Origin of the sequence: Carboxylicivirga caseinilyticus (assembly GCF_050589785.1) — a bacterium.
GTDB classification, from domain to species: Bacteria; Bacteroidota; Bacteroidia; order Bacteroidales; family Marinilabiliaceae; genus Carboxylicivirga; species Carboxylicivirga caseinilyticus.
Map to the genome: position 1 here is coordinate 1 of NZ_JBNGOX010000011.1, position 57,671 is coordinate 57,671.

A 57,671-nucleotide genomic window follows, 5' to 3' on the forward strand; every position below is an offset into this window, starting at 1 on the left:
AAGTCCCCTTCAGGGGATTTAGGGGTGACATAAAATGATATTTTATTACAAATTGAAACTAACGTTGTTCTGATGTTTAGTTTTTGGACACCCTCCTTAATCTTTATGTAGTATTGAATTAAAGACTAAAAATAGTTTTTACCTTATCAACGTAATCAAGTTTTTCCCATGTAAAGAACTCAACTTCTTTCATTACTTTTTGGCCGTTCTCGATAAACTCAACCTTTTCTTTATAAGGACTACGTCCAACGTGACCATAGGCAGCTGTTGGTTCAAATATTGGATTCTTTAACCCAAAACGTTTCACAATTGCACTAGGGCGCATATCAAAAATACCTTCAACCTTTTCAGCAATTTCGCCATCGGTAAGGTCTATTTTTGATGTTCCATAGGTATTAATATATAATCCCACAGGTTTTGCAACTCCAATGGCATATGCAACCTGAACCAAAATCTCATCAGCTACACCAGCAGCAACCAGATTCTTTGCAATATGACGTGTAGCATAAGCAGCAGAACGATCAACTTTTGAACTGTCTTTACCGCTGAAGGCACCTCCGCCATGAGCACCCTTGCCGCCATAGGTATCAACAATGATTTTACGACCTGTTAAACCGGTGTCGCCATGTGGTCCACCGATAACAAATTTACCTGTAGGGTTAACATGTAATATATAATCATTAAAAAGGTGTTGCTGATTATCCGGTAAAATAGCTTTTACACGAGGAATCAATATATTCTGTACATCGTCTTTTATCTTAGCTAGCATTGCTTCATCTTCATCAAACTCATCATGCTGAGTAGAGACTACGATTGTGTGTACTTTTAATGGCTTATTGTTTGAATCATATTCAATGGTAACCTGGCTTTTTGAGTCCGGGCGAAGGTAAGTCATCACTTTTTCTTCTCGACGGATATCAGCAAGTTCTTTTAGTAAAATATGAGACAAATATAAAGGTAGAGGAAGGTAATCTTCTGTGTCTTTGCAGGCATAGCCAAACATCATACCCTGGTCACCGGCTCCCTGTTCTTCTTCATTTGCCCGTTCAACTCCTCTGTTAATGTCAGCTGACTGCTCATGAATAGCCGAGATCACTCCACATGAACCGGAATCAAACATATAGGCTGCATCAGTATAACCAATTCGTTCGATTACTCTGCGGGCCACATTTTGTGTTGGAACAAAGCCTGTTGTTTTTACCTCACCGCTTAATACTACTAAACCGGTAGTTACCAATGTTTCACAAGCTACCTTGGATTCAGGGTCCTGACGAAGTAATTCATCAAGAATGGCATCAGAAATCTGATCAGCTACTTTGTCAGGATGTCCTTCCGACACTGACTCGGATGTAAATAAATAACCCATATCAAAACTCTTTAAACAACTACACTTGAGTTGCATCACTATTATTACTATATTGATATGTGAAAAAAGGAAGTTAAAACGAAGTACGCGTTTTAGCACTTTTTTAGAGTGGTTGCAATCAGCCAAATCCTTCCACTTTTCACTAGTTGCAAAGTAATGAAATAATAAAATGATGCGCAAGCAAAAGAAGAGTATTTTGTCTTGATTGTATCTTTTCTAAGTGTATTCTAGTGAGTTACTTTGTTAATCAATGTTTTTGACATTTTTTTTGAATTTTTTTTCGAAAAAATATTTGGAGGGAATTGAATTTGATATATCTTTGCATCCGCATTTGAGACAGAGAAAGTGATCCAAAGGCAATAAGGTCCCTTCGTCTAGTGGTTAGGACGCAAGGTTTTCATCCTTGAAACAGGAGTTCGATTCTCCTAGGGACTGCAAAAGTAAAAGAATTAACAATATTATTTTGTATTAAGATGGCAAATCATCAATCAGCGAAAAAAAGAATTCGTCAGATAGAAAAGAGAAGACTTCACAATAGATATTACGCTAAAACAGCTCGTAATGCTGTGAAGGAGTTGAGAGGTACATCTGAGAAAGAAGCTGCTCAGGAGTTGCTTCCTAAAGTTGCCTCAATGCTGGATAAGTTGGCTAAAAGAAACATTATTCACAAAAATAAAGCTGCTAACTTGAAATCTAAGTTGGCAAGCCACGTGAACAAGCTTTAATCAAAGCTTCTTAAGGTCCCTTCGTCTAGTGGTTAGGACGCAAGGTTTTCATCCTTGAAACAGGAGTTCGATTCTCCTAGGGACTGCTAATGCCTTTCGGGAAACTGAAAGGCTTTTTTAATGCAATAAATATTTTGCCAATAACCAGTTAGTTCTAGTATAAAACTACTGAGTAAATGTATTGGTCCCTTCGTCTAGTGGTTAGGACGCAAGGTTTTCATCCTTGAAACAGGAGTTCGATTCTCCTAGGGACTGCGAAAGTCTTCCAAATGCTGGAGGACTTTTTTTATGTCAAATATTTACTTTGTCAATTTGCATCATTATCTTGAATACAAAAGAAAATGATGAATCCATACCAACATCTAAGCATTAAGGAATGGGCATTGGAAGATCGTCCTCGTGAAAAATTACTTGAAAAGGGAATATCTTCGTTATCTGATGCCGAACTGCTAGCTATTATCTTAGGTTCTGGTAGCTCTAAGGAAAGTGCTGTGGATCTTGCAAAAAAGATTCTGAAAGACTGTAATAATAATTTAAATGAGCTTGGGAAGAAGTCGGTAAAAGATTTAAAAAGTAAGTACCATGGAGTAGGTGATGCTAAGGCAATAACAGTTGTTGCTTGTTTGGAATTAGGAAGAAGAAGAAAGTTGCAGGAAGCTGCAAAGCGAATTAAAATAACTCAAAGTAAAGATGTGGTTGATATTTTTCAACCTATTCTTGGTGATCTTCCACATGAAGAGTTTTGGATTTTATTATTGAATCGGTCCAATAGAGTGATTACCCGTTATAAGATTAGTCAGGGCGGTGTTGCTGGAACTGTGATTGATATTAAAATTATTTTAAAGTCTGCTATTGATCATTTAGCTTCTTCAATTATTTTATGTCATAATCATCCGAGCGGGAATATACAACCAAGTGATATGGACAGACAAATTACAAAAAAAATGAAGGAAGCTGGAAAAATTATGGATATTCCGGTATTGGATCATCTTATTATTACCGAATCGGCTTACTATAGTTTTGCTGATGAGGGGGAATTATAAGAAATTAGTCAGTAGAAAGAATCTCTTTTAATTCAATAGTTTCGTTTTCCCAATTAACGAGTCTTCTCGCTTTTATTGCATTTTCTTTCCATGTTTTAATGAGTGATGGTGTTTCTCGTATTTCATTAATATTTTTTGCAATGTTTTGCGGACTAATATCTGAAATTACAGTCCCAAATTCATATTTATTTATAAAACGTTCAATTTCAGGAAAATTAACGCCCAGAATTGGAAGTTGTGCTTGCAATGCGTCAAAAAGTCTGTTGGGTAAAGCATAATAGTTGTTTAGGCCAATGTTTTCAAGCAATGCTATTCCTAAATCGGCTTGTGCAGTATATTTAGGTAATTCCTGAAAAGGTACTTTACCAACAAAGGTAATTTTATCTCCTAAATCATTACTACGTTCTTTTAATTCATTCAAAAGGTCCCCATCGCCAACTATTAAAAGTTTTATGTCTTCTAATATTCTCATAGCATCTATCAGTTCCTTTAAGGCTCTACCATGGTTTACAGCTCCTTGATAAATTAGGGTGAAAGGATTGCCTGATTTTGTTTGTAAATCATTTACATCAATAATACGCGAGGACAAGGGTGCATTGCGGATAACTAAAAAGTCTTTATTGTATTTATCTTTATAGATATTGGCGATTGATTGGCATACTGTTACACCATAATCAATCCCGGGAACAAATAATCTCTCAGCTGTCAACCAAATATTCTTTATCCATAATTTATGTTGAATTTCAGGAACTTCCGGAAAATACTCATGGCTATCAAAGAGCAAGGTATTTTTTTTTAATATTCTTCCCAGACTACATCCGGTTAAAGTATCCAGATCAACTGATACAATTAAATCATATTTACGAAAAAGCAAATAAAAAAATATCCTTAGGTTGAAGATGAGATAAAATTGTGGGCCTTTTTGCCAAATTGTATTTAGATAGATTGTTTTGGATTCAATTCTATGATTGGAAATTAAATTTTTCTTCTTTCTACACAAAAAAGTTGTGTTGTATCCACATTCACTTAATGTTAGTGCTAATTTGTGCAGACGATAGTCAGTGGCCAATTCGCTAACAGTACAAATGATAGCTTTTTTCTCTAATTTAGAACTCAATTTATAAGGTATAGATATTTTGAATCATACAAATATAAGTAAAGAGAATCTTATTCTATATTTGATTAAAATATTATAGTATAAAGTTCGTTAGCAAATTGGGGGTATTATTTTGAAGAAATTACCATACATATTACCATATTATCATGTTGTAAGTGATCAGCACTTGCCACATATAAAGCATTTGTTTTATGTGAAGTCTGTTCGGGAGTTTATTGATGATCTGGAATATATCGGTAAGAATTACTCTATTGTTGGCTTAACTGATTTTTATCAAGCAGCAAAAGAAAGATTTATTAATATTAAGAAACCTATTGCACATCTGACATTTGATGATGGATTAAGTGAATGCTATAATGTTATTGCTCCAATCTTAAAAAGTAAAGGCATTCAGGCTACATTCTTTATTAATTCAGGTTTTATTGATAACAAGGACCTGTTTTTTCGTTTCAAAGTATCTCTACTTATTGATGATTTATTATCCAAAGGTAAATTAACCAGAGAATTAGAAGTGCAATTAAAGGATTACCTATATTCAGATAATGAAGTGATTGATAGACTTGCTCAAGACAATGGGGTTGATTATAATGAATTTTTGAAAAGTAATAAGCCTTATTTAACCAGCGATCAAATTCAGTCATTAATAGAGGATGGATTTACTATTGGTGCACATAGTCATGATCATCCCGAATTCAGGTTTGTTTCAGAAGATTTTGCTCTCAATCAGGTGGTAAAAAGTGTTGATGAAGTGTCCTCACGTTTTAATCAAAATATAAAGGCATTCTCGTTTCCTTTTACAGATTTTGCATTAAAAAAAGAGTTTTTCAATAGACTTTATAAAAGTGAGATAATCGATATCAGCTTTGGTACTGCAGGCATAAAAAAGGATGAAATAGCAATGAATTTTCAGAGGGTGCCAATGGAATTCAAGTATAAAGCGAAAAGTATTATTGGTTATTATAATTTAAAATCCAAAATGAGACAGCTTCTTGGCAAGGATCTGATTTTAAGATAAGAATGAGAGAAATAAAATTAGAGGAAAATAAGATATTGCACTTAAAAAGAAGTGAAATTGAGGATCAAAAGTGGGATGATTGCGTTACGAACTCTTCTTTTGATAATCCTTTGGCTTATTGTTGGGTTTTGGATATTATGTATCCAAAATGGGAAGCCATTGTAGACAGTGAATATAAATGGGTATTGCCAATAACAGCAATAAAATTTTTAAAATGGAAATTTATATCTCTTCCTAATTATGTACAATATTTGGGTTTTATTGGAAGTTCATCGGGTGAGGAATTTAAAAGTATTTTATCATGCCTGAAGAGGGAGTTAGGTTTGGTGTTTGTTACTTTTGGTCAGACACCTGGTATAAATGATAATTTAATAGCAGAATCTTATTTGAGGACAACATATCATCTTAATCTGAATCAATCTTACGAAGACATTAAATCTAATTATTCAAGCAGCTGTAAGAAAAATATTAGAAGAGGGTGTAGGGAAAATGTTCAGATTAGCATAAGTGATTCGTCTGATGAACTTATACAGTTAAAGTCTGAAATGGTGAAATTTAAAGGACTGGATAGAATTTCAGATATTAGTAATTCGAGATTAAAAGAATTGATAAGTGTTGCTATAAAATTTAAAAAAGGAGTTTTATATAAAGCTGAGGTGAGTGATAAATTGTGTGCGAGTGCTTTTTTTATATTTGGTGCGAGAGGGGTTAATATTTTTTCTGCAACAAACAGTTTGGGACGATCATCAAAAGCTTCATTTTTATTAGTAGATAATTTTTTACACGAATATTGTAAGAAAGATTTATATCTTGATTTTTGTGGATCAGATATTAAAAGTATTGCAGATTTTAATTCAGGATTCGGGGCTGTTCCATTATCTTATACAGCTTATAAAATATCCAAGAACACAATGTCATATTATATATGGAGGATACTGGTCAATATATAAATTTTCTCAATAAGATAAGGGATTCATTTAGGCTTTATCCTGATAGAAATGCGCTATATATTGGAGGTCGTTTCTATTCTTTTAAAGAATTGGAAAGGCAGGTTGGCACTATCTGTGACTATTTGTTGACTAATTGTGTTGATAGCAAGGCAATTGGAGTTGTTGGGAATCATGATTTAAAGAGTTATGCCTCAATTCTGGCAATTATGTTCTTAGGTAAAACATTTATTCCAATTTTAAATGATGCCCCTGAAATAAGAAATGAATACATCCTGAATCTTTGTAATGTAAATGTTGTGTTAAACTCCCGGGATACAGACTTAACACAATATGATATTCTTACACCAGATTCAATGGTGGACAGGGTTGTTATTCCGGAATTAATCATCAATCAGGAGGATATATTGTCTGTGTTATTTACTTCCGGAACCACAGGAGTCCCTAAAGGAGTGCCTTACACATTTAAGAATATTAATTGTACTCTGGATGCCTATTTTAAGCTGGGTATGGGTATTGGAATTGAAGACAAATTCTTGCAGATGTTTGACTTTAATTTTGATATGTCCATGTTGTCGTATTTGCCGGCTTTTTGCATTGGAGCTTGCATTTATCCTTGTAAAAATAGTAGTATTAAGTATTTAAATGCTTTAGAATTGTTATTAAGGCATGAGATCTCAATTGCCACTATGGTCCCCACAACATTACATCTATTGAGGCCATATTTTGAAAGGCTTCAATTGCCTAATCTAAAATATAGTTTATTGGGTGGAGAACCTTTTTCACAGGAGCTTGCTAATCAATGGATGAAATGTATACCCAATGGAAAGGTATTTAATATATCCGGACCGACAGAAACAACCATGGCATGCATGGGATACTGGGTTCCTAGAGAATTGGAGAGGCAGCAGCAGCATAATGGGATTCTGGCATTTGGTTTACCTTGGCCAAATACACGAGGTATAATTGTGGACTCTCAGAATAAAGAATTGCCAAAGTTTAAAAAAGGGAATTTGTCATTTTCCGGTGATAATGTTATGCAGGGATATTTAAATCAGGAAGAGCTAAATAAAGAGGTGTTTTTTTATAAAGAAGGAAAGAGATTTTATAAAACAGGAGATATTGCTTTTATTGGTGAGGATGATACCTTTTATACTTGCGGGAGGTCTGATAATCAGGTTAAAATTAATGGATACAAGGTGGAGTTAAGCGAGGTTGAACATGCCTGCAGAACCTATCTTAAACTATCTAATGTCTATGTCGCTGTAATGAATTCAGGATCTATTGTAAATCGTATTGTAGTTTTTTATGAATCATCGGTTTTATTGAATTCAGATAAGCTAATCTCAGTATTGAGAGAAAAATTACCGCCATATATGGTGCCACAAAAGTTTGTATGCGTCAAAGAGTTTCCAAGGAATAATAATGGAAAAATTGATAAACAAGGTTTAAAAGAAAGTCTGCTTAATGAATCATAATGTGTTAAATAGAGACAATCTTCAATCATTTTATAATAGAGCTCTTTCATTAAAAGAACGGTTTGTAAACTATCAGGAAATCTGTTTTCCGGGTGATAACTTGCATGCATGGCCGCAATTTATATATGGTTTTTCAGAAGATACTTTTCGTGTGGAGGAAAGACTCATGCAGGTACTGGAAAAAGTAGAATTCCCGGCATATGTTATAATTGATTCTGAACATAAAGAGGTACTGGATTCTTTAAGATCCTTGGGTTTTATGCCTGTTGAAATATGGCCGATGATGTATCTTAACATTAGTGATTTTAACAAGGATCTACAGGAAAATATGCTTACAGATTACGACTCTCAGATTTTAGCATTAATAAATGAAACTCATTTTGCAAAACAACCACTTGAAGAAGAATATTTCAAGTATTTGCTTGGTTTAGAAGGATGTATGGTTTTTGGTATGTACGATGCAGATAAAGTGGTTGCAGCTTGTTTGACATTCAAGCAAGATTCTAATCTTGGTATTTACATGATGTCAACCAATAATAATTATAGAGGAAAAGGATGGGGGCGCAAGTTACTTCATAATATTATCTCGGATTGTAAAACAAAGCAAATTCAATCATTAACTTTACAAGCAAATCAGTTGTCAGTTGGATTCTACAAAAAAATAGGATTCTCCATAACTGGTAATTATTTAATCTTTGTAAAGAAATAACTACATATGGACAAAATAGAAGGTGAAATTATAGCTATTGTAGCCGGTATTTTGAAAGTAAATCAATCAGATCTTCAACTAGAATCGTCAGGGGATTCTATTCATCAATGGGATTCATTGGCTCACGCTTCGATTATTTCAGCAGTTGAGGAATATTTTGATATAAAATTTGACGTGATGGATATCATTCAGATGAGAACCATTGATGATATTATCAATACCGTCAAAAAAGTATCGTAAATGAAATTTATTAACGTAAAGAATGGTGAAATACTATCTTTTTTAGAACAGTATAAAAAGGAGGATAGGTCTGTTTTGCCAATTTCGACTTTACGAGCAAATTCATTTTATAATAATCCAAAAGCATCTAATGAAGATGTTGTTCTGGTTTTGGCATACAAGAATGATCAATTAGTTGGGTTTATTGGTTTTTTACCAGATTATTTGCAAGGTGATCCAACGAAAAAATTTGCATGGAACAGTGGTTGGTGGATTGATGAAAATAAAGGTAGAGATATAGCCATCCCATTACTTCTTTATGGAATGAAACAATGGAATAATATGGTTGGCTTTATCGATCTACCTTACCATTCGTTTAATATACTTAATACTTTACGGTTAATTGATGTATTGGGGGTGGATAGTGGCGTTAAATATGTGCTAAGACCCTATCTCCCAAATAGTAATGTACTGCAGTGCTTTTTTAGTTTATTACCGGGTATTATTCCGTCATGGTTGCTAAATAGTAAAGTAGATACAAGCTTTTCTTTAGTAAGAGAATTGACAAATGATATGGAGTATTTTATCGCAGAAAACCAGAAGAATACATTTGCGAAAGATAGAAATGATTTTGAGTGGATTAAAAATTTTCCATGGTTATCAACACAGGATAATTACATAAATGAGCAAAAGAAGTATCCATTCAGTTTAGTTACTTCGTCATTTTGTTTAAATTATTTTAAAATAGAAATAAACAAAGAGGTAGTATCAGTTGGTCTTATCAAGGAAAGAGATGGACATTATTATTTACCTTTCCTTTATTTGAATGAAAAGTATATAAAATCTGTTCTAATTGATATTGTTAGTCATATCATAAAAAGTGGAGGGTTGAGTTTATATATTTATAATTCGGTTTTTAATGAAGTTCTTGGTGAAACTGTTATAAAATATTTACCGCAAAAAGAAGTGTTTCAGAAAACGGCATTTACAAAGGATTTCATAAAGTTATGGGGTGCGCAGATTAATTGCCAGGATGGAGATGGGGATGCTGTTTTTGCTTAGGAGGTGTTAAATATCTTGTTATGCTTGGAAACAGAATAAAAAAAATATTTATATTATATAGAGGTAATATAGTTGCACAAGCATTAAACTTAGTTGTTTTTTTTGGAGCAACATACTATTTTCCTATTGATATAATTGGAACGTATTTTATTTTCGTTGCTATTGCTGAAATTTGTGGATCCTTCTTTTCATTACAGTCCCATTTAACTATAGCGCTAGCTAATACTTTCAAAGATAAATATCAGAACTGGAAAGCAGGTTTTAACATTATTTTATTATTTCATGTTTTATTTATTGTTGGTATAATTATAATTTATTTTCTGCAAAGAAGCTTTTTCAGTGGAGTATTCGCATTTAAATTATGGTATTTTTTATTGCCTATCTCTTCTCTTTTTTTTGGAATGAATCAGTTAGGTGAACATTATTTAATTGCTATTTATAGATATTCATTCGTTAGTAGATTAAAGTTTATAAGGGTTGTTTCTTTTAGTTCTGTTGTTTTAGTATTTATTTTAGAACCCAATAGTATAAATGCACTTATATTAGGGTATTTGGTGGGGCAAATTACACAAGTTGTCGGGTATTATTTTTTGGCATATAGAAGATTATCAATAAAATTTTCAATTCTCGAAGTGAAAATTTTACTGATACAATTCTTTAATAAATACAAACACATTCTTATTCTTAATACAATAGTTTCACCTATAAATATTATTAGTAATCAATTGCCAGTAATATTGTTACCAATCTTGTATAGTAAAAGTGTAACTGCTAATTATGGAATTGTATTTAAAACCCTTCTTTTTCCGGTAATGTTATTTTCTCAGGTCTATGGACAAGATATTTATGTGAAGGCGTCAAATATTTTTAATAAAAAGGAGCCATTATCCAATTTCTGGAAGTTAGAACTTCGAAAACTTTTTATCATTGCGATTATTCCATTTATCATAATATATCTAATAAGTCCATGGTTTTATGAAAAAGTAATGGGACAAGAATGGTTGTTAGCAGGTGATATTACCAGAATCATATTAATTTGGATGTTTATCAATTTTATAAAAACACCATTAGCATCATTAATATCCATTTTACAATTACAGAAGAAATGGCTAGTATTTGAGGTTTTTCAATTAATTGGCAGATTATTAATCTTTTTTATTTCATATGTATTTACATTTAGTGTTCAGTATACATTAACTTTGTATGCTTTAATAAGCTCATTTGCAGGAATAATTCTATTAATATATATATATTATTCAATTGGAAGGAAAGGATTTTAAATTCCATAAATATTAAATGTAGAATTTTTCTAAAATATTTTTAAGTGAGAAAATGATCAGAAAAAGAGTTTTAAAAGTAGAAGGATTAGATTATTTACTATGGGGTTTTTAAAGAAGTTACTCTTAAAAATTGATAATACTTTTTTTCGTTGGTGTGTTCGAAAAATATACCCACAATACAAAAGACCTATCAACGGCTATCTGGAGCATTATAAGGTACTTTGGACCTATGTTTTTATGCAAAAAGTATTGGGATTTAACAGAAAAGTGCCATGGCCGGTTGATTTTAGAAGTAGAATTATTGGCTGGGAGTTTATTGAAAAAGGTATAATCTGTGATCCAGGAGATAATTTAGGAACATACATTAATGCATGTGGAGGTTTAAAATTTGGCGATAATGTTGAATTAGGTCCGAATATAACAATTGTTACGACCAATCATTATAAGTATGATGTTAGAAAAACATCAAATAAAAAAGGAGTAATAATAGGTAATAATGTATGGATAGGTTCACATTGTGTGATCCTTCCAGGGGCGGTAATTGGTGATGAAGTAACAATTGGTGCAGGATGTGTAATAGATAAAGAGATACCCTCTAAATCAACTGTTGTGCGAGGAGATGATAGTATTAAGATTATACCTAAGACCAAAGATTATGAGTGGGATATATATAAGGAAGAATTGACCTAAATAAATACTTATGCAAACAAAAATATTTAATCAGGAACAAAGTATTTTTAATCGGTTTATCGCCGAGATTCGTGACACTTCAATTCAAAATGATCCGATGCGTTTTCGCCGGAACATTGAAAGAATGGGAGAAATAATGGCTTACGAAGTAAGTAAGGACTTGATATATACTGATAAATCAGTTACAACTCCTTTGGGCATAGCCATTGAAAAAGTACCATCGGAAGAGGTGGTGATAGCGTCCATTTTAAGAGCCGGATTGCCTTTACATCAGGGAGTATTGAATTATTTCGATCGGTCTGAGAATGCGTTTGTTTCGGCTTACAGAAAATACAACGAGAAAGGTGATTTTGATATTCATATTGAATATATTTCTTCACCTTCGCTGGATGGAAAAACAGTATTATTGTGTGATCCTATGCTGGCAACCGGTACTTCCATTGAACTGGCTTATAAGGCACTTCTTCACAGAGGTAAACCAAAGCATGTTCATATCGTTTCGTTAATTGCAAGTCAGGCAGGAGTGCAATATGTTGAGAATATGTTTAAGGATGAGCCTGCAACACTTTGGCTGGGAGCAGTAGATGAAGAATTGAATGCTAAATCATATATTGTCCCCGGACTGGGAGATGCCGGTGATTTGGCTTATGGAAGCAAAATCTAAACAATTTTTTTTACTATACTTTTATCATTACATTCTAATAAAAGTTGATCAATAGTTTTATTGAATACTGGGTGAATCAGGTTGTTCCAATGATCAGAAAGTGGTAAAAGTGTAAATCTCCTTTCGTGAAGTAATTTATGTGGAATGATTAATCTTTCTGATTGAAAAATCACATTATCGATAAATAAGATATCAATATCAATAGGCCGGGATTCATACTGAGTTCCGGTTTTTTCTTTTCTTCCTAAGGCTTTTTCAATTTTTTGGGTTGTATCTAAAAGTGTAATTGGATCTTTACTGGTATCAAATTCAACTACCTGGTTGATGAAATTTTGTGAGGATTCAAAACCCCATGGTTCACTTTCATATAGGTTTGATACTTTACAAGGATTACATAGTTCGCTTGTTAATAATTTAATTGCCTTAGCTAAGTATTCTTTTGTATTGCCAATGTTTCCACCTAACAGTAAAATAGCTTTGTTATATTTTATCATTTTGTTGTTTGATAATGAATTGCAGAAAAATATTTTATCTTAAACCGACCATATAGTATAGTTGATTATCCTTAAATTTAATTGTACTTTGATGGTTATTTTTAATACTTTTGCTTGCAATCTTTAATTATTAACCCATACCAACTCAAATTACAGATTATGGTAAAATTTTTCAAATACTTATTGGCCACATTTGCAGGAGGCTTGGTGGCTGCAATTTTTCTTGTACTTATTTTCATTGGTATACTTTCAGCTATTGCCTCTTCAGCTGATAAAGAAGCAAAAATAGAAGAAAATACCTTATTAATTCTGAATCTCGAAGGACCAATTTCAGATAGAGTTGTTGAGAATCCTTTTGAAGATGCATTGGCTGAAATATCTGGTAATCCGGCAGCAGAAGGTTTGAACAGAATTTTGGCGAATATCGAAAAAGCCAAAAGAGATGAAAATATTTCAGGGATTGTACTTGAAACAGGTCTTTTATCAGCGGGTTATGAAACCATAGAAGAGATAAGAGAGGCATTGGTTGATTTTAAATCGACAGGAAAGTTTGTATATAGTTTTGCTCCAATATATACTCAGAAAGGATATTATCTTGCGTCTGTTTGTGACAAGTTGTATCTCAATCCCGGTGGGATGGTTGAGTTAAATGGATTGTATGCTGAAAGAACTTTTTTCAAAGGGACACTTGATAAAATAGGTGTTGAAATGCAAATTGTTAAGCATGGTAAGTTTAAATCGGCTGTTGAACCATTTATGTTGGAAGAGATGAGTGAGCCAGCTCGCTTACAAACAGAAGTTTATTTGAACTCCATGTGGAATCATCTAAAAGATAAGATTGCTACCGCTCGTGGCGTAGATGTTGCCTTGGTGGATGATATTGCCAATCAAATGCCAATGCTGCGCGATCCTCAATTATTATTGGATAATAAGCTGATTGACGGTTTAAAATATAAAGATGAATTCCTTGATGAATTGAAACAATTAACCGAAACGGAAGCTAAAGATGACCTGAAAGCAGTTAATAGCAGCAAGTATGCTAAGGTTTATGTAGCAAAAGAAACAAAAGGATTTATACGGGATAAAATAGCTGTGATTTATGCTCAGGGAGGAATTGATGATGGATCCGGTTCAGGAATAATTTCTGAGGAATTATCAAAAACGATTCGTAAAGCTCGTCGAGATAGCTCTGTGAAAGCCATTGTACTTAGAGTAAATTCTCCGGGAGGTTCAGCTTTAGGGTCAGAAATTATCTGGCGCGAGGTTGAGTTGGCTGGTGAAGTGAAACCATTAATTGTTTCAATGGGTGATGTTGCAGCCTCAGGAGGATATTATATTTCTTGTGCTGCGGATAAAATAGTTGCTGGTCCAACAACGTTGACGGGTTCGATTGGAATCTTTGGTATGATTCCTAATGTTGAAGGATTAACCGAAAAGATTGGACTGAGTTTTGATGGCGTTAAAACCAATGAATTTTCAGATATGCCAAGCCTAACCAGACCTTTCCGTAAAGAGGAAAAGGAAATTATGCAGGCATATATCGAACATGGTTATGATATTTTTATTGGTCGTTGTGCCGATGGTCGTTCAACAACAAAAGAGGCAATTGATGAAATCGGGCAAGGAAGAGTATGGAGTGGTGCCAATGCCAAAGAGATTAATTTGATTGATGAATTCGGAGGATTGAATAAGGCCATTGAGCTTGCCAAAGAAGCAGCGGGTCTTGAGAATTACCGTATTCAGGAGCTTCCTGAAATTGAAGATCCTGTTCAGGCTTTTCTAAAAGGAATTAGTGGAGAGGCAAAAATGTTTATTGGTAAGTCTATTATGGGAGACGAATTTAAGCATCTTCAGACTTTAGAGAGCTTAAAGAATGGAGCTCAGATACAGGCTCGTTTACCTTATGATATTAGTATTCGATAAATATATGGAGCTGGTTGGTATTCCAACCTGTTCTGTTATTTCAATTTTCAAAATCGATAATGCAGATAAGAAAAGTACTTTACCCGTTCAGTTTGCTTTACGGGGCAGTTACAACTGTGCGGAATAAACTTTTCGATTGGAATATTTTACCTTCCAAAGGCTATAATCTTCCTATCATATCTGTTGGTAATATAACCGTTGGAGGAACAGGTAAAACTCCATTTACAGAGTATCTTATTCGCTTGTTGAAAAATGATTATAAGCTGGCGTTATTAAGTCGTGGATACAAACGTAAGACCCAAGGGCCATTTTTGTCAGATGATCAGAGTACTGCATCTGATATTGGAGATGAACCATTTCAGATAAAAAAGAAATTTGCAGGAATAGAAGTGGTAGTGGCAGAGAAACGTGTGGAAGGTATGCAGATCATCAGAACTAAAACCAGCGCCGATGTGGTTCTTATGGATGATGCATTTCAACATAGATATGTAACTCCGGGATTCTCAATATTGGTAATCGACTATAGCCGACCTTTGTGGAACGATTTGCCTTTTCCTGCTGGCGATCTGAGAGAGACAAGAGCAGGTCAGAAAAGAGCTGATATAATTCTGGTTAATAAATGTCCGCTTTCGATGAGTGAAGAAGAAAAAAGTTATTGGCTGAATAAGTTAAAGCCTTGCTCAAAGCAAAAGGTTTTCTTTTCGGCCATTACTTACGGACAAATGGTGGGTTATTCAGGGCAGGTTGTTAATGTTATTGACAGGCAAATTATTGCTCTTGCAGGGATTGCACGGCCTGAATTGTTCTTTTCTTATCTCAAGTCAAAGGTGAAGATTGAAAAGGAATTGATTTATCCTGATCATCATTCTTTTAACGAGAAAGATTTACAGGAGATTAAAGAAGAGATTTCGAAAATGGGTAATGATTGGCTCATTATTTCAACAGAAAAGGATTTTACCCGATTATATGGGTTGGATGAGGAGATTGATAAAAGATTGGTGTATGTGCCAATTGAATTGAAAATATTATTTGAAGAAGAAAAATTATTAGAATTAATTATACGCAACTATGTTAGAGACTATCAGAAAGACAGCTGATTTTTTGTCGCATCAGAGCGGTTTAAATCCTAAGATTGGTATTATTTTAGGAACTGGTTTGGGTGGCTTGGTTGAGGAGATTGAAATAGAAAAGTCTATTCCTTATGAAGAGATTCCTGAATTCCCTGTTTCAACTGTTGAAGGCCATAGTGGAAGATTGATATTTGGTACCATCAATGGAGTGCCGGTTTTAGCGATGCAAGGTCGTTTTCACTATTATGAAGGTTATACAATGCAGGAAGTTACTTTTCCTGTAAGAGTAATGAAAGCTTTAGGTATTGAAACCTTGATTGTATCTAATGCAAGTGGTGGTTTAAATCCTGATTTTAAAGTTGGGGATATAATGGTTATAACAGACCAGATCAATATGTTTGGTAACAATCCGTTGATCGGAAAGAATCATAATGAGTTGGGCCCTCGTTTCCCGGATATGAGTGAACCATATAGTAAACACTTAATTGCTAAAGCTCTTGAAATCGGAAGAGAAAATAACATTGATTTGAAGCAAGGTGTTTATGCGGGTACAACCGGACCGACTTTCGAAACTCCTGCAGAATATAAGATGTTTCGTGTGTTAGGTGGAGATGCTGTAGGTATGTCTACAGTACCTGAAATTATTGTTGCCCGTCATATGAATATGACTACTTTTGGAATATCCATTATTACAGATTCCGGAGTACCAGGTCAGATTGTGGAAGTGTCGCACGAAGAAGTTCAGGAAGTGGCAGCGGCAGCAGAGCCGTTAATGACAAAAGTGATTAAAGAATTAGTTTCGGAAATATAATATATAGAAAAAGGATCCTTTCAGATCCTTTTTTTATGCTTTGATATATCGGGCTGCATTTTTAATGGATTCTTCAATCGGGATATAATTTATTGGATACAACTTTTGTAATTTCTCGTTTGAGTAAATTGATTTATGCTGTGAGGTACGAGCTGTTTCCTTTGTGAAGCGTGGTTCAACCCGAAGTATGTAATACTTTAGTCTTTCGAGTCTCCAGGCTATGCCTGTTAATATTCTTCCTGCTCTGAATCTAGGTGGTTTGGCATTAAATTCCTTCGCACCCATAGTAAAGAAATCTTTATAAGCAATATTCTCTCCGTTTACAATAAAGCGTTCGTTTACAACATCACTGTTACAGACTTTAATCATTGCCTCCACAACGTCTCTCACATCCACAAAACCAGTTGATCCAATAGTATAGAAAGGTGTGCCTTTCATGATGGTTTCAAATAGCTGGCCAGTACTTCGGTTAAGTTCTACCGGACCGATAATTACTGACGGATTGATGATAACAGCATTTAAGCCTTCTTTGGTTCCTCGCCATACTTCCATTTCAGAGCTGAATTTACTTTGCGAATAAACCGAATGATTATCATCGTTTTGCCAAAAAGTTGATTCATCAATTGGTGATCCATTGGGTGAGTCGCCTAAAGTGGCAATTGAACTGACAAAGCAAAAACGGGCAGTTCCCATTTCAATACAAGCATTTACCAGGTTGGCTGTGCCATCAACGTTGTTGCTGAACATCTCCTTGGAATCACTTGGTTTAAAAGATACCATCGCAGCACAGTGATACACTTGCTCAACATCATTCAATGCATCCAGAAGCGAAAAATAATCATGTAAATCGCCTTCAAACCATTCAATATTTTGATAGTATGATTCTGCATTATCAGAATAAAATTGAAAAATTTTTCTTACAGATTCCTTCGAACTGGTATCTCTGCAAAGAACTCTTACTTTATTGCCTTCTTTGGTTAGTCTGTATAACAGATGTGAACCAACTAAACCTGTTCCTCCTGTAACAAAAATCATGTAATATTCTCTACCAGTTAAAGATTATGGTTTGTTTAAGATCAGGATGAACACTTAATGGAACCGGACTAATACCAGCTACGCTTTCGATTAACTTCTTTTCATCCTCAGAGTAACCTTTCTTTGGGAAATTGAATTGAATAACAACTTCGGAAACCCTGCGCGGATTTTCAGCCATTATCTTGGTAATATCTAATTCCGTTCCAACCAGGTCAATGCCATTATCCATGGCTTTAATACCCATTATAGTCATAATACAATTGCCCAAAGCTGTAGCCAGCATATCAGTTGGCGAAAATGCTTCACCTTTTCCTCGATTATCAGTTGGAGCATCAGTAATTATCTTAGAACCTGATTGAATATGAATATTCTCAGTTCTTAAATCACCTAAATAAGTTGTTTTAATAGTTGTCATAACAGCTTCGTTTGAATGGCTTCGAAAAATACGAAAATTAAATCAAGTGCTAAAAAAGCTTTTTGTCATTTATAAAATGCATTTTTTAATCTATTTTAGCCAATTAGGATATTTGAGATAGTAACATAAACAATTTAAATATGTTTTCAGGTATAGTAGAAGAAGCAGCAACAGTAGTTGGATTGGAACAAGATCAGGGTAACCTGCATCTTACATTAGAATGCTCATTTACTGATGAATTAAAGATTGACCAGAGTGTGGCTCACAATGGGGTTTGTTTAACTGTGGTTAAAAAAGAAGGTCAAAATTATACTGTAACAGCCATTAAGGAAACTTTGGAGAAGTCAAATCTGGGATTGCTGCAGATTGGAGATAAGGTAAATCTTGAGCGTAGTATGATGATGAATGGGCGTTTGGATGGTCATATTGTTCAGGGCCATGTTGATCAAACTGCTAAATGTATTGAAGTTAAGGAAGCAGATGGAAGTTGGTATTTCACGTTTCAATATGTTATTGATAAAGAGAAAGCATCTCAGGGTTATATGACGGTTGAAAAAGGATCGGTGACTGTAAATGGAGTTAGCTTAACGGTGGTTAATAGCAAAGAAGATCGTTTTTCAGTGGCTATTATCCCATATACCTATGAATTCACAAACTTTCATCAGATTAAGCAGGGAAGTACTGTAAATCTTGAATTTGATATACTGGGTAAGTATATTAGTCGCATTATGTCGTTGCAGAGTTAATAGACTGAAAAATTATTAATTAGCCTTGAAAGAAGTTAATCAAGGCTTTTTTATTCTTCAAGTTAATATAACCGTATTAAATCAAATATTGCAGCAATGTTTATTATTGTGTTTTATATTTGATTGAATTCAATTGTAAATCAGTTTCAAATGAAAAAAATACTCATCACCGGTGGTGCCGGTTTTATCGGATCACATGTTGTAAGGTTGTTTGTTAATACCTATCCCGAATATCATATTTATAACCTGGATGCTTTAACTTATGCAGGTAATCTTGAAAATTTAAAAGATATTGAAACGAAGAGTAATTATACTTTTTTGAAAGGTGATATTACGGATGCTGATTTAATGAATCAGTTTTTTGCTGAATATCAGTTTGACGGAGTTATTCATCTGGCTGCAGAATCTCATGTTGATCGTTCTATTTCTGATCCATTGGCTTTTATTAAAACAAATATAATGGGGACTGTTAACCTTTTGAATGCAGCTAAAGATGCATGGAAAGGTCAGATGGAAGGAAAGCGTTTCTATCACATTTCAACAGATGAAGTATATGGTTCTTTAGGTAAGGAGGGATTATTCACTGAAACAACGGCTTACGATCCCCGCAGTCCTTATTCTTCATCCAAGGCAAGTTCTGATCATTTGGTGCGTGCTTATTACCATACATATGGTTTACCTGTAGTTATCTCTAACTGTTCGAATAATTACGGTCCAAATCAGTTTCCGGAAAAGTTGATTCCTCTTTCAATTAATAATATTAAGAATAAGAAACCGATTCCTATTTATGGAAAAGGTGAGAATATTCGCGATTGGTTATTTGTGATAGATCACGCCAGAGCCATTGATGTAATTTATCATCAGGGTGGATTAGGTGAAACATATAACATTGGCGGTATTAACGAATGGACAAATATTGACCTGATTCATAAGCTTTGCGAAGTTATGGATGATAAGTTGGGTCGTGAAAAAGGTGAATCAGCAAAGTTGATCACGTTTGTAAAGGATCGGGCTGGTCATGATATGCGTTATGCCATTGATTCATCTAAATTAATGAAAGAATTAGGTTGGGAACCATCATTGCAATTTGAAGAAGGTATAGTAAAAACTGTAGAATGGTATCTCGACAACGAAGAATGGTTAAATAACATTCTTTCGGGAGATTACGAGAAATACTATCAGGATCAATACGAAAAGAGATAAGGTTATAAAACCAATAAAAATAGTAAAGCCCGGTTGACGTTTCAATCGGGCTTTTACTGAGAGATAAACCTTAAAAGTATTACATACACTAATTCCAGAAGGAATCAATGCTTATTCAACCGTTACTGACTTTGCCAGATTTCGCGGTTGATCAACATTACAGCCACGCATGACTGCAATGTGATAAGATATGAATTGCAGTGGTACAACAGTTAATAATGGAGCAACAGCTTCGTGACAATCGGGTACTTCTATCACGTAATCAGCCATTTTCTTAATAATCTCGTCGCCTTCGGTAACAATGGCAATGACTTTGCCGTTTCGAGCTTTTACTTCCTGTATATTGCTTACAATTTTTTCGTATGATTTGTCTTTGGTAGCCAAAACAAAAACCGGCATGTTTTCATCAATCAAGGCAATTGGTCCATGTTTCATTTCGGCTGCCGGATACCCTTCTGCATGGATATATGAAATTTCTTTTAATTTCAAGGCACCTTCAAGAGCAACAGGGAATAAATAACCTCTACCCAAATACAATGCATTAGTTGCATTCTTATAAGTTTCAGATATTTTCCTAATTTCCTCACCTTTTTGAAGGATTGTCTTGATCTTATCTGGCACCTGTGTCAATTCATCGATAAGATTAGAATATTCCTCTTTTAATAGATTTCCTTTTGTTTTACCCAATAACATTGCCATCATGGTAAGTACGGTTACCTGGGATGTAAATGCTTTGGTTGATGCTACTCCTATTTCAGGTCCGGCATGAGTGTATACACCTGCATGAGTTTCGCGAGGAATAGAAGAGCCTGCAACATTACAAATACCCAGGATAATTGCACCTTGTTCTTTTGCCATTTTAATTGCGGCTAAGGTATCGGCTGTTTCACCACTTTGCGAGATAGCAATAATAACATCATCTTTATTGATGACCGGATTGCGATATCGGAATTCACTGGCATATTCAACTTCAACCGGGATACGGGCAAATTCTTCAAAAAGATATTCACCTACCAAACCGGCATGCCATGACGTACCACAAGCCAAAATTATGATTCTTTTTGCCTCAGTAAGTTTCGGTAACACATCAATAATACCACCAAGGAATATTTTTGAATGATCCATTGAAATACGACCACGAAAAGTATCTTCGATTGAAAGAGGTTGTTCGTAGATTTCTTTCAACATAAAATGCTCATAAGAACCTTTATCTATTTCGTCAATACTAAGGTTTACTTTCTGGATTTTTGGTTTTTTAGAGTCGTTTTGAATGCTTTTTAAAGTCAGATTGTCTTTTTTGATGACAGCCACTTCTTCATCATTCATATATATAACCTGGTCGGTATATTCAACAATGGGTGTTGCATCTGAAGCCAGAAAATATTCTTTTTCACCAACTCCAATAACCAATGGACTACCTTTACGGGCTGCAATCAACTGGTCATTTTCGTCAGTGCAGGTTATTACTAAGCCATAAGCACCGATCACTTTAGTAAGTGCATAACGAACTGCAATTTCAGCATCAACCTTTTCTTCTAAATAAATATTTTCAATAAGGTTGGCTAAAACTTCGGTATCTGTTTCACTCTGAAATGAATAACCACGAGTGATTAATTCTTTTTTTAAGTGGGCATAGTTTTCAATGATTCCATTATGAACCACAATAAACTTACCATTTTGAGAAACGTGTGGATGTGCATTATTGTCGCTTGGTTCTCCATGTGTTGCCCAACGGGTATGACCGATACCAATCGATCCGGAAATAGATTTTCCTTTCGCATGTGCTTCAAGGTCTTTTACCTTTCCTTTGCATTTGTAAACGTGTACACCATCGTTTACCAATGCCAGGCCTGCTGAATCGTACCCTCTGTATTCTAGGCGCTGTAGGCCTTTAATGATAATTGGGTAAGCAGTTCTGTCTCCAACGTAAGCTACTATTCCGCACATATAATTAAACTTTTAATTGTTCTCAATAATATTTCCATAATAAAACGAAAGAGGAACCCTTTCGAAAGAATTCCTCTTTTCACTATGAAATATAACGTTTTAAAGGTTAAAAGTTTAACCTTTTTTGATTACCACTGGCTATCAGGTGATAAATTGTCCTTTTCGATATCTTTAAAATATCGATACGTTCCCACCTTCAATTCATAGGTTGCAGCTTCATCACAAACAATAATTCCTTTCGGATGCATTTGTAATGCGCTGATAGTCCACATGTGATTGATTCCTTCTTCTACAGCATGTTGCAAAGCTCTTGCTTTGTTAAAACCATTAACAATAATCAAAACTTCTTTGGCATCCAATACAGTACCAACACCAACTGTTAAGGCAGTTTTGGGTACCTGATCAGGATCGTGATTAAAGAATCTTGAATTTGCTAAAATGGTATCATAAGTTAACGTTTTAACTCTGGTACGGGATTGTAATGACGATCCCGGCTCATTGAAGGCTAAGTGACCATCAGGGCCAATTCCTCCCATAAAAAGATCAATGCCTCCAGCTTCTTTTATTTTATTCTCATATCGCTCACATTCCGCTTCCGGATCTTCAGCCTGTCCATCTAATAAATTAGTGTTTTCAGGTTTTATGTCGATATGACCAAAAAAGTTTTCCCACATAAAAGAGTGATAACTCTGAGGGTGCTCTCTTGTAATTTCCCGGTACTCATCCATATTGAAAGTGACTACATTTTGAAAGGAAACTTTTCCTTCTTTATGCAGTCGAATTAACTCTTTGTATGTACCAAGCGGGGATGAACCAGTTGGTAAGCCTAGCACAAAAGGTCGTTCTCCTTTATGCTTGTTAATTCTTTGGGCTATATAGGCCGCTGCCCATGATGACAGTTCCTGATAGTCCGGTTCAATAATTAGTCTCATTTGTAATCTATTTTAAGGTTTATCTCTTTCCTTACAAAGGATAAGCCTTTCTTTTAGCTCCTCAGCCAGCCTGCTTTTTTCCCGAATATGATTACGAATATCCTGAACTGACGGATGACTTTCGAATTCGCCCCTCACTTGCTCAAAATCAAGTGTTCGGGTTTCTTCGCTGCCATCAATACCAAATCCCGTTTGGGTGTTTAAAGTAAACTCCTTACGGGCATCGGCGTAGAGCATATTATCTAAATCGATTACACTTTTTTTCCATTGATCAATAAACGCTAAAAGCTGATCTATCTCTACTTTTTGCAGATCCAGATCAAACTCACGCTTAAATACGTTAACGCACCAATTCCAGGCATAATCAAAATAGTTCATATGCAACGACTCGTACCTGCGATTTAGTTCATCTAAATCAGGTATTTTATCGTTTTCAAGATCATCTAGTAGGGTCATTACCCTTTCATTCGGTACCAGCAGTCCGGCCATGTCAATCCATTCGCCTGTTCCATATGGCGATTTTGGAGCAAGGCTCGTCCTTAAATCTTCCGAATTAGCAAAGGTAATGTCTTCTAGCTTTTTTATCAGTGCATTGCCTAAAAATTTGATGATGCCAATCGTATATAATTGGATTCCTCTTTCCAGTGAGGTATTTGTAATTTTCACACTATTAAACATGTAATAGTCTGATGTAGGGCCACTTGAGCTTTTTAATTTTTTCAAAATGTCCCTTCCTTTTAGCATTTTTTGGATGGTAAAAGGGCTAAGTAAATTAAAGTTAATAAAGTCTAAAAGTTTTGAATCTGTTCTTTTATCCCTCTTTGGCCATTTTCTTGCATCTCTAATTGTTCCTACACTTCTTAAATTCACTCCTGGAGCCAGTAAACTTTCGTCTTGGTTTTCAATAATATATGAAAAAGGAAGATTGGAAGTGTCTGGATTTCGATAATGACGTCCCATAACAAGGGAAAATGCACCAATACGTGCCGGCCAAAGTATGTATGAATCACTGGTTGTTTTTGAACCTCTTTCCAATACACCCTGATGTATTGGTCCCAGCTTATACATGTGGTTACTTTGATTTGATCCGCTACCGGCATTCATAAAAGAAAAATAACCAGCTATAAGCAAGGTAGATTTATGGTGGGTAACGGTATATGGTCCGGCAAAAATTGAACAAGCTTCACCATGATATCCCTGACAATTAGCGAAAAAAACTGAGTTTTCGGCAGAGTATTGTTTGCTTAATTCACATCCCTGACCAATAAAGCAGTTGCTAACCAGCGCGCCATCACTGATTTTAGATCCGGACGCGGATACGAAATTTTCAGCAATAATGCCCGGACCAAAATAGCTGGGAGCCTCTTTTGAACTATTGATACTTCCGTTTTCTAATCGGTATATCCCTTCAATAACGGCAAATTCCCCAATGTTGGTGTCGATGATAGTACGGCAGTTGATTAACTGTGCACCTTTTTCAATTGTACCCCGATTGCTGCAGATTTTATTACAATACTGATTAATCAGACTTTGAAGTTTATCAATCAGTTTTGGTCTGTGGCGATATAAAGCCATTATATAACCTGTATGGGCAGATAATTCATTGTAAATTGAAATCTCTCTACCTCCGGCTTCATTTAATGCTGAAACCTTAACACCATTTCCAAAACAGGTTTCTTTCTCGGTTATTACAGAATCAACATTTTCAATTATCACTCCAGATTTGATATGATAATTGGCAATGTGGTTTTTTACCTGGTTGATGTAGGTATCTGATTCAATAATGCAATTATGTATGGTTGCATTTGAAATACCGGCTTTTTTCTGAACACCACCAGAGAATGTAAATATCTTATTGAAGGTACCTAGTTGAATGTCGCCTGAAAAAGTTACATTACGTACACTCTGAACAGAAAAGTCTTTTTCAACTTTGACCTGACTCCAATTAGTACAATAACAATTTCTGGTTTCTAATTCGTTGATTTCTTGTATACTTAACGAACGGTAATCCTTCATGTAACTTTTATTCCGTTTTCAATCGAAAGCGAATGTATAAAAGTTAGGCGCGATTAAGTAATTGTACAATAAAAAGAAAGATGAGTAAAAGGATATCGCAGGTTTGAAAGTTTAAATGAAAGGTTGGAAAAGGTGCAAATAAAAAGGTAACAAAAAAGGATGCCATAAGCATCCTTCTTGAAAATATATAATCAGTTTGGTAAATTATCTTGGGATGAAATGATAATATTTGATGTTCATTTTTAATGGTCTTTCAGGGTGTGAAGCGCTGAATAGCTTTACTCTTCTAAAATTGTAGGTGGTTGAATTAGGACCAATATAGAATTCAGTCTTAAACAACTTATGAAATTCATCTAAATACTCCTGATCTGATAAATCCCAACCGTTGTCATATCTTCTGTTATCTAATTCACGCATTAAATAATTAAAGTAATTGGCATTCATTATAAAACGATAGTAATACTCATAACTAATAGAGCCGTCTTCATTGTCAATTCTTTTAATAACTCTCTCTCCGTTTCCGGTGCGTGTTCCGGTTGATGTAGTGTTTCCAAAAATGAATCCAGAGTATGATTTACCATCTGAATCAAAATCGTAAGTTGGAGTTACAAATTCACCATCTTCATCTTTCCACTTAATTTCAAGGCTCTCAGGTAACTGATATCTTTGTATGCCACCCAGATCATATGAGACATTACTAGATGTATCTACTTCAAGAAAGAATTCAATGCTGGCTGTTGTAAGATAAGGATCGCCTTCCAACTTGTGACTAGCATCCAATGTTAAAGAATCAGCCCATTCACTTATTTCTTCAGGTATCGTGAATTTTGAATATAATCCGGCCATACCTTGAACATATAAATTCGATGAATTCTCATCATCTAAATTTATTCTCGGATCAGGTTCGTGTTCATACCTGTTAAATCGAACGTTTTCAGCATTTATTGGGAATGTATACGTGAAACTTTGAAGAACTGAGTCTGTTGGGACTTCGTTTTCAACATACTCTCTAAGACGCGAGAAATAGATAGTAAGATTAGAAGCTAAGGTTGAGCCGGAACCTAATAATTTAATACGCGTTAAATTACCTTCCTTGGTTTCATCCAAATCGTCACATGTAACGTATATTCCAGGAAATGCTGAAGTAAAAGCACTTGTATTCGTAAGTGTTGCACTATCTAAATTAAAAATGCGTTCTGCAATTTCATCACTCAATTTAATATTCCAATACTTTGTTTGTGTTAAATAGTCTGTAAAGTCAGAATCTAGCCAGCTACTATCTTTGTCTGACTGAACTTTCAACATATCCCATAAGTATTGGGGATTGTTAAGCAAACTATCTGCATCTTGCCATAATGTTCTGGAGTTACTCCATCTGTCGTCTAAAGAATATTTTAGAGAATCCGGAATATCATCATTGGGATGAACTTCCTTTTGTCCAATTGGAATAGGAAGATAATCTACTACTTCATTATTAAATCTGTCAGCATAATTGGATCCTAATGAACCACTTAATTCATAGATGTTTATGTTTTGTTTCTGAAGCATATCACCGTACCAATCGTTAAATTGGTATTGCAGATTGAGAACCAGACTGTCTACCTTCCAGATTTCATTAGGTATAGTATCAATAGTATTATTGAACTTATACATGTAAACAGATGAGTAAGTGGTGTCAAAAGGAACGTTTGCAGTAGGAGGCATAATTACATCCTTTGCGGCAAAAACTGTTCTTGTTCCTATGGAGAAGTCGGTAACAAAATCTGCTTTAGTTTTACCAAATACAGTATCGTTAAAAATACCTAAAAGGCCGTAATCCGCATCATCTGTTTTAACAGATTCGCGCATAATGTTTTTACTACTTAACTGAACGTATTCATTTAGGCCCTTAATAACCTCGCCATCAGGTAAAACACCTCCGGATAAACGTGCTGGTTTATCTTGGCAGGCCGTTAAAGAAAGAAGGCCAATAAATATTAATTGGCCTATGTTCTTCGAAAAGATATTTTTCAGAAATCTTTTATTCATATAAAATGCGTTGTTAATCTAACAAAGAGTCGTAAAATCCATTGTATGCTTCTACGTAGGTGTCTTCATCGTGAAAACCTAAAAAAGGTTTTCCAGTTTGTTTTATGAAGTCAACTAACTCAGGATTAATGCTTTCACTGCCCTGAATTACGCCGTCTGACATAGCAATGGCTAATTTTGAGAGGTGAATGTAATCACTTTTTTCGAGTACTTCCAAATCTGAGTCCTCAACACCATCAATTTTTAGCTTCTCTTTGAAATTATCGGACCAGTTACTTGTAAATTCATCGTCGTAAATTGTATAGACAACTTTGGAATTTGCGAAGTGAGGATCTTCGTTCATTGCTTTTTTTATGTATAATGGTGCAAGTGCAGTGAACCAGCCATTACAATGAACCACATCCGGTGCCCATCTTAATTTTTTTGTTGTTTCCAATGCTCCGCGAGCAAAGAAAATTGTTCTTTCATCATTATCTTCATATTCTTCACCATTATCATCCGTTAATGTTGATTTTCTTTGAAAATAATCTTCGTTATCGATAAAATAAACCTGCATACGAGCAGCCTGTATAGATGCTACTTTAATAATTAAAGGATGATCAGTATCGTCGATAATAAGGTTCATGCCTGATAGGCGAATGACTTCATGTAATTGATTACGACGCTCGTTAATGCACCCGAAACGGGGCATGAAAGTTCTGATTTCTTTTCCTAATTCCTGAATGCCTTGTGGTAAGTATCTACCTATCTTCGACATTTCGCTTTCGGGCAGATACGGTGTTATTTCCTGTGAGATGAATAAGACTTTAGCTTTTTCCATTTCTTAAATTGGTAGAAGTATAATTTGCAAATGCAAAAGTACTAAAAATATGCTAGTCGACAAATTAAAGCTGATTTGGAATCATCGTTTCATTAGTTTAAAACAAAGGCTTTAGATATTATTAACAACTATTTTTAGTTTTAGATTTGTTATTTAGTGGTTCTTATTTTGTTACTTTGCGCTCGAAATTTAAACCTTCGTTTTGAGGAAGTAGAACATAACAATGAAGATAGTTAAAACTGTTGCTGATCTACGTAAAGGTATTGAAGCAGCGAAGCAGGAAGGAAAGAGAGTTGGTTTTGTACCAACGATGGGGGCCTTACATAATGGTCATCTCTCTTTGGTAAAACAGGCTGTTGAAGCAACCGACTTTGTGGTTGTAAGTGTCTTTGTTAATCCCAATCAATTTAATAATGCAACTGATTTAGATCGTTATCCTAGAGATTTAAATCGTGATGCTCAGATGTTACAAACCGTGAATTGTGAACTTCTTTTTGCGCCAGATGTTAAAGAAGTATACCCTGAAGAGGATACGAGACAATTTGAGTTTGGGAATTTAGATAAAGTAATGGAAGGGCAGTTTCGCCCGGGTCATTTCAATGGGGTGGCCCAGGTAGTAAGCCGCCTGTTTGATATGGTTAATCCTGACAAAGCATTTTTTGGCATGAAGGATTTTCAGCAATTGGCCATTATTCGAGCAATGGTAAAACAACTGAATCTGAATGTGCAAATAGTTCCCTGCGAAATAGTTAGAGAAGAGGACGGGTTGGCCATGAGTTCGCGAAATACTTTGCTGAACAGTGGGCAACGAAAAAATGCACCTATAATAGCTCGTACTTTATTTGAATCTTGTAAATTTGCATCGGATTTAAATTTTAATGAACTAAAATCAAAGGTGATAAGCTCTATAAATGAGGATGAAGAATTAGAGGTTGAATACTTTGAAATAGTTGACGGAAATACCCTGCAGTCGATTGACAACTGGAACGAGAGTGATTACATTGTAGGATGTATAGCAGTTTTTGCAGGTGAAGTACGATTAATTGATAACGTGACATACAAAAATACTGATCATGAACATTGAGTTAGTAAAATCTAAGTTACACAACGTTTCAGTTACCGAAGCTAATTTGAACTATGTTGGTAGTATTACTATTGATGAAGATCTGATGGATGCTGCTAATATTATCGAAAATGAAAAGGTTCAGGTCGTTAATAATAATAACGGTGAGCGAATTGAAACGTATGTAATTAAAGGTGAACGTGGCTCTGGAGTAATTTGCCTTAACGGTGCAGCTGCCCGAAAAGTGGCAGTAGGCGATGTGGTAATCATTATTACTTATTGCAGTATGCCTGTTGAAGAGGCTAAAGAGTTTAAACCAACGTTCGTATTTCCTGATACTGCAACGAATATGCTGGTATAGAATATACATCTAAAAAATATTTGTAATACCTCGGTCAGTGCCGGGGTATTACTATTTTTATACCTTTGGTTAGATCAAAACTTTTGAATCGATCAACTTAAATTTTGATTATAATGAACGAACTTCAGAGAATTGAAGCTAAAATAATGAGCCGGGATCAAGCAAAGGTTTTGGTGGAACAATGGATGCTATCGGGTGAGAAAATAGCTTTTACTAATGGTTGTTTTGATATTGTGCATCGCGGTCATGTTGAATATCTTTCCAAAGCAAAAGATTTGGGTACCAAACTGGTATTGGGGTTAAATACAGATGCATCTGTGCGTCGATTAAAAGGGGATAACCGACCAATTGTAGATGAACAGTCAAGAGCAATTTTATTGGCGGCTCTACAATTCATCGATATGGTGGTATTTTTCGATGAGGATACGCCATACGAATTAATAAAAGCTCTTCAGCCTGATATATTAGTAAAAGGTAGCGATTATAAAGCAGAGGATATTGTTGGATATGATGTTGTGACAGCAAAGGGAGGTAAGGTGGAAACAATTGATTTTGTAGAAGGGTTCTCAACAACAACCATTGTTGAAAAAATTAAAACAGCTATGTAATGGCCAAAACGAAATCGGTATTTGTCTGTCAGAATTGTGGCGCTGAATCAGCTAAATGGGTTGGTAAATGTTACTCTTGTAATGAGTGGAATACATTTGTTGAGGAAACCAAAATAACGGGTGTCTCAAAAAATACACGGGCGGGATCAGTTCTGTCGGAACGAACAAAACCAATCCCGGTTTCAGAAGTTTCAGTAGTGCAACTTCCACGGTTACATACAGGCAATGAGGAATTAAACCGAGTGTTGGGTGGTGGTTTGGTTCCCGGAGCAATGGTTTTAATCGGAGGGGAGCCAGGCATTGGAAAGTCAACGTTGGTTTTACAGACAGCCTTGAACCTACCAAATATAAAGGTGCTGTATGTTTCAGGTGAAGAAAGTCCTCAGCAAATTAAGTTGCGAGCCGATCGTATTTCATCATCTTCTGCAGAAAATTGCCATGTGGTTAGTGAAGTTTTGGTGGAACATATTCTTAATCATGTCGAAAATACCAAACCGGACGTATTGGTGATTGACAGTGTTCAGACTCTGGAAACTGAGCGCATTGAATCAGCTCCTGGCAGCGTTTCTCAAATCAGAGAATGTACGGCAATGATTTTGCGTGCTTGCAAAGAAAAAAATCTGCCGGTTTTTTTAATAGGACATATTAATAAAGAAGGTAGTCTTGCTGGCCCAAAAGTTTTGGAGCATATGGTTGATGTTGTTCTGCAGTTTGAAGGAGATCGTCATCATATGTATCGCATTTTACGATCTATAAAAAACAGGTTCGGATCGACTAACGAAATAGGTATCTTTGAGATGTTGGGCAGTGGATTAAGAGAGGTAAGCAATCCATCAGAATTATTACTGGCAGCCCAGCATAAGCAAATGAGCGGGGTAGCCATCTCTGCGGCATTGGAGGGAGTTCGACCATTCTTAATTGAAGTTCAGGCTTTGGCAAGTACGGCAGCCTATGGTAATCCGCAGCGGTCTGTAACGGGATTCGATCTTCGAAGATTAAATATGCTTCTGGCGGTTCTGGAAAAAAGAGCCGGTTTTAAATTGGCGGCTAAAGATGTATTCTTAAATATAGCCGGAGGATTAAAAGTGAATGATCCGGCAATTGATCTGGCTGTCATTACAGCTGTATTATCATCTAATATGGATATGGTTATATCACCGGATATTTGTATGACTGGTGAAGTTGGATTGTCTGGCGAAATCAGACCTGTTACCCGTTTGGAGCAACGAATTGGAGAAGCAGCTAAATTAGGGTTTAAATCAATTATAATTCCGGCTTATACCAAAGGTGTTGATTTCTCTAAATTTGATATTAATATAATCAAGGCAAATAAAATTGAAGAAGCCTTCAAAAATTTATTTGCCTGATAAGATTTCCTAAAAGAATTCATTTGAAATACCAACTGATTCGTCAGAATCCTCAGATCCATCAACATTTCTGTCAGCAGATATGTGTTCGTCGATACAGTTAAGATCCAGGTTGAAGTTAAGAGGTTTTTCAAAAAGATCTTCAGTGGTAATACCAAGCTCATTATTCTTATATATCTCTTGCATATAAAGTGCAAAGATTGGCAGTGCCATGTTGGCTCCCTGACCTAATGTAATGTTGTCGAAATGAATATCTCGATCTTCTCCACCAACCCATACTCCGGTAACCAGGTTAGGTGTAACTCCCATAAACCATCCATCAGAGTGATTTTGAGAGGTACCTGTTTTACCTCCAATCTGGTTGTATAATTGGTATTTAGATCTTAATCGAACAGCTGTTCCTTGGTTTACAACGCCTTGCAGTAAATTAAGCATCAGATACGCTGTCTCTTCACTGATGGATTCTCTTTTTGTCGGATGAAAATCACTAATTACATTACCGTATCGGTCTTCGATGCGTGTAACAATGATCGGTTCGGTATGTACTCCTTTGTTGGCAAAGGTTGAATAGGACCCTGCCATCTCCATTAATCCAAAATCGGGTGTACCCAAACAAAGGGCAGGAACAGGATCCATTGGACTGTTTATGCCTAATTCATGAATGGTTGATGCGACAGCTTCAGGGTTGTATTGTTTCATAACCCAAGCTGTAATGTTGTTATTTGAATTGGCCAGCCCCCATTTTAAGGATACCATTTCACCTGCTCGTTTATTGCCACTGTTACGAGGAGTCCAGGTTTTTCCAGTAGGTAAATAAAACGTTTGGGCAATGTTGGGAACTAAGTCACAAGGAGTATGTCCTTCCTGCATGGCAAGGGTATAAACAAAAGGTTTGATGGTTGATCCCACCTGACGTTTACCAACTCCAGCCATATCGTACATAAAGTGTTTGTAGTTCGGACCACCAACATATGCTTTTACATGACCTGTATGAGGATCAATTGATAACATTCCGGCTCTTAAAAAGTGCTTATAATAAAGAATGGAATCTATTGGGGTCATCAAAGTATCTTTTTCTCCTTCCCAGGAAAAAACAGTCATTGGATATTTAGTTTTGAAAACCAGATCTATGCTGTCCTGACTTTTGCCTTGAGCCCTTAAATCGCGATATCTTTCTGTGTTTCTTATAGCACGATTGATAATGCTCTCGTATTGGTCCTTGCTTATTTTATTTGTAAATGGTGCTCTTGATCTGCCCTTCTTTTCTCTGAAGAACTTTGGTTGAAGATCCTCACTTAAATGTGTTTTAACAGCATTTTCAGCAAAAGTCTGCATTCTAGAGTCAATGGTCGTATAAATTTTCAAACCATCTCGATAAATATCATATTTGGTTCCATCAGGTCTAAGATTTTTATTAATCCATCCATACAATGGATCATTGCGCCAGGCAATACTGTCTTCAATAAATTTTTGTTGCTGCCACGAGGCATAATTCTTTCTAAGTGGTTCAGAGGCTGAAAGTGTCATTCTCAGATATTCTCTGAAATATGGAGCAGGTCCTTCTTTATGATCAGCTCGTTTGAAGTGCAGCTCCAATGGCAAAGAAGAGAGCGAATCGTATTGTTCCTGACTGATGAATTTTGCTTTGCGCATTTGATTTAATACAACATTTCTTCTTCCTTGAACCAATTCGGGTCTGCGAACCGGATTGTAATACGATGGATTCTGAAGCATTCCGATAATAACAGCTGCTTCTTCAACTTTAATTGAATCAGTTGTTGCATTAAAAAATGTTTTTGCTGCCGATTTTATACCGTAGGCATCATAAATAAATTCTGCTTTATTAAGGTACATTGTCAGAATCTCTTTTTTGGTATAGCTACGTTCCAGTTTAACAGCAATCACCCATTCCTTGAATTTTTGCATTACACGCTGGAAAATATTAGGAGAAGGATCATGAAATAGTAGTTTGGCAAGCTGTTGTGTAATGGTACTACCTCCACCAGAACTCTGATCTCGCATTAATACGGTTCGGAAAGCAACACGAGCCAAACCTCTTGGATCTATACCTGAGTGGTCGCGAAAACGCACATCTTCCGTAGCAACAAGAGCATTAACAATGTTAGGAGATAGTTCTTCGTAATCAACAAAGCTTCTGTTTTCTTTATAATATGTACCCAAAAGCTCATGATCGCTTGATAGAACTTCAGTTGCTAAATTTGTCTTTGGATTTTCCAACTCTTCAAAAGATGGCATAAAACCCATCAGTCCGCTTGATATTAAAAAGAAGAATATGAAAGCGAATGCAATGCCAGCAAAGAAAATTCCCCAAAACCAACGAAGTGATTTTTTATATGTTGAAGTGTCTGAATTCATACGGTTGTTTGAATATTTGTGACAAAAATAGTAAATTTTAATGGACAAGAGGGGTGATTTCGTTTGCGTAAAGCATTTTCATTTTTTAACATTGCAGCAGGATTTTCTATTTTTGCGGCCATTCGAACAAACGAGAGGTTATTGATAAGAACAAGGAGATGGGTAAAAAAACGACGGTTAAAGAAGGTAATTTAGTAATTGTGGAGTCACCAGCAAAAGCAAAAACTATCGAAAAATTTTTAGGTAGTGAATTTGTGGTGAAGTCCAGTTATGGTCATATTCGCGATTTAGCAAAAAGTGATTTTGGAGTTGATCTGAAAAATAATTATCAACCCGATTATATAATATCGAATGATAAAAAAGATGTTGTAAAAGAGTTAAAAGATCTGGCTTCAAAATCAAAGACAGTATGGCTAGCTTCCGATGAAGACCGTGAGGGAGAAGCTATTGCCTGGCACTTGTTCGAAGTATTAGGGCTTAAAGAAGAAAATACAAAACGAATTGTTTTTCATGAAATAACCAAAGAAGCTATTCAGCATGCTGTTAAAAACCCAAGGAGTATTGATTATAACCTTGTTAATGCACAGCAGGCACGAAGAGTGTTGGATCGCTTAGTAGGATTTGAATTGTCGCCAGTTTTGTGGCGTAAAGTTAAACCATCTTTATCTGCGGGTAGAGTACAGTCGGTTGCTGTGCGTTTGTTGGTTGATAGAGAAAGAGAAATTTTTAGTTTTAATCCCGTTTCATCTTACCGTGTTACAGCTTTGTTCGAAGTAAAAGATAATAAAGGTAAGGTTACTCAGTTAAAGGCAGAACTCAATAAACGATTTGATACTTTAGAAGAAACAAAAGAGTTTTTACAGAAATGTGCAGATGCTCAGTTTAAAGTTTCAAAAGTTGAAAAGAAGCCACTTAAGAAGTCACCTGCTGCACCTTTTACTACCTCTACTTTGCAACAGGAGGCGGCTAGAAAATTAGGTTATTCTGTTTCGCAAACCATGTCAATTGCTCAAAAGTTATACGAATCGGGTAAGATTACTTACATGAGAACCGATTCGGTTAATCTATCGGAGCTTGCATTAAACATGGCTTCAAGTATGATTGGTGAAACCATGGGTGCCAAATATATTCAGATTAGAAATTATAAAACCAAAGCCAAAGGAGCTCAAGAGGCTCACGAAGCAATTCGACCAACATATCTTGACAAGGAAACTGTAAGTGGTTCAAATCAGGAAAAAAAGTTATATGAGTTAATCTGGAAAAGAACTATTGCTTCACAAATGGCAGATGCTCAATTGGAAAAAACAATTATATCAATTGATGCGGGCTCTACAGGTGAAAAGTTTCTGGCAACAGGTGAGGTCATCAAGTTTGATGGATTTCTAAAAGTATATATTGAATCAACTGATACAGAAGGTGACCAGGAGGATGATAAAGATGTTTTATTACCTCCTATGAATGAGGGAGATGTGTTGGGTATGTTCAATATAGAAGCACGTCAGAGATGGAGTCAGAAACCTCCTCGATACACTGAAGCCAGCCTCGTTCGCAAGTTGGAAGAATTAGGTATCGGACGACCATCAACATATGCTCCAACTATATCAACTATTCAGAATAGAGGATATGTTGAAAAAGAAGATAGAGAAGGGAAAGAGAGAGTATATAAGTATTTGAAAGTGGTTCCGGGTAGTGAAGTAGAGGTAAGTGATAAATCTGAAATTACAGGAGCAGAGCGTTCTAAATTATTCCCGACTGATATAGGTATGGTTGTGAATGATTTTCTGGTAAAGTATTTTGAGGATATTGTATCGTTCGATTTTACAGCTCAGGTTGAAAAAGAGTTTGATGAAATAGCTCTTGGTAATTTAAGTTGGAATAAATCCATTGATGAATTTTATAAACCTTTTCATCAAAAGGTAGAGGAAACAATTGAGACATCAGAGAAAAGTACCGGAGAAAGAATTTTGGGTGTTGATCCTGTTACCGGAAAACAAGTGTCCGTTCGTATTGGCCGTTTCGGTCCAATGGCTCAGGTAGGCGAGTCAACAGACGATGAAGAAGAAAAACCAAAATTTGCATCTTTACGCAAAGGGCAGCATATTGAAACAATAACGCTTGAAGAAGCACTGGAACTATTTAAACTGCCCAGAACTATTGGAGAATTCGAAAATAAAGTTGTTGTTATTGGGATTGGCCGTTTTGGTCCATATATCAGGCATGATGGTAAATTTGTATCCTTAAAAAAAGGTGAAGATGATCCAATGGATATAGATCTGGAAACAGCTATTTTACGTATTCAAACAAAGCGAGAAGAAGACGCGAAGAAAATGATTAAAGAATACGAAGAAGATGCAGAATTACAGGTTTTAAATGGACGTTGGGGGCCGTATATTAAATATCAAAAGAAGAATTACAAAATACCAAAAGATAAAGTAGCCGAGGAATTGTCATTCGAAGATTGTAAAAAATTGATAGAGGAGCAGGATAAGGGAGGAAGTAAAAGTGGCTCAGCAAAAAAATCAACAAAGAAGACCACGGCTAAAAAAACAACTGCAACAAAGAAAAAGTCAACTAAAAAGTAAACTTAACCTCTCAAATAAGTGATAGAAGACTGGAAGCATTATTTTGAACCTGGTTCATATAAAACTCATTTATCGTTTGAAGGTGAGAAAAATGATTTTTTATTTTCTCAGATAACATGTCTTCATGATTTAGTTTATGAGAAGATTGAAGAATTCGATATAGCGCTAATTGGGGTAGCTGATGGTCGTTATTCAGTTAATAAAGGAGTTGCTGGGTTTCCTGATGATTGCAGGTCATTCCTTATGGGTTTGAGGACTTTATCAAAGCCAATTAAGATTCTTGACATGGGTAATCTTCTTGGGCTAACAATCAATGATCGCTATAGTGCTTTACAGGATGTGTTGGCAATTTTGATTGAGAAAAAGGTTTTTCCTATTGTAATTGGAGGTAGTCAGGATTACACAATTCCACTTGCAGGGGCAATAAAACATATTGATAATACGTTTCGTTTATCAGTCGTTGATGCTAAAATTGATTGGGTGTTTCCCGAGAAAGATTTTTCATCAGATGGTTTTTTGGGACTGATGTGTTCCGATAAAGAACGACAACCTTTTGATTTATCAATTGTTGGAGTTCAAAAATATTTATTCAGTGCTTACCAGGAAGAGCAAATGAAGAAAGCTTCGTTTGATTTTCTGCGTTTGGGAGAAATCAGGAATAAAGGCATAAAAGTGGCTGAGCCATGGTTGCGCGATGCTGATGGTGTAAGTTTTGATCTTAGATGTATAAAACAGTCAGATCAGCCTGCTCATACTATGCCTATGCCAAATGGTTTTAGTGGAGAAGAGTTTTGTCAGTTGTGCTGGTATGCAGGAATAAGTGACAATCTAAAGGTTGTTGGTTTTTTTGAGCTTGATGTGGAGAATGATCAGCAGCAGCAGGGTACAGCTCTAGGAGCTCAGTCAGTTTGGCATTTTTTAGAAGGTTACTGCAATCGTTATAAAGATTATCCTGTTAAAGAACTTGATCTCTATTCGCAGTATATTGTTCATCTGAGTGATTATGAAATGGATATAAAGTTTTACAATAATCCAGTAAACGACAGATGGTGGGTTGAGGTGCCTTTAGATGAGAATAATAGGGTTGTGGCTTGTAGTCGGGCAGATTTTGATGAAGCATCAAAAAATGAAATTCCTGAACGATGGTTCAGGTTTGTTAATAAAAAACGAATGTAATCATAAGTGAAATTGGGGTGTTTTTGAATTTACAAATCAAAAATGAAACCTTTCATTAAAATTAAGAGTATATATCCCCAGCATTTTGTCTGCTGGTTTTAATAAATTTGAGTTGCTCTATATCAAAGAGAAAATAAATCAAACCGATATAAATCGGATTATTAAGTATCAGCTTTTTCAATGCATAACTAGGAGAATAGTATTTTTTCTGTTATTTTGCGTTGCGACAAATGCTATTGGACAGCAATTTCCACAATTTAGTCAGAATATGTTTAATCAGCTGGCTACTAATCCCGGATTTGCTGGTAATAGCGAAATGATAAATGTTGCTATGGGTAACCGGCAACAATGGATGGGAGGATTTGATGGGATGGCTCCAAAAACAACGGTATTCGGAGCAGATGCAAAACTAAACATTTTGGGAGGAGATAGCGGATTGGGTCTGTTGATCTTAAATGATGAGATTGGCGAATGGACAAATTTGTACATGTCGGCAGTTTACTCGAAAAGATGGAAAACAGATTACGGTAAGTTGGGAGTGGGTTTATCATTCGGAATGGTTAACCAATCAATCAAAGGAAGCAATCTTAGTACTTTACCTCAGGGAGATGCAAGTGATGATTTTGGTAATGGTGATTATCATACCGAAGAATCATTAACCGACGACCAGGGGACGGCTTTGGACATAGGTTTTGGAACATATCTGGAAAACCGACTTTATTACATCGGAATTTCAGTTGCTCATTTAAATAAACCTGCCCCTAAGTTTAAAGATACTTATGAGTCATATTTATTACCAATAGTTTTTATCACTGGAGGTTATAAATATCAGCTTAAAAACAGACCGATTGTACTTGTTCCGTCATTATTTATAAAAACGAATATGTCCAGTTATCAGGTTGATTTAAATGTTAACGGCATATTAAAAGATAAATATTGGGGAGGTTTAACGTATCGTTTTCAAGATGCTATCGTATTACTAGGTGGAGTTGAACTCAATAATGGTCTACGAATTGGCTATAGTTACGATATAAATGTAACCCAAATGAGTTCCGCACGTAATGGTTCACACGAGATTATGTTAGGATATAGTTTTGATATGAGCCTGGAAAAAAGAAAGAAACAATATAAGAGTGTTAGATATTTATAGAATATAAGTAAAGTAATTCAGATATAAGGCTATTATGAAGAAAGTACTTGCCCTAAGTGTCATTGTCATCACCATCCTTAGTGGATGCGGACAATCCGGAAATGGAGAATTGGTCGGAGTATCCCGAGGTGGCTCATTTTATGAACCAGATCCATTTGGTATGTTGTTTATTCCTCAAGGGAGTTTTACAATGGGACCAAATGATATGGACGTTGCGAATACAATGAGTTCACAATCCAAAGTAGTTTCAATCCGTTCATTTTGGATGGATGAAACCGAAATAACCAATACTGAGTATCGTCAGTTTGTTTATTGGGTCAGAGATTCAATTGCCCGTAGATTATTGGGAGAACAATTTGAAGAATTTTTGATTGCTGAGGATTATTTGGGTAATGAAATTGATCCGCCATTTTTAAATTGGGATGAAGATGTTGAATGGGATAATGAAGAGTATGCTGAAATTCTGGATGAAATGTATTTGCCTGAAAATGAACGATTTTATCGTAGAAAGGAAATTGATAGTCGTAAATTAATTTACGAGTATGAATGGGTAGATCTTTTGCAGGCAGCTAATAAGAGTAACCGCTATAACTTCGAGACAAAATCATATGAGGGTGTAGTGTATGATCAATTTGGAAAAGAGCGCGAAATTAAAGATCGTTCAGCCTTCATTATGAAAGATGCAGTTAATGTTTATCCTGATACTCTTTGTTGGATTGCAGACTTTACCTATTCTTTTAATGAGCCATGGACTGAAAAATATTTCTGGCATCCTGGATTTGATGAATATCCTGTTGTTGGAGTAAACTGGAAGCAAGCGACAGCTTTTTGTATCTGGAGAACACAATTGCTGAATAATTACTTAATGCATAAAGGAGAACCTCCTGTAATGAACTACAGACTTCCAACTGAAGCCGAGTGGGAGTATGCTGCAAGAGGTGGTCTGGAACATGCAATTTATCCTTGGGGCGGAATGTATACCAGAAATGACAAAGGATGTTTCCTTGCTAACTTCAAACCTCTTCGTGGACGTTATGGTGATGATGGTGGAATGCAGGCGATTTCTGTAGGTTCATATTCTCCTAATGACTATGGTTTGTTCGATATGTCTGGAAATGTTGCTGAATGGACTTCAAGTGCATTTGATGAATCTTCATATACCTTTACACACGATTTTAACCCAACCTATAAGTATAACGCTTTACCAGATGATCCACATGTAATGAAACGTAAAGTAATACGCGGTGGTTCATGGAAGGATATCGGTTTCTTCTTACAGAATGGGACACGTACTTATGAATATCAGGACTCAACAAAGTCTTACATTGGATTCAGATGTGTTCGTGATTATATTGGTGAGTAATCTCACATTATTTCTTTGGACGGAAAATTGAAAAAAAGGTCATTATGAGTTTTACGGAATTTCTTGAAAGCCCTGGTTATAAAAAAATCATGGCTAAGGTATACGGAATTGGTGCTGCTGTTGTACTTGCCGGTGCTTTATTTAAAATCATGCATTACCCTGGAGCTGAGCTTATGCTGTTATTAGGAATGGGAACAGAAATTATTATTTTCACCTTATCAGCGTTTGAGCCACCACATGAAATGCCTGATTGGAGTCTTGTATATCCTGAGTTGGTTGGATTAGAACCAAATGACACAAAAGCAGGACATTCTGTAAGTGGCGGAGGAAGTGATCTGGCTGCTTTAGTACAGAGTGGCCATCTTGAACCGGCTGTTGTGGAGAAACTTTCAGAAGGTATCAAAAAACTTTCAATGACATCTTCTCAGCTTTCAGACCTTAGTTCTGCTAGTTTGGCAACTGAGTCATACCTTCAAAATATGAAACAGGCTGGAGAGGCTGTTGGTCACTTAGCAAGTGTACAAACAAAAACAGCCACTACATTAGAAGATTCTGTAGGACAGCTTTCTGAGTCATATAAAAGTAGCGCTAAAGCAATTTCTGCATCCGGAATGAATATTCAACAACATTTCGATCAGTTAAACAGCAACAATAAAGAATACAGTGAGAAACTGGGTGATGTAACTAAAAACTTGTCTGCAATTAATTCTGCCTATGAGTTACAGTTACAGGGTCTTAATTCACAGGCTGAAGCATCGCAGGCTCTTACTAAGGGAATGACTTCTATCAAAGCTCAGTTTGAGCAATCAGCAGCTGATGCTCAGGTTTATAAAGAGCAGGTTGCTCAATTGAGTAAAACGGTATCTGAACTAAATACTATTTATGGCAACATGTTAAGTGCCATGAATGTAGGGAATAAGTAAGGAACAGTATTAACGCTAATAAAATAGTTAGATTATGAGTGGCGGAAACTGTCCCGAAACCCCCAGACAAAAGATGATTGGAATGATGTACTTATTCCTTACGGCAATGCTTGCATTGAACGTATCGGGTGAGTTACTACAGGCATTCCAGTTGGTAGATAATAGTATTCAGCAATCAACAAAAGCAGTTGATAATAAGAATAATCAGTTGTATGCTGCATTTGAGGCTGCAGAGTTTGCAAATCCGGCCAAGGTTAAAGATAACCATGAAAAGGCTCAACAAATCAGAGCTGCAGCTGATACTTTAAATAATAGCATTCAAGAATTAAAACTGTTAATGATGCGGACTGCTGATCCTAGTCCTGAAGCAACGCTTGAAAATTACAAAGGGATCGAAAATCAGGATATTGCAGCACAGATAATGATTACCGAAAAAGGTGGTCAACGCAGTGAAGAATTAAAGGAGAAAATTGTTGCTTATAAGGATTTATTGGTATCTCTTGTAGCTACTGAAGACACTGCCTTAATTCAAACAATTACCAATTCATTATCAACCGAAGATGTTGAAGAGAAGAAAAAAGGTGAAGTAACAAAGAAACCCTGGGAAAGTCAGCTATTTGAACATTTGCCATTATCAGCATCTTTTGCATTGTTAAGTAGTATACAAAGTAATGTTCGTTCTACCCAGGCGGATGTGGTTGCTTACTTACTTAGTAAGGTGGACGAAGGTTCATACAAATTTAACAAGGTAGAACAAATTGTTATTCCGCGATCTGATGTAGTGATCAAAGGAGGGGAGTATTATGCTGAGATGTTAATTGCAGCTACCGATACATTGCAGCCTCCAACATATAGAATTGAAGGCCATAGTGCTGAAATTTTGGAAAATGGAAGAGGTGTTTTAAGAATTCCTGCTAATTCTATTGGAAAGAAAACATGGAGAGGTAATATTATCTTCAAGGATCCCAATGGTGTTGATAAGAGTTATCCAATATCACATGAATATGAAGTTGTTCAGCCTAATGTTGTGATTTCTCCAACAAAGATGAACGTATTTTATGAAGCGTTAGATAATCCTGTTGAGATCTCTGTTCCTGGTATAGCCAGTAGTCAAATAAGGATTTCAATGACGAATGCCAGTTATAATAAAAGAGGTAATGAATACATTGTTAAACCTCAGGCTGGTAAAGCAGGAGGGAAATCGATCATAACTGTTTCTGCAGATATAAATGGTCAGACCAGGAGGCTAGGGAGTCAGGAATTTCGTATAAAGCGTGTGCCTAATCCAATAGCAATGGTTGCAGGACTTGGTGATGGAGATAAAATAAGGAAAAACCTTTTGATAGCTGCCGGATATGTTACAGCAGAGATGGGTGAAGATTTTGATTTTGACTTAAAATTTAAAGTTACTCAGTTTTCTATAGGTACTTATCGTAAGGGATTCTATACAAACGAAGTTTCAAATAGTAACAAGTTTACAGAAGCGCAGGAAAATCTTTTAAAAGGTCTTGCTCCTGGAAATAAAGTATATATTGAAGACATTAGGGCTGTAGGACCTGATGGAAGAACACGTAAATTAGGTTCGATTACATTTACGGTTGATTAATTTTAAAAATGAAAATTTATAGCATATGAAACGAATCATCTTAATCCTCGTTATTCTTGTTAGCTTTGGCAGCATTGATTTTATAAGTGCTCAACAAGTAAACAAAGAGTTGTATACCAAAGATCATGTGCCGAATCGGAAACCAATTCCGTATGCACATATCAGAGAAGCTGATGTACTTTGGGCAAAAAAGATATGGAGAGTAATTGATTTAAGAGAAAAAATCAACTTACCAATGTTTTATCCAACAACAAAAATGGATGATCGAATGAGTCTTATTGATCTTTTGGTATATGGAATTACATATGAAGGTCTTACGGCTTACTCAACTAAATCTGATGATGAGTTTCAGGTGCCTTTAACTTTGGATCAGGTATTGCGTGAGATGGGAGCTGTATCGGATACGATGGAAATCCAGAATCCTGAAACAGGCCTTTATGAAACTAAAGTGATAGAGGGTGAAGTTCGATCAACAGAGTTTAAGCAAATCATGTTAAAAGAGATTTGGTTCTTTGACCGTAATTACTCAAGAATGGATGTTCGTATAGTTGGTATCTGTCCTATTCGTGAATATGTAAAGGATAGTGATGATGGCGAAGGTCAGGTTGTTCAGTCTCAGGCTTTTTGGGTTTATTTCCCTGAAGCACGTGGTTTACTTGCTCGTCATGAGGTGTTTAACCCAAATAACGATGCACAAAGAAGAACATTTGATGATATTTTTATAAAGCGTTATTTCGGAAGTTATATTTACAGAGAATCAAACGTATATAATAACCGACGTATTGAAGACTATACCGCAGGTATGGAGGCAATGATGGAATCAGAACGAATTAAAAGTGCAATGTTCGACTTAGAACATGATATGTGGGAATTCTAAAAAGGATTAAGATACAATATATAAAAAGGGGCTTTAAGCCCCTTTTGTTATTTATCACCAAACTCTGTTTTTAAGTCGGTAGTGAATTGCCTTATTTGTTTTTCATTGGATCGTGGACAGATTAATATGGCCTTATCAGATTGCACAACGATGTACCCATCTAGACCTTGTATAACCCCTTTCTTTCCTTCCGGAAGATGAACAATGGTGTTTTGTGTATTGTACAAAAGAACATCTCCTTTAATAACAGCATTGTTATTGTCATTGGTTCTCATATGTTCATGCAAAGAAGACCAGGTTCCAAGATCTGACCATCCAAAATTAACTTTCTTAACAAATACATTGTTTGCCTTTTCCATAACTCCATAGTCAATGGAAATATTTTTACATTCAAGATAAGCTTCATGTAATGCTTTTTCTTCTTCCTTTGAACCTATATGTTTAGAAAACTCAATAAATGGTGTTGCTACTTCTGAAAGGTTTGTATTATAGGCTTTTTCTATTGTTTTTAACGACCACATAAAAATCCCTGAATTCCAGTAAAATTCTCCACTTTCGAACAATACAGTAGCCATCTCAATATCAGGCTTTTCAGTAAAGGTTTTCACCTTATTAAAAGTTTTCTCTTCAGCTGCTGTTTCACCTATCTGAATATAGCCATAACCTGTTTCAGGATGAGTGGGTTTAATTCCTAAGGTAAGAAGAGCATCTTTCGATTCAACAAATTCAAGTCCCTTATTAATACTTGATTCAAATGAATTTTGATTAAGAATAAGATGGTCAGCCGGAGTTACCACAATATTGGCATCAGCATTTTTGCTTTTGATGATAGTGTTGGCAAATGCAATGCAAGGTGCTGTATTTCTTCTAAGAGGTTCTTCCAAAACCTGTTCTGAACTTAATTTGGGTAATTGTTGCATCACAAGGTGTTTATAAGACGAGCTGGTGACAACAATAAAGTTTTCAAGAGGGCAAATGGATTCAAACCTTTCAAATGTTTGTTGCAGCAGAGATTTACCTGTGCCAAAGATATCAAGAAATTGTTTTGGGGTTTGTGAAGTGCTTAAGGGCCAGAATCGACTTCCGACACCACCTGCCATGATTACACAATACGTATTTTGCTTCATTTTTCTTAGTATGAATGGCTTGAATGAAATACCATATTAACTTGGATAAAGAGTATTTTTTAAGCCAGCGTATCTAATTTCGTAAAATATTTAAATTCTTATTAATGTTGAGTAATATTGTTACTTTTATCTGTAAAATTAGGACTATTTTTTTAAACGAACATGAGAATTTTTTACCATATAGGACGTTATACGTTGTTTGTGAAAAAGGTTTTTGGCAAACCATCCAAGCATTCTATCTTATTTAAACAGATTATTAAGGAGATTGATAAATTGGGGATTGATTCTCTCGGAATTATCTTTATTATTTCAATTTTTATGGGTGCTGTTATTACCCTTCAGACAGCCTACAATATTGATTCACCTATTATTCCTAGATATACAATTGGTTTGGCAGCAAGAGATTCAATGCTGCTTGAATTCTCATCAACTATTGTTGCTCTGATACTTGCTGGTAAGGTTGGATCAAATATTGCTTCTGAGATTGGAACTATGAGAGTAACTGAACAAATTGATGCTTTGGAAATAATGGGAATTAATCCTGCCGGATATCTTGTTTTGCCTAAGGTAATTGCTTTTGTTTTGATTATTCCATTTTTGGTAGTGATTAGTATGGGAGTGGGTATTACAGGTGGATTTCTTGCTGGTTCTTTAAGTGGTGAAGTTCCTGCTTCGGATTTTATTTATGGAATACAATATGCATTTGTCCCATTTTATGTTGTTTATTCACTAATTAAGGCAATAGTTTTTGCTTTTATTATTGCAACAGTTTCTGCCTATTGGGGATACTATGCCGAAGGCGGAGCTTTAGAGGTGGGAAAAGCCAGTACAACAGCTGTGGTGACCAGTAGTATTCAAATCTTATTGTTTAACTTGTTGTTAACTCAATTACTTTTGGTATGATTGAAGCAATTAATGTAATGAAAGCTTTTGATGATAAAGTTGTTTTGAAAGATATATCAGCTGTTTTTGAGAAAGGACAAACGAATCTGATAATTGGTCAGAGCGGGTCAGGAAAAACAGTACTTCTGAAATCATTGGTAGGCCTACATAATGTAACGAGTGGTGATATTTTATATGATGGGCGTAGTTTGTTAGGCCTGAATACAAAACAAAAAAAATTATTACGTCAGGAAATTGGTATGTTATTTCAGGGGTCGGCTTTATTTGATTCAATGACTGTTGAAGAAAACGTTCGGTTTCCTTTGGATATGTTTACGAATATGTCAGATGAAGAGAAGCGGGATCGGACCAATTTTTGTTTAGATCGGGTGAAACTTGAAAATGCCAATTCAAAACTACCTTCAGAAATTAGTGGAGGTATGCAGAAGCGTGTGGCTATAGCAAGAGCCATTGCTCTGAATCCAAAGTATCTATTTTGTGATGAACCTAATTCAGGATTAGATCCACGTACATCAATTGTGATTGATGAACTAATTCATGAAATAACCGTGGAATATGATATCACCACTATTGTAAATACTCATGATATGAATTCAGTAATGGGCATTGGCGATAAGATCATTTTTATTTTTGAAGGAGAGAAGTATTGGGAAGGAAATAAAGATGACATCTTTCATGTGCAAAATAAGCAGTTAGAAGACTTTATTTTTGCATCTAAGATGTTTAGAAAGATAAAGGAGGCAAATAAATAAAGAGGCTGAATTCAGCCTCTTTTTGCAATATTTATCTTTGAGTTATTCTCATATCATATTCTAAAGGATGACTGATTTTATATTCTTTGTTAATGGGGGTAAAGGATCTCTCTGTCGATTTTAATGTAGCTCCTGTTGGTTTAACTCCCGTTAAATACTCCAATGCCAAAGCAAGAAAATCTTCTCTTGGATCACCCAAAGGATAGAAGTCTGAAGCATCAAGAAAGTCATATCTGTCAATATCAGGTATTAGCCCTTCTCTATAATCAATTGAATTATTTTTGTTTTCGGCACGCATTACAATTGGTTGCATAGCCCATTCGTCAGAAACATCTTCATCATTTATTGTTATAGAACCATAATATTTACCATGAGTTTGTTCTCCAATTTGGTATACGGTCATATGAGGACTTAATCCATACATTACCATTTCACTGGCAGAAGCAGTTTTGTAGGTTGTGAGTACAACAAGTCGATTAAGATCAAGATTGTTTGCATTACTTTCAAGGCGATAAGTAAATAAATCTTCTTCATCCGGATATCTGGTTTGGTAATAATTATCTAAATTTTCGTTGTAAGCCGTATTAATAAAAACATCACCAATTGCACTGCTTGGGGCTATCATACTACTTAGAAGGATAGCTGTAGAAACAGCACCTCCTCCATTATAACGTAAGTCTAATACTAAATCGCTTACTCCCTGATTTTTGAAATCAGCGAAAACAGATTCCAATTGATCATTATAATCATCAATGAAGGATTTATACATCAGGTATCCAATTTTTTTACCCTCGTATTCAATAACTTTACTGATATGAATGGGATTTGTTTGTAAAGTTGTGGCAGATAACTCAACAGATGGACTTATAGGAGTGATACTGTAATCTAAATTTAAAACTCCAAATGTCATAGTATAGTTATCCTGATTTAATAAAGTGGAATAATTAGATAACGTCAGCTGTTGACCATCAATCATGTAGAACATCATACCTCTTTCGAGTTCAGCCTCAGAGGCTGGGGAATCCGGCTCCACGTATTCGATAAAGCCAATTACATTAACATCATCGAGCCTGTATAATCTGATTGAATGTCCCATCGATAATCTAACACCTGCAAAATAGTCAAGTAAAGCTTGATAATCATCAGTTAGAAAAGACCACTGATCTATATTTCTTGCTAGCTCATTGTCATAGCTTGCTTTCAATATTTTATCAAACAGATCGTAAGTGTCTTTTTCAGTTCGATAATCAAAGTTGTCCATGGTTGCATTCCAATAATAGACAAATTCCATGTTGTCAATTACGAACTTGTTTATCTTTTGGGTTTCTTTATCGGCGTAATCACCTCCGCCATCATCCTTACAGGATGTTAATATGAAAGGAATCAAGATAGCTAAATAAAACAACCAGAATATATTTTTCATACACTTAAAATTGAAATGAGTCTGAAAAATAGTTATAATTTTAATAGATTGGTGGAGGAACACAATATTAATGTATGACTAAGAATAATGAATTGCGACTGGGTGATTGTAAGGTATATTGTATTTTAAGAGGAACTGACAAACAATTACCTTCTAAAAAGAAAGATGCTGAAAGAAAAGTTCAGTTAGTTGCATTAAGACGGATTTTTCCATTTGTAATTAGGCAAGAAATTCAAAATAGTGACAGTTTTAAGTTAAGTTTTTTGAATCAGTTTTTTAATGGAGATAATTATTCATTTAAAAGAAGGCAGGATCGGAAGGTAGGAATCCAATGGAAAGATTATAGTGTGCAATTGTTACCTATGTTATTGGCGTTAAAAAGAATTGATTTGGAGAAATCAATATCAGACCTTGTCCATGCCCTTATTCTTGAAGTTGAGCACTCAAATAACAATAGATGCAGTATTGAATTAAATTGGAAATGGTTAATTGAATTTGTTGAGAATTATCGTATTCAAAGTTTTACTGAAAGAATTGGTCAGTCAGATATAAATCTGATGGATTTGATTGATAAATTTTACGACGAAGTGAAAATGACTCATTTGCATCCTGCTTCATATTACCTACTATTTGAGTGGTTTGGAGAAGCTACTGTTGATATTGGCTACAACGCTTTTGATTTATATAATCAATCCAGGGATAGTAAAATGGCCTGGGAAAAAGCAATAAAAAATCATATGGTAATTTATAATCTTGATGACAGTTTGTTTAATTATATATTCAATGAAAGAATTTGTAAGTTATTGGAATTCTATTAGTTATTGCTAATGGAGTTTAATTGCTTGATACTAGCTATTTTTCTTTTGTAAAGAACAAATTTAACAGCCCAACTTTTAAATTCTTTTTCAGCATGCCAATTGTTAGTTAATTCAATTAGATCATCATCTGGAATATTATAGATGTTAGAGAAAATAATATATTGGTCCGTTGAATAATCTGCTAGGTGGTAACTAAAGTTTTCATCATTTAGTTTAGTGTAGTATTCCTGGGTTATATTTGGAACAAAACTTCCAATTTCAGAAAGATTAATGCCTTCATCTCTAACATACTTATTCATTTTATCATTAAGGCTGTAATAAGGTAGGTGTGCCAGGGTTGCACTCCAACAGGTTGAAATATTATCGGGATAAACCCAGAAATTTCCACTTAGCTGAACGAAAAGTAATACACCAATTAAAGCTTTAAGAACATTCTGTTTTGAGTAATAGTTTTGTAGCAAAACTCCAGTAGTTAATGATAATAAGATGAATAACGGGATAAAATAACGATTGTTTATTAAGTGGTTGGATAATAGGCTACTTGGAAGATAAATTACCAATAAAATAATTAATATGACTGACAGTTGTTTTATTTTTTTATCAATAGGCTTGTGATTCTTTATAAATAGAAAAGAAATTGATAATAATGTAATCCATATTGTAATTCTTCCAGCATCAGCCATTCTCCAACTAAAAATTACAATATTTCTTATAAAACCTGTTAGATCAACTTTTTCATAGCAAGCAGCCCAGGGACTTGATTCGTTATAAACCATCCATCCTTTAGCTATGAAATGATATGTGAGGAATGAGATACTTGGAATTGAGGCAAGAGAAAATATTCTAAGCGTTCTGAAGAACTGATGCAGTTTATTCTTTTCGAATGCTATAATGTTATAAAGATTAAAACCAAATAATCCAAAGGCTATGGTCATACCTCTAAGGTTAGTTAAGGAAAGGAATACAAGACCGATAAACAATGCAAATTGTCTTTTTTTGAGAATGCTATTCAGAGATAGAAGAAAGAAGAAAACCTGTACCAAATCACTGGAATAGACAACCATCTGTGTCAAAAGAGCGGTTTCTAGTGTAATTAATAGTAAGATTAGATTTTTAATGCTATTGTGAATATAAATTTCACAAAGGCGATTAATCTGCCATACTGTTCCAATGGCAAAAGGTAACATTAATAGATGTCCGATAAATAAATACTTACCAAAAATTGACCAGGAAATTGCAAGCAATAAACCCATTAAAGGAGGATGACCAGGATCAATATTGTCAGGAAGCAAAAGATTAAAATTACTTTCTAAAAACCAATGAGCTTGTTTTGAGTCCAGAATGTCTTTATCCCAAAAAAAAGGTTGATTAATATTAAATAAAATCAACACAGTTATACCGAAGAAAACAATAATTGGGAAAAAATATTTCTTAAGACTCATATTCTTTAAAGCTAAAAAAGGCTGCAAATGTTGCAGCCTTTCTGGTTATGAATTATTTTTTAATTGTAGTATTCATCTTTTACACAGGTAAAAGCAAGATAAAACATAAATCCATTTATAATTAAGCCAACGATATTAAATGAAAAGATATTCATTATTAAACTTATACCAGTCAAAATTAATGATAGTATTATAGTCCACTTTTGACCTTTAAAAATGCCAATGGTAATAAAAATACCAAGAATTACAAAGGCTAAAACGATACCCCCAATAAGAGCAGTTCCTGCACCTGCTAATATAGCCAATCCAGATTGCTCAAGGTAAGGAGCGATTGCTGCACCTGCTATTAATAAACTCAATGAGGCTATTAGACCGAAAAAAACACCAATAGCATTTAAAATGCCTAATACTGTTCCTTGCCAAGGACGAGTAGTTGAACTCATAGAAAAAGAATTAAATGGTTATTAAAATATTACTGTGAATAATAAATAAAAATAGTAAAAAAATAAAAGCCGACTTACGTCGGCTTTAAAATAGATATATAACTTTTTTATAATCCTCTAACATTCTTTTCCCATTTCCAGGCCGATTCAAGCGTTTCTTCCAGCGACTTTTCAGCTTTCCAGCCTAATTCCTGGTTGCCATATGTTGTATCAGCCCATATCTTTTCAATATCGCCGGCACGTCGTCCTACAACCTTATATTTCAAATCTACCTTGTTCACTTCAATAAAGGCCTTCACTAATTGCATTACCGAATAGCCTTCACCTGTTCCAACATTGAAGAATTCGTAATTATCTTTTTGCTTTCCTTTCAACATTCGATCAATGGCAACAACGTGTGCCTTTGCCAAATCAACAACATTGATATAATCACGAATTGCAGTTCCGTCCGGAGTATCGTAATCTTCTCCAAAAATGCTTAATTCTTCGCGTAGTCCGGCAGCAGTTTGAGTTATAAAAGGAACCAGGTTATTAGGTACTCCAACAGGAAGTTCACCAATTAATCCACTTTCGTGAGCACCAATAGGATTGAAATATCTTAAAGCAATACAATTAATTGCTTCATTGGTCTTACAATAATCACGCATAATATCTTCGCAAATAGCCTTGGTGTTTCCATAAGGTGATTCAGCTTCTTTACGAGGTGTTTCTTCTGTTACAGGTAATACATCCGGTTGGCCATAAACCGTACAAGATGAAGAAAATACCATATGAGGTACTTTATATTTATTCATGCACTCTAACAAATTCATTAGAGAACCCAGGTTATTACGGTAATATTCAAGCGGTTTCTGAACAGATTCACCAACTGCTTTGAATGCCGCAAAATGAATAATGGCTGAAATGTTAGTGTATTTCTGAAAAAATGCATCTGTTTTATCTCTCTCTGATAAATCAAATTTTTCAAACGCCGGGCGTATACCTGTGATTTTTTCAATATTGTCGAGTACTTCGATATTAGAGTTTGACAGGTTATCAACAATAACAACATCGTAACCTTGATTTTGAAGCTCCACTACAGTGTGAGAACCAATATAACCAGTTCCACCGGTAACCAGAATTTGCATAGCTAAAGATTTTATCTGCGTTTAAATGATATTCTTGCTTTATGAGAGGATAAAAGTAATAAATACTTTTAATAATTATTGACTTTTAATGTTAATTTGGTAACTTAGATTGTAAATTATAGGTAATAAGTGTTTTAGGGTTGTTTAATTTAGTTTATTAACATGTTATAAACAGGTGTTGATAGAAAGATGAAGGATTCCGTACTTTATTTACTAATTTTGTAGATATGACAACGATTGAACAACATATTTCGAATCTGCTTTACACGCATGACTGTGTGATAATACCTGATTTTGGTGCTTTTGTTGCCAGCTTAGCAAGTGCCAGAATTGATAAGGATAAAAATATATTATTGCCACCTTCAAAAGAAATAGGTTTTAATAGAAGCTTATCTCATAATGATAGCTTGTTGATAAGTACATTTGCTCAAAGAAATGGTTTAACCTATAGTCATGCTAAAATTGAGGTGGAGCGTTTTCGTTCAAAGGTTATTGATCAGTTAGAATCAGGTAATGAAGTTAATTTGGATAAGATTGGTTCTTTAAAACTTGATGCGATTGGAAATGTTCAATTTACTTCAGGAACTACAGAGAATTATTTACCAGAAGCTTTTGGATTAACATCATTTCACTTTACACCTGAGATAAATATTAATCCGGTTAAGGAAAATATTCAGGTGAAGCGTCTGCTGAAACCTTTATCACAACGTAATATTGCTGCAACGGTAACATTGTTGATTGCTTTATTTGCTATTTCACCCAGCATAACTGATTCGGGTGTTGACAAAAATTATAGTACAGCCGGAACGCTTGATTATTTATTCCCAGTAAAGGCAGATAATCATGAGTTGGTTGTAAATGCTAAAGATTTTACAAATTCAGCATCTGAAGATGTACTTATTGTAAAGGAATCTTTACCTGTCGAAGAGAATCATTTCTTTTTGATTGCAGGGAGTTTTAAAAAGGAGAGTCAGGCAAAACAGTTTTTGAAACAAATTCAGTTAAAGGGCGAGGAGCAGGCATTTGTATTGGAAAGTCCGAATAAAAGATATAGAGTTGCATTGGATGGTTATACCAATAAGCCGGAAGCTGTTAATTCAATGAAAAATTATCGATTGCAGGAAAATTTTAAAACTGTTTGGGTTTTAAAGCAATAGTTTATTTGTCAAGTCTAACTTGAAATATTGAAGCACATTGAAGCAAAAAAGGTCCGCACCAGCGGACCTTTTTGTTTATGTATTTATCGAGATTATCTGATTTCAGATCCTGGTTTAACCAAATTGGCAGGTGAAATAAATTCAAGCTTACCAGTTGCATCTTCAGCCATCAAAATCATACCTTGAGATTCGATCCCCCGTATTTTACGTGGAGCCAGATTAACCAAAATACTTACTTGTTTACCAATGATTGCTTCAGGTTCGAAATATTCAGCAATTCCTGAAACAACGGTGCGTTGATCGATTCCGGTATCAACTTTTAATTGAAGCAATTTTTTGGTTTTTGCCACTTTTTCAGCCTCTATAATGGTTCCAACTCGGATGTCCATTTTTGTAAAATCGTCAAACTCAATATTTGCCTTTGCAGGAGCAGCAGTTTTATTAGCCGCTTCATTGTTTAATTTTGTTTGTTGCAACTTATCAAGTTGAGCTTGAATAGTATCATCTTCTATTTTTTCGAATAACAATTCAGGTTTGTTGATTTCCTTACCAGTTTCAAGTAAGGTTAAATTACCACATGCTGTCCAGTCTAAATCAGCCAGGTTAAGCATGTCTTGCATTTTCTTTGCAGTAAACGGTAAAAATGGTTCAATCAGAATGGAAATATTGGCTGTAATCTGCAATGCAATATTCATGATTGTTTTTACACGCTCAGGATCCGTTTTAATCAATTTCCATGGCTCAGTATCGGCAAGGTATTTATTACCCAGACGCGATAAATTAATTGCTTCGCGCACAGCTTCACGGAAACGGAAATTATCCAAAGCTTCTTCAACGCGCTTAACGATTGCCGGAATCTCATTTAATGTTTCAGTATCGAAATCATTCAATTCACCAGCGGCAGGAACTTTCCCATCGTAGTATTTATGAGTTAACACTACGGCGCGGTTTACAAAGTTTCCAAGTATGGCAACCAGTTCGTTGTTATTACGAGCCTGAAAATCTTTCCAGGTAAAATCATTGTCTTTTGTTTCAGGAGCATTCGCTGTAAGAGTATATCTTAATACATCCTGCTTATTTTCAAAATCAACCAAATATTCATGCAACCAAACAGCCCAGTTTCGTGATGTTGAGATCTTATCACCTTCAAGATTCAGGAATTCGTTAGCCGGAACATTCTCAGGTAATATATAACTTCCTTCAGCTTTCAACATAGATGGGAAAACAATACAATGGAAAACAATATTGTCTTTACCAATGAAATGCAACATGCGTGATTCGGGATCTTTCCAGTATTTTTCCCACTCCGGAGTTAAATCTTTTGTTGCAGATATATATCCGATTGGAGCATCAAACCAAACGTATAAAACTTTACCATCAGCACCTTCAACAGGTACAGGAACTCCCCAATCTAAATCGCGGCTTACGGCGCGTGGCTGTAGTCCAAGATCGATCCATGATTTACATTGCCCGTAAACATTAGATTTCCATTCCTTATGTCCTTCCAGGATCCATTCTTTTAAAAATGGCTCGTGTTTATCCAAAGGCAGATACCAGTGGTTGGTAGTACGAATAACAGGAGTGCTGCCCGAAATAACCGAACGAGGATTGATCAGATCCGTTGCATTTAACGATGTACCACAACTCTCACACTGATCACCATAGGCTCCTTCACTCTTACAATGAGGACAGGTGCCGGTAATATATCTGTCGGCCAAAAATTGTTTGGCTTCTTCATCGTAGTATTGCTCAGACTCCTTCTCAATAAACTCACCCTTTTCATATAATGTTTTGAAAAACTCAGAAGCCGTTTCGTAATGAGTTTTTGAGGTTGTGCGGGAATAGATATCGAATGAAATTCCAAACTTCTCAAATGAGTCTTTGATAATTCCATGGTACTTGTCAACAATATCCTGCGGAGTTACACCTTCATTTTTAGCTTTCAGAGTGATAGGAACACCATGTTCATCCGATCCTCCAATTAAAATTACATCTTCCTTCTTCAAACGCAGGTAACGCACATAAATATCAGCAGGCACATAAACTCCGGCAAGGTGTCCGATATGAACAGGTCCGTTGGCGTATGGTAATGCTGTAGTTACCAGTGTTCTTTTAAAATTTCCCGTCTTCATTCCGTCTGAATTGTTTTATGGTTGGGTAATATAAATCAAAACAAAACCCCGCATCATTCGGGGCATTTTATTAACTTCACAAAGATATGCAAACTATTTAAAATTAGTAATAAGATTAGAGCATCATCACCAAATGCAACATGTAAAAAAGGGTTTTGATGTTTTGTTCGTGATAATTGATGATGAGAAGTATGATATTTCCAAAATCGTTAACAAAAGGTTCAACCATTGGTATTGTATCGCCTGCAGGTAAGATCGATTCAGAAACCATACACTTTGCTGAAAAATTTCTGCTAAGTCTTGGATACAAAGTAGTGGTTGGAGAAAATGCCGGGAATGCCTATCACCAGTTTGCCGGTAATGACGAACATCGTGCATCTGATTTGCAGAAGATGCTAAACCGTACGGACATTGATGCCATTTTTTGTTCAAGGGGAGGTTATGGTACCGGGCGAATAATTGATAAGCTGGATTTTTCTCATTTTCTTGATAATCCAAAATGGATAGTTGGATACAGTGATATTACCGTTTTGCATGCCCGTCTGCAGAATGAATTAAAGATAGCATCAATCCACGGGCCCATGCCAAAGAATTTTCCGGATAAATCGAAAGATGATGAGGATATGCTGCAATTATTTAAGATTTTGCACGGAGAACTACCAACATATAAATTCAAACCTCACCTACTTAACCGAAATGGAGACGCTGAAGGTTTATTGATTGGAGGTAATTTATCACTGATTCAGGCATTGAGATCAACACCTTATGATGCAGAACCACATGGAAAGATTTTGTTTATTGAAGATGTGTCGGAATATTTGTACAATCTCGATCGAATGATGTATAATTTAAAGTTAAGTGGTTACCTAAAGCAATTGAGTGGTTTAATTGTTGGTCAGTTTACCGAAATGAAAGATAATGATAAGAAGTTTGGTTTAACTGCTTATGAGATAATAAAAGAAGCCGTAAGTGAATATGATTATCCTGTAATTTTTGGATTTCCTGCCGGACACGGAAATATTAACATGCCTTTGGTGTTGGGTAAACGTATTACTATGTCGGCATGTAATTGCGATGTCAAAATAAAATTTTGAAATGGCAGATCACAATGAACTGGGAAAGGTAGGGGAGGAAGTTGCAGCCAGGTATCTTGCAGAGAAGGGGTTTGTGATTGTAGAACGTAACTGGCGATATAATAAGAAGGAATTGGATTTGATTGCCTATGATGATAATCAACTTGTGATTATAGAAGTAAAAACTCGGACAAGTGATGGTTGGGAGCATCCAAAAGAAGCGATAACTACATCTAAAATCCGTTTTATAGTAGAAGCTACCGAAGCTTATATTATTGAGAATGATATTGATAATGAGGTGCGTTTCGATGTGGTTACAGTCATTCCTGATAATGGGGATTGGGAAATTGAATATTTAAAGGAGGCGTTTCATCCAGGCTTATAAAAAGATTTTATGAACATCGAAGAATTCAGGGAGTATTGTTTAAAGAAGGAAATGGTAACGGAAGAATTTCCATTTGACGAATCAACATTGGTTTTTAAAGTAGCTGGTAAAATGTTTGCGTTAACTGATCTTGAAGAGGATTTCAGAATAAACCTTAAATGTATCCCTGAAAAAGCTGTTGAGTTGCGCGAACAATATAGTTGTGTTTTGCCGGGATATCACATGAGTAAAAAACATTGGAATACCGTAATCCTAGATGGAACGCTTAAAGATGAGATTTTATTTCAATGGATTGATGATTCGTATAACCTGATAGTTGCAGGATTGCCTAAAAAAATACGTCAGCAGATGGCGGGTGGCAACTAATTTTATAATATTGCGTATTAATTTCTATTGTTTTCAAACACCCGAATCATAAATAGAATGAAGAAACTGATAAGTTATTTTTTACAAGGTATTCTTTATATTGCTCCCATTGCTGTAACACTTTATGTTTTTGTAATTGCATTTGTATGGTTAGATGGGCTTCTTCGTAATCTGGAGATTTTTGAACATGGAACATTTTCGAAATTTAGTTTTCCTGGAATTGGCTTATTAATTATTCTTTCAACTGTAACGTTAATTGGTTTTATTGGACAAAAACTGATAACATCACCTATTTCCAGTGCATTTGATCTCTTGTTAAAAAAAGCTCCTTTAATTAAGATGATCTACAGTTCTGTTAAGGACTTGCTTTCAGCCTTTGTTGGTAAGGAGCGTAAATTTGAAAAACCGGTAATGGTGACATTGGATAAGGAGGGAATTTTACACCGATTAGGTTTTATAACAGCATTGGACCTTGAAGATATTGGTATAAAGGATAAGATTGCTGTATATCTTCCAAGTTCCTATGGAGTACTTGGTGAATTATATATTGTTCCTTCGGATAAGGTTCAGCCATTAGATGCGAACTCAGCTGATGTAATGAAATTTATTGTTTCGGGTGGAGTTACTAAAGTAAATTAGTTTGCTCATTAATAGGTTCGAATAATCAATTCTGTTTTCTTAGACTGAAAAACTATTCGGCCTGTTGTTCTTTTTCGTGTTTCCTTAAAAAATAAACGATTCCGTATTGAGTAGCTTTTTTCCTCTTCTCTTCAGGTGATAGACTTTCGAATTTAGCTTCAATGGCATTCCAGGCCGATAGAATAATATTATCTGCATTCTGACGTAGCATCACTACCTTTTCATGCATCTTTTGGGTTGTAACCAGTAAGTTTTTGTGATTATTATAATACTCCTTAAATTTTTCGAACTGAACTTTTACAACTGCAATTGATGGATTGTAGATACGGGTTCCTCCTTGCGACATGCGACGCTCTTCGCCTTCTATCAGGTCTTTCCCAATTTGTAATAGTTGTTGTTCTGTTCCCATCTCAGGAACTGACTTGTCATCTTCTGTCAGTCCAAACAATTTTCTGGTTTCAGGTTTGATTTCTTTACGGGCTACACAAAAGTTAAATACCTGTATAAAATGAGAAATGTATAACCTGGCCGATTTAAACTGATCTGATAAAAGTTTACCATATTTAGCCTGTCTGTCTTTACTAAAGTTGTATTGATTGATGGCTTGTTCAAACTGTGGTAAGAAAGATTGAAGCTCTAAAAATAATTTTTGCGAGAAAGCTAATTCGAAAGGATTC

The 57,671-nt window shown here is 35.3% G+C and carries 53 protein-coding genes and 3 tRNA genes (1 of these 56 running past the window's edge); 38 read left to right on the forward strand and 18 right to left on the reverse strand.

All coding sequences use genetic code 11. From position 1 onward, the window contains the following. Positions 1–118: 118 nt before the first annotated feature. A complete protein-coding gene (metK, locus tag ACRD62_RS07670) occupies positions 119–1,366 on the reverse strand; it encodes a methionine adenosyltransferase (protein WP_430819545.1) in 1,248 nt (415 codons plus the stop codon). A gap of 363 nt (positions 1,367–1,729) precedes the next feature. Here metK and ACRD62_RS07675 point away from each other — a divergent pair. The 5 genes from ACRD62_RS07675 (at position 1,730) to radC (ending at position 3,134) form a co-directional block, all read left to right on the forward strand. After that, a tRNA-Glu gene (locus tag ACRD62_RS07675) sits at positions 1,730–1,801 on the forward strand. Between the two features lie 38 nt (positions 1,802–1,839). After that, entirely contained in the window at positions 1,840–2,091 is a 252-nt protein-coding gene (gene rpsT / locus ACRD62_RS07680; RefSeq protein WP_321406168.1) for a 30S ribosomal protein S20, read from the forward strand. A 14-nt stretch (positions 2,092–2,105) separates the two neighbouring features. After that, positions 2,106–2,177: transfer RNA gene (locus ACRD62_RS07685), tRNA-Glu, on the forward strand. Between the two features lie 97 nt (positions 2,178–2,274). Further along, positions 2,275–2,346: transfer RNA gene (locus tag ACRD62_RS07690), tRNA-Glu, on the forward strand. 86 nt (positions 2,347–2,432) lie between these two features. Next, the gene (radC, locus tag ACRD62_RS07695) at positions 2,433–3,134 is read left to right on the forward strand and encodes a RadC family protein (RefSeq protein WP_430819546.1); all 702 of its coding nucleotides are present in this window, start codon (positions 2,433–2,435) and stop codon (positions 3,132–3,134) included. Positions 3,135–3,138: 4 nt separating this feature from the next. On the opposite strand, the gene ACRD62_RS07700 is transcribed toward radC, so the two are convergent. After that, positions 3,139–4,251, reverse strand: coding sequence for a glycosyltransferase (locus ACRD62_RS07700; RefSeq protein ID WP_430819547.1), 1,113 nt, complete (start codon positions 4,249–4,251; stop codon positions 3,139–3,141). Between the two features lie 112 nt (positions 4,252–4,363). Here ACRD62_RS07700 and ACRD62_RS07705 point away from each other — a divergent pair, with 112 nt between their 5' ends. From ACRD62_RS07705 to upp, 9 genes are all read left to right on the forward strand, one after another. Next, complete coding sequence (locus tag ACRD62_RS07705; protein ID WP_430819548.1) at positions 4,364–5,266, forward strand: polysaccharide deacetylase family protein; 903 nt, start codon at positions 4,364–4,366, stop codon at positions 5,264–5,266. 2 nt (positions 5,267–5,268) lie between these two features. After that, positions 5,269–6,216, forward strand: a complete 948-nt coding sequence (locus tag ACRD62_RS07710; protein ID WP_430819549.1) for a hypothetical protein — start codon at positions 5,269–5,271, stop codon at positions 6,214–6,216. Further along, positions 6,192–7,691, forward strand: coding sequence for an AMP-binding protein (locus ACRD62_RS07715; protein ID WP_430819550.1), 1,500 nt, complete (start codon positions 6,192–6,194; stop codon positions 7,689–7,691). Before ACRD62_RS07710 ends, ACRD62_RS07715 begins: the two co-directional genes overlap by 25 nt. Further along, positions 7,681–8,400 (forward strand): GNAT family N-acetyltransferase, encoded by a 720-nt coding sequence (locus ACRD62_RS07720; RefSeq protein ID WP_430819551.1) that lies wholly within the window; start codon positions 7,681–7,683, stop codon positions 8,398–8,400. The genes ACRD62_RS07715 and ACRD62_RS07720 overlap by 11 nt, the downstream gene beginning before the upstream one ends. A 6-nt stretch (positions 8,401–8,406) precedes the next feature. Further along, on the forward strand, positions 8,407–8,640 hold the full coding sequence (locus ACRD62_RS07725) for an acyl carrier protein (RefSeq protein WP_430819552.1): 234 nt from the start codon (positions 8,407–8,409) through the stop codon (positions 8,638–8,640). Beyond that, on the forward strand, positions 8,641–9,681 hold the full coding sequence (locus tag ACRD62_RS07730) for a hypothetical protein (protein WP_430819553.1): 1,041 nt from the start codon (positions 8,641–8,643) through the stop codon (positions 9,679–9,681). Positions 9,682–9,701: 20 nt separating this feature from the next. Next, on the forward strand, positions 9,702–10,961 hold the full coding sequence (locus ACRD62_RS07735; protein WP_430819554.1) for a lipopolysaccharide biosynthesis protein: 1,260 nt from the start codon (positions 9,702–9,704) through the stop codon (positions 10,959–10,961). Positions 10,962–11,060: 99 nt separating this feature from the next. Next, positions 11,061–11,651, forward strand: coding sequence for a DapH/DapD/GlmU-related protein (locus ACRD62_RS07740; RefSeq protein ID WP_430819555.1), 591 nt, complete (start codon positions 11,061–11,063; stop codon positions 11,649–11,651). A 10-nt stretch (positions 11,652–11,661) separates the two neighbouring features. Then, on the forward strand, positions 11,662–12,315 hold the full coding sequence (gene upp / locus ACRD62_RS07745) for a uracil phosphoribosyltransferase (RefSeq protein ID WP_430819556.1): 654 nt from the start codon (positions 11,662–11,664) through the stop codon (positions 12,313–12,315). On the opposite strand, the gene folK is transcribed toward upp, so the two are convergent. Further along, on the reverse strand, positions 12,312–12,809 hold the full coding sequence (folK, locus tag ACRD62_RS07750; protein ID WP_430819557.1) for a 2-amino-4-hydroxy-6-hydroxymethyldihydropteridine diphosphokinase: 498 nt from the start codon (positions 12,807–12,809) through the stop codon (positions 12,312–12,314). The two genes, upp and folK, sit on opposite strands and share 4 nt — an antisense overlap. Before the next feature lie 159 nt (positions 12,810–12,968). On the opposite strand from folK, the gene sppA reads away from it, so the two are divergent. Genes sppA through ACRD62_RS07765 form a run of 3 tightly spaced genes read left to right on the forward strand, consistent with a single transcriptional unit; the run spans position 12,969 to position 16,613 of the window. After that, positions 12,969–14,732: a signal peptide peptidase SppA gene (gene sppA / locus ACRD62_RS07755; RefSeq protein ID WP_430819558.1), complete on the forward strand. Its 1,764-nt coding sequence runs from the start codon at positions 12,969–12,971 to the stop codon at positions 14,730–14,732. A gap of 59 nt (positions 14,733–14,791) precedes the next feature. Then, positions 14,792–15,829 (forward strand): tetraacyldisaccharide 4'-kinase, encoded by a 1,038-nt coding sequence (gene lpxK, locus ACRD62_RS07760; protein ID WP_430819559.1) that lies wholly within the window; start codon positions 14,792–14,794, stop codon positions 15,827–15,829. Further along, complete coding sequence (locus ACRD62_RS07765) at positions 15,801–16,613, forward strand: purine-nucleoside phosphorylase (protein WP_430819560.1); 813 nt, start codon at positions 15,801–15,803, stop codon at positions 16,611–16,613. Before lpxK ends, ACRD62_RS07765 begins: the two co-directional genes overlap by 29 nt. A 33-nt stretch (positions 16,614–16,646) precedes the next feature. On the opposite strand, the gene ACRD62_RS07770 is transcribed toward ACRD62_RS07765, so the two are convergent. Together ACRD62_RS07770 and ACRD62_RS07775 are read right to left on the reverse strand one after the other, a co-directional pair. Further along, positions 16,647–17,648, reverse strand: a complete 1,002-nt coding sequence (locus tag ACRD62_RS07770; protein ID WP_430819561.1) for an NAD-dependent epimerase/dehydratase family protein — start codon at positions 17,646–17,648, stop codon at positions 16,647–16,649. Between the two features lie 10 nt (positions 17,649–17,658). Next, positions 17,659–18,063 carry an OsmC family protein gene (locus tag ACRD62_RS07775; RefSeq protein WP_321406134.1) on the reverse strand — a complete coding sequence of 135 codons (405 nt, stop codon included), beginning with the start codon at positions 18,061–18,063 and terminating at the stop codon, positions 17,659–17,661. Between the two features lie 140 nt (positions 18,064–18,203). Here ACRD62_RS07775 and ACRD62_RS07780 point away from each other — a divergent pair, with 140 nt between their 5' ends. Both ACRD62_RS07780 and rfbB read left to right on the forward strand, forming a co-directional pair. Continuing rightward, positions 18,204–18,809 carry a riboflavin synthase gene (locus tag ACRD62_RS07780; RefSeq protein ID WP_430819562.1) on the forward strand — a complete coding sequence of 202 codons (606 nt, stop codon included), beginning with the start codon at positions 18,204–18,206 and terminating at the stop codon, positions 18,807–18,809. A 150-nt stretch (positions 18,810–18,959) separates the two neighbouring features. Continuing rightward, positions 18,960–20,012: a dTDP-glucose 4,6-dehydratase gene (gene rfbB, locus ACRD62_RS07785; protein ID WP_430819563.1), complete on the forward strand. Its 1,053-nt coding sequence runs from the start codon at positions 18,960–18,962 to the stop codon at positions 20,010–20,012. A 111-nt stretch (positions 20,013–20,123) separates the two neighbouring features. Here the strand turns inward: rfbB and glmS are convergent, their stop codons facing one another. The 5 genes from glmS to ACRD62_RS07810 all read right to left on the reverse strand — a co-directional run bounded on the left by glmS (position 20,124) and on the right by ACRD62_RS07810 (position 27,755). Beyond that, entirely contained in the window at positions 20,124–21,959 is a 1,836-nt protein-coding gene (gene glmS / locus ACRD62_RS07790; RefSeq protein ID WP_430819564.1) for a glutamine--fructose-6-phosphate transaminase (isomerizing), read from the reverse strand. Positions 21,960–22,087: 128 nt separating this feature from the next. Next, positions 22,088–22,891 (reverse strand): glucosamine-6-phosphate deaminase, encoded by an 804-nt coding sequence (nagB, locus tag ACRD62_RS07795; protein ID WP_430819565.1) that lies wholly within the window; start codon positions 22,889–22,891, stop codon positions 22,088–22,090. 12 nt (positions 22,892–22,903) lie between these two features. Further along, positions 22,904–24,907 (reverse strand): DUF4954 family protein, encoded by a 2,004-nt coding sequence (locus ACRD62_RS07800; RefSeq protein WP_430819566.1) that lies wholly within the window; start codon positions 24,905–24,907, stop codon positions 22,904–22,906. A gap of 204 nt (positions 24,908–25,111) precedes the next feature. Then, positions 25,112–26,935, reverse strand: coding sequence for a DUF4270 family protein (locus ACRD62_RS07805; RefSeq protein ID WP_430819567.1), 1,824 nt, complete (start codon positions 26,933–26,935; stop codon positions 25,112–25,114). Positions 26,936–26,948: 13 nt separating this feature from the next. After that, positions 26,949–27,755, reverse strand: coding sequence for a glycogen/starch synthase (locus ACRD62_RS07810; protein ID WP_430819568.1), 807 nt, complete (start codon positions 27,753–27,755; stop codon positions 26,949–26,951). A gap of 223 nt (positions 27,756–27,978) precedes the next feature. Between ACRD62_RS07810 and panC the strand changes: the two genes are divergently transcribed. The 4 genes from panC (at position 27,979) to radA (ending at position 31,154) form a co-directional block, all read left to right on the forward strand. Continuing rightward, positions 27,979–28,839, forward strand: a complete 861-nt coding sequence (gene panC, locus ACRD62_RS07815; RefSeq protein ID WP_430819569.1) for a pantoate--beta-alanine ligase — start codon at positions 27,979–27,981, stop codon at positions 28,837–28,839. After that, on the forward strand, positions 28,829–29,179 hold the full coding sequence (gene panD, locus ACRD62_RS07820) for an aspartate 1-decarboxylase (protein WP_430819570.1): 351 nt from the start codon (positions 28,829–28,831) through the stop codon (positions 29,177–29,179). Before panC ends, panD begins: the two co-directional genes overlap by 11 nt. 113 nt (positions 29,180–29,292) lie before the next feature. Further along, entirely contained in the window at positions 29,293–29,787 is a 495-nt protein-coding gene (gene rfaE2, locus ACRD62_RS07825; RefSeq protein WP_430819571.1) for a D-glycero-beta-D-manno-heptose 1-phosphate adenylyltransferase, read from the forward strand. Beyond that, on the forward strand, positions 29,787–31,154 hold the full coding sequence (radA, locus tag ACRD62_RS07830; protein WP_430819572.1) for a DNA repair protein RadA: 1,368 nt from the start codon (positions 29,787–29,789) through the stop codon (positions 31,152–31,154). The genes rfaE2 and radA overlap by 1 nt, the downstream gene beginning before the upstream one ends. Positions 31,155–31,163: 9 nt before the next feature. Here radA and ACRD62_RS07835 read toward each other — a convergent pair whose 3' ends face one another. Further along, positions 31,164–33,530 (reverse strand): transglycosylase domain-containing protein, encoded by a 2,367-nt coding sequence (locus ACRD62_RS07835; RefSeq protein WP_430819573.1) that lies wholly within the window; start codon positions 33,528–33,530, stop codon positions 31,164–31,166. 158 nt (positions 33,531–33,688) lie between these two features. On the opposite strand from ACRD62_RS07835, the gene topA reads away from it, so the two are divergent. The 7 genes from topA to porN all read left to right on the forward strand — a co-directional run bounded on the left by topA (position 33,689) and on the right by porN (position 43,207). Beyond that, complete coding sequence (topA, locus tag ACRD62_RS07840; RefSeq protein ID WP_430819574.1) at positions 33,689–36,112, forward strand: type I DNA topoisomerase; 2,424 nt, start codon at positions 33,689–33,691, stop codon at positions 36,110–36,112. 18 nt (positions 36,113–36,130) lie between these two features. After that, positions 36,131–37,288: an arginase family protein gene (locus tag ACRD62_RS07845; RefSeq protein ID WP_430819575.1), complete on the forward strand. Its 1,158-nt coding sequence runs from the start codon at positions 36,131–36,133 to the stop codon at positions 37,286–37,288. A gap of 112 nt (positions 37,289–37,400) precedes the next feature. Then, complete coding sequence (locus ACRD62_RS07850) at positions 37,401–38,438, forward strand: PorP/SprF family type IX secretion system membrane protein (RefSeq protein ID WP_430819576.1); 1,038 nt, start codon at positions 37,401–37,403, stop codon at positions 38,436–38,438. Positions 38,439–38,472: 34 nt separating this feature from the next. Beyond that, on the forward strand, positions 38,473–39,801 hold the full coding sequence (porK, locus tag ACRD62_RS07855) for a T9SS ring complex lipoprotein PorK/GldK (protein WP_430819577.1): 1,329 nt from the start codon (positions 38,473–38,475) through the stop codon (positions 39,799–39,801). A 44-nt stretch (positions 39,802–39,845) separates the two neighbouring features. Next, positions 39,846–40,724, forward strand: coding sequence for a type IX secretion system motor protein PorL/GldL (gene porL / locus ACRD62_RS07860; RefSeq protein ID WP_430819578.1), 879 nt, complete (start codon positions 39,846–39,848; stop codon positions 40,722–40,724). Positions 40,725–40,758: 34 nt separating this feature from the next. Continuing rightward, entirely contained in the window at positions 40,759–42,330 is a 1,572-nt protein-coding gene (gene porM, locus ACRD62_RS07865; RefSeq protein ID WP_430819579.1) for a type IX secretion system motor protein PorM/GldM, read from the forward strand. A gap of 25 nt (positions 42,331–42,355) precedes the next feature. Next, on the forward strand, positions 42,356–43,207 hold the full coding sequence (porN, locus tag ACRD62_RS07870) for a type IX secretion system ring subunit PorN/GldN (protein ID WP_430819580.1): 852 nt from the start codon (positions 42,356–42,358) through the stop codon (positions 43,205–43,207). Between the two features lie 47 nt (positions 43,208–43,254). Here porN and ACRD62_RS07875 read toward each other — a convergent pair whose 3' ends face one another. After that, complete coding sequence (locus ACRD62_RS07875; protein ID WP_430819581.1) at positions 43,255–44,334, reverse strand: mannose-1-phosphate guanylyltransferase; 1,080 nt, start codon at positions 44,332–44,334, stop codon at positions 43,255–43,257. 162 nt (positions 44,335–44,496) lie between these two features. Here ACRD62_RS07875 and ACRD62_RS07880 point away from each other — a divergent pair, with 162 nt between their 5' ends. Next, on the forward strand, positions 44,497–45,237 hold the full coding sequence (locus ACRD62_RS07880) for an MlaE family ABC transporter permease (protein WP_430819582.1): 741 nt from the start codon (positions 44,497–44,499) through the stop codon (positions 45,235–45,237). After that, positions 45,234–45,989, forward strand: coding sequence for an ABC transporter ATP-binding protein (locus ACRD62_RS07885; protein ID WP_430819584.1), 756 nt, complete (start codon positions 45,234–45,236; stop codon positions 45,987–45,989). The genes ACRD62_RS07880 and ACRD62_RS07885 overlap by 4 nt, the downstream gene beginning before the upstream one ends. A gap of 31 nt (positions 45,990–46,020) precedes the next feature. Here the strand turns inward: ACRD62_RS07885 and ACRD62_RS07890 are convergent, their stop codons facing one another. Beyond that, complete coding sequence (locus ACRD62_RS07890) at positions 46,021–47,412, reverse strand: S41 family peptidase (RefSeq protein ID WP_430819585.1); 1,392 nt, start codon at positions 47,410–47,412, stop codon at positions 46,021–46,023. Positions 47,413–47,486: 74 nt separating this feature from the next. On the opposite strand from ACRD62_RS07890, the gene ACRD62_RS07895 reads away from it, so the two are divergent. Next, positions 47,487–48,230, forward strand: a complete 744-nt coding sequence (locus ACRD62_RS07895; RefSeq protein WP_430819586.1) for a hypothetical protein — start codon at positions 47,487–47,489, stop codon at positions 48,228–48,230. Here ACRD62_RS07895 and ACRD62_RS07900 read toward each other — a convergent pair. From ACRD62_RS07900 to galE, 3 genes are all read right to left on the reverse strand, one after another. Continuing rightward, the gene (locus tag ACRD62_RS07900; protein ID WP_430819587.1) at positions 48,227–49,672 is read right to left on the reverse strand and encodes a hypothetical protein; all 1,446 of its coding nucleotides are present in this window, start codon (positions 49,670–49,672) and stop codon (positions 48,227–48,229) included. The two genes, ACRD62_RS07895 and ACRD62_RS07900, sit on opposite strands and share 4 nt — an antisense overlap. Before the next feature lie 59 nt (positions 49,673–49,731). Continuing rightward, the gene (locus ACRD62_RS07905; RefSeq protein ID WP_430819588.1) at positions 49,732–50,115 is read right to left on the reverse strand and encodes a hypothetical protein; all 384 of its coding nucleotides are present in this window, start codon (positions 50,113–50,115) and stop codon (positions 49,732–49,734) included. 107 nt (positions 50,116–50,222) lie between these two features. Continuing rightward, positions 50,223–51,242: a UDP-glucose 4-epimerase GalE gene (gene galE, locus ACRD62_RS07910; RefSeq protein WP_430819590.1), complete on the reverse strand. Its 1,020-nt coding sequence runs from the start codon at positions 51,240–51,242 to the stop codon at positions 50,223–50,225. Between the two features lie 227 nt (positions 51,243–51,469). On the opposite strand from galE, the gene ACRD62_RS07915 reads away from it, so the two are divergent. Further along, positions 51,470–52,399: an HU domain-containing protein gene (locus ACRD62_RS07915; RefSeq protein ID WP_430819591.1), complete on the forward strand. Its 930-nt coding sequence runs from the start codon at positions 51,470–51,472 to the stop codon at positions 52,397–52,399. A gap of 92 nt (positions 52,400–52,491) precedes the next feature. On the opposite strand, the gene metG is transcribed toward ACRD62_RS07915, so the two are convergent. Beyond that, on the reverse strand, positions 52,492–54,531 hold the full coding sequence (gene metG, locus ACRD62_RS07920) for a methionine--tRNA ligase (RefSeq protein WP_430819592.1): 2,040 nt from the start codon (positions 54,529–54,531) through the stop codon (positions 52,492–52,494). Between the two features lie 191 nt (positions 54,532–54,722). On the opposite strand from metG, the gene ACRD62_RS07925 reads away from it, so the two are divergent. Genes ACRD62_RS07925 through ACRD62_RS07940 form a run of 4 tightly spaced genes read left to right on the forward strand, consistent with a single transcriptional unit; the run spans position 54,723 to position 56,994 of the window. Next, positions 54,723–55,625 carry a S66 peptidase family protein gene (locus ACRD62_RS07925; RefSeq protein WP_430819593.1) on the forward strand — a complete coding sequence of 301 codons (903 nt, stop codon included), beginning with the start codon at positions 54,723–54,725 and terminating at the stop codon, positions 55,623–55,625. Between the two features lies 1 nt (position 55,626). Beyond that, positions 55,627–55,989, forward strand: coding sequence for a YraN family protein (locus tag ACRD62_RS07930; protein ID WP_430819594.1), 363 nt, complete (start codon positions 55,627–55,629; stop codon positions 55,987–55,989). Positions 55,990–55,998: 9 nt separating this feature from the next. Then, positions 55,999–56,355: an MmcQ/YjbR family DNA-binding protein gene (locus ACRD62_RS07935; protein WP_430819595.1), complete on the forward strand. Its 357-nt coding sequence runs from the start codon at positions 55,999–56,001 to the stop codon at positions 56,353–56,355. Positions 56,356–56,412: 57 nt separating this feature from the next. Continuing rightward, positions 56,413–56,994, forward strand: coding sequence for a DUF502 domain-containing protein (locus ACRD62_RS07940; RefSeq protein ID WP_430819596.1), 582 nt, complete (start codon positions 56,413–56,415; stop codon positions 56,992–56,994). A gap of 52 nt (positions 56,995–57,046) precedes the next feature. Here the strand turns inward: ACRD62_RS07940 and ACRD62_RS07945 are convergent, their stop codons facing one another. Continuing rightward, positions 57,047–57,671, reverse strand: the 3' portion of a protein-coding gene (locus tag ACRD62_RS07945; protein WP_430819597.1) for a hypothetical protein. 80 nt of this gene lie beyond the right edge of the window; 625 of the gene's 705 nt are visible here — the last part of the coding sequence; its start codon lies off the right edge, out of view; it ends in the stop codon at positions 57,047–57,049.

Excerpts from the sequence above, each read along its gene's own strand:
- ACRD62_RS07720 (WP_430819551.1), top strand. The coding sequence starts at position 7,681 with ATGAATCATAATGTGTTAAATAGAGACAATCTTCAATCATTTTATAAT.
- metG (WP_430819592.1), bottom strand. The coding sequence starts at position 54,531 with ATGAAGACGGGAAATTTTAAAAGAACACTGGTAACTACAGCATTACCA.
- ACRD62_RS07915 (WP_430819591.1), top strand. The coding sequence starts at position 51,470 with ATGACAACGATTGAACAACATATTTCGAATCTGCTTTACACGCATGAC.
- ACRD62_RS07940 (WP_430819596.1), top strand. The coding sequence starts at position 56,413 with ATGAAGAAACTGATAAGTTATTTTTTACAAGGTATTCTTTATATTGCT.
- ACRD62_RS07735 (WP_430819554.1), top strand. The coding sequence starts at position 9,702 with ATGCTTGGAAACAGAATAAAAAAAATATTTATATTATATAGAGGTAAT.
- ACRD62_RS07725 (WP_430819552.1), top strand. The coding sequence starts at position 8,407 with ATGGACAAAATAGAAGGTGAAATTATAGCTATTGTAGCCGGTATTTTG.
- ACRD62_RS07905 (WP_430819588.1), bottom strand. The coding sequence starts at position 50,115 with ATGAGTTCAACTACTCGTCCTTGGCAAGGAACAGTATTAGGCATTTTA.
- ACRD62_RS07880 (WP_430819582.1), top strand. The coding sequence starts at position 44,497 with ATGAGAATTTTTTACCATATAGGACGTTATACGTTGTTTGTGAAAAAG.
- sppA (WP_430819558.1), top strand. The coding sequence starts at position 12,969 with ATGGTAAAATTTTTCAAATACTTATTGGCCACATTTGCAGGAGGCTTG.
- radA (WP_430819572.1), top strand. The coding sequence starts at position 29,787 with ATGGCCAAAACGAAATCGGTATTTGTCTGTCAGAATTGTGGCGCTGAA.
- ACRD62_RS07715 (WP_430819550.1), top strand. The coding sequence starts at position 6,192 with ATGGAGGATACTGGTCAATATATAAATTTTCTCAATAAGATAAGGGAT.
- ACRD62_RS07740 (WP_430819555.1), top strand. The coding sequence starts at position 11,061 with ATGGGGTTTTTAAAGAAGTTACTCTTAAAAATTGATAATACTTTTTTT.
- ACRD62_RS07780 (WP_430819562.1), top strand. The coding sequence starts at position 18,204 with ATGTTTTCAGGTATAGTAGAAGAAGCAGCAACAGTAGTTGGATTGGAA.
- panD (WP_430819570.1), top strand. The coding sequence starts at position 28,829 with ATGAACATTGAGTTAGTAAAATCTAAGTTACACAACGTTTCAGTTACC.
- rfaE2 (WP_430819571.1), top strand. The coding sequence starts at position 29,293 with ATGAACGAACTTCAGAGAATTGAAGCTAAAATAATGAGCCGGGATCAA.
- ACRD62_RS07895 (WP_430819586.1), top strand. The coding sequence starts at position 47,487 with ATGACTAAGAATAATGAATTGCGACTGGGTGATTGTAAGGTATATTGT.
- ACRD62_RS07805 (WP_430819567.1), bottom strand. The coding sequence starts at position 26,935 with ATGAATAAAAGATTTCTGAAAAATATCTTTTCGAAGAACATAGGCCAA.
- ACRD62_RS07930 (WP_430819594.1), top strand. The coding sequence starts at position 55,627 with ATGGCAGATCACAATGAACTGGGAAAGGTAGGGGAGGAAGTTGCAGCC.
- ACRD62_RS07835 (WP_430819573.1), bottom strand. The coding sequence starts at position 33,530 with ATGAATTCAGACACTTCAACATATAAAAAATCACTTCGTTGGTTTTGG.
- lpxK (WP_430819559.1), top strand. The coding sequence starts at position 14,792 with ATGCAGATAAGAAAAGTACTTTACCCGTTCAGTTTGCTTTACGGGGCA.
- ACRD62_RS07875 (WP_430819581.1), bottom strand. The coding sequence starts at position 44,334 with ATGAAGCAAAATACGTATTGTGTAATCATGGCAGGTGGTGTCGGAAGT.
- rpsT (WP_321406168.1), top strand. The coding sequence starts at position 1,840 with ATGGCAAATCATCAATCAGCGAAAAAAAGAATTCGTCAGATAGAAAAG.
- ACRD62_RS07900 (WP_430819587.1), bottom strand. The coding sequence starts at position 49,672 with ATGAGTCTTAAGAAATATTTTTTCCCAATTATTGTTTTCTTCGGTATA.
- ACRD62_RS07890 (WP_430819585.1), bottom strand. The coding sequence starts at position 47,412 with ATGAAAAATATATTCTGGTTGTTTTATTTAGCTATCTTGATTCCTTTC.
- porL (WP_430819578.1), top strand. The coding sequence starts at position 39,846 with ATGAGTTTTACGGAATTTCTTGAAAGCCCTGGTTATAAAAAAATCATG.
- upp (WP_430819556.1), top strand. The coding sequence starts at position 11,662 with ATGCAAACAAAAATATTTAATCAGGAACAAAGTATTTTTAATCGGTTT.
- ACRD62_RS07810 (WP_430819568.1), bottom strand. The coding sequence starts at position 27,755 with ATGGAAAAAGCTAAAGTCTTATTCATCTCACAGGAAATAACACCGTAT.
- ACRD62_RS07765 (WP_430819560.1), top strand. The coding sequence starts at position 15,801 with ATGTTAGAGACTATCAGAAAGACAGCTGATTTTTTGTCGCATCAGAGC.
- metK (WP_430819545.1), bottom strand. The coding sequence starts at position 1,366 with ATGGGTTATTTATTTACATCCGAGTCAGTGTCGGAAGGACATCCTGAC.
- radC (WP_430819546.1), top strand. The coding sequence starts at position 2,433 with ATGATGAATCCATACCAACATCTAAGCATTAAGGAATGGGCATTGGAA.
- ACRD62_RS07730 (WP_430819553.1), top strand. The coding sequence starts at position 8,641 with ATGAAATTTATTAACGTAAAGAATGGTGAAATACTATCTTTTTTAGAA.
- ACRD62_RS07775 (WP_321406134.1), bottom strand. The coding sequence starts at position 18,063 with ATGACAACTATTAAAACAACTTATTTAGGTGATTTAAGAACTGAGAAT.
- ACRD62_RS07885 (WP_430819584.1), top strand. The coding sequence starts at position 45,234 with ATGATTGAAGCAATTAATGTAATGAAAGCTTTTGATGATAAAGTTGTT.
- ACRD62_RS07925 (WP_430819593.1), top strand. The coding sequence starts at position 54,723 with ATGATATTTCCAAAATCGTTAACAAAAGGTTCAACCATTGGTATTGTA.
- folK (WP_430819557.1), bottom strand. The coding sequence starts at position 12,809 with ATGATAAAATATAACAAAGCTATTTTACTGTTAGGTGGAAACATTGGC.
- glmS (WP_430819564.1), bottom strand. The coding sequence starts at position 21,959 with ATGTGCGGAATAGTAGCTTACGTTGGAGACAGAACTGCTTACCCAATT.
- ACRD62_RS07770 (WP_430819561.1), bottom strand. The coding sequence starts at position 17,648 with ATGATTTTTGTTACAGGAGGAACAGGTTTAGTTGGTTCACATCTGTTA.
- nagB (WP_430819565.1), bottom strand. The coding sequence starts at position 22,891 with ATGAGACTAATTATTGAACCGGACTATCAGGAACTGTCATCATGGGCA.
- rfbB (WP_430819563.1), top strand. The coding sequence starts at position 18,960 with ATGAAAAAAATACTCATCACCGGTGGTGCCGGTTTTATCGGATCACAT.
- galE (WP_430819590.1), bottom strand. The coding sequence starts at position 51,242 with ATGCAAATTCTGGTTACCGGTGGAACTGGTTATATTGGTTCTCACACT.
- panC (WP_430819569.1), top strand. The coding sequence starts at position 27,979 with ATGAAGATAGTTAAAACTGTTGCTGATCTACGTAAAGGTATTGAAGCA.
- ACRD62_RS07800 (WP_430819566.1), bottom strand. The coding sequence starts at position 24,907 with ATGAAGGATTACCGTTCGTTAAGTATACAAGAAATCAACGAATTAGAA.
- porK (WP_430819577.1), top strand. The coding sequence starts at position 38,473 with ATGAAGAAAGTACTTGCCCTAAGTGTCATTGTCATCACCATCCTTAGT.
- topA (WP_430819574.1), top strand. The coding sequence starts at position 33,689 with ATGGGTAAAAAAACGACGGTTAAAGAAGGTAATTTAGTAATTGTGGAG.
- porM (WP_430819579.1), top strand. The coding sequence starts at position 40,759 with ATGAGTGGCGGAAACTGTCCCGAAACCCCCAGACAAAAGATGATTGGA.
- ACRD62_RS07710 (WP_430819549.1), top strand. The coding sequence starts at position 5,269 with ATGAGAGAAATAAAATTAGAGGAAAATAAGATATTGCACTTAAAAAGA.
- porN (WP_430819580.1), top strand. The coding sequence starts at position 42,356 with ATGAAACGAATCATCTTAATCCTCGTTATTCTTGTTAGCTTTGGCAGC.
- ACRD62_RS07935 (WP_430819595.1), top strand. The coding sequence starts at position 55,999 with ATGAACATCGAAGAATTCAGGGAGTATTGTTTAAAGAAGGAAATGGTA.